Annotated in this window: 54 protein-coding genes (1 of these 54 running past the window's edge); 9 read left to right on the top strand and 45 right to left on the bottom strand. The window is 59.7% G+C overall.

All coding sequences use genetic code 11. The features are described from left to right. From NTD85_RS16930 to NTD85_RS16870, 13 genes are all read right to left on the bottom strand, one after another. Positions 1 to 534, bottom strand: partial view of a phage tail protein gene (locus tag NTD85_RS16930; RefSeq protein ID WP_103484524.1) — the start only. Its footprint begins 633 nt before the window's first position; the window shows 534 of its 1167 coding nt (coding positions 1-534); the start codon lies at positions 532 to 534; its stop codon lies off the left edge, out of view. Positions 535 to 536: 2 nt separating this feature from the next. Beyond that, complete coding sequence (locus NTD85_RS16925) at positions 537 to 722, bottom strand: hypothetical protein (RefSeq protein ID WP_262142735.1); 186 nt, start codon at positions 720 to 722, stop codon at positions 537 to 539. 101 nt (positions 723 to 823) lie between these two features. Beyond that, a complete protein-coding gene (locus tag NTD85_RS16920; protein WP_262142734.1) occupies positions 824 to 1042 on the bottom strand; it encodes a hypothetical protein in 219 nt (72 codons plus the stop codon). Beyond that, positions 1039 to 3846, bottom strand: coding sequence for a phage tail protein (locus NTD85_RS16915; protein ID WP_262142733.1), 2808 nt, complete (start codon positions 3844 to 3846; stop codon positions 1039 to 1041). The genes NTD85_RS16920 and NTD85_RS16915 overlap by 4 nt, the downstream gene beginning before the upstream one ends. Beyond that, the gene (locus NTD85_RS16910) at positions 3847 to 4482 is read right to left on the bottom strand and encodes a phage tail protein I (RefSeq protein WP_262142732.1); all 636 of its coding nucleotides are present in this window, start codon (positions 4480 to 4482) and stop codon (positions 3847 to 3849) included. It abuts the gene before it with no gap. After that, the gene (locus NTD85_RS16905; protein ID WP_262142731.1) at positions 4479 to 5474 is read right to left on the bottom strand and encodes a baseplate J/gp47 family protein; all 996 of its coding nucleotides are present in this window, start codon (positions 5472 to 5474) and stop codon (positions 4479 to 4481) included. Before NTD85_RS16905 ends, NTD85_RS16910 begins: the two co-directional genes overlap by 4 nt. Then, complete coding sequence (locus tag NTD85_RS16900; RefSeq protein ID WP_003222189.1) at positions 5471 to 5803, bottom strand: phage baseplate protein; 333 nt, start codon at positions 5801 to 5803, stop codon at positions 5471 to 5473. Before NTD85_RS16900 ends, NTD85_RS16905 begins: the two co-directional genes overlap by 4 nt. A 14-nt stretch (positions 5804 to 5817) precedes the next feature. Then, positions 5818 to 6426: a phage baseplate assembly protein V gene (locus NTD85_RS16895; RefSeq protein WP_262142730.1), complete on the bottom strand. Its 609-nt coding sequence runs from the start codon at positions 6424 to 6426 to the stop codon at positions 5818 to 5820. A gap of 3 nt (positions 6427 to 6429) precedes the next feature. Further along, positions 6430 to 6951, bottom strand: a complete 522-nt coding sequence (locus NTD85_RS16890; protein WP_262142729.1) for a hypothetical protein — start codon at positions 6949 to 6951, stop codon at positions 6430 to 6432. 73 nt (positions 6952 to 7024) lie between these two features. Continuing rightward, positions 7025 to 7366, bottom strand: a complete 342-nt coding sequence (locus tag NTD85_RS16885; protein WP_003222183.1) for a phage holin family protein — start codon at positions 7364 to 7366, stop codon at positions 7025 to 7027. 134 nt (positions 7367 to 7500) lie between these two features. Next, positions 7501 to 7929, bottom strand: coding sequence for a tail fiber assembly protein (locus NTD85_RS16880; RefSeq protein WP_262142728.1), 429 nt, complete (start codon positions 7927 to 7929; stop codon positions 7501 to 7503). Between the two features lie 96 nt (positions 7930 to 8025). Next, positions 8026 to 8442 carry a tail fiber assembly protein gene (locus tag NTD85_RS16875; protein WP_262142727.1) on the bottom strand — a complete coding sequence of 139 codons (417 nt, stop codon included), beginning with the start codon at positions 8440 to 8442 and terminating at the stop codon, positions 8026 to 8028. Between the two features lie 516 nt (positions 8443 to 8958). Next, positions 8959 to 9693 carry a helix-turn-helix transcriptional regulator gene (locus tag NTD85_RS16870; protein ID WP_262142726.1) on the bottom strand — a complete coding sequence of 245 codons (735 nt, stop codon included), beginning with the start codon at positions 9691 to 9693 and terminating at the stop codon, positions 8959 to 8961. A gap of 209 nt (positions 9694 to 9902) precedes the next feature. Here NTD85_RS16870 and mutS point away from each other — a divergent pair, with 209 nt between their 5' ends. Then, positions 9903 to 12485 carry a DNA mismatch repair protein MutS gene (gene mutS, locus NTD85_RS16865; protein WP_003222179.1) on the top strand — a complete coding sequence of 861 codons (2583 nt, stop codon included), beginning with the start codon at positions 9903 to 9905 and terminating at the stop codon, positions 12483 to 12485. A 163-nt stretch (positions 12486 to 12648) separates the two neighbouring features. Next, the gene (gene fdxA, locus NTD85_RS16860) at positions 12649 to 12972 is read left to right on the top strand and encodes a ferredoxin FdxA (RefSeq protein ID WP_003222178.1); all 324 of its coding nucleotides are present in this window, start codon (positions 12649 to 12651) and stop codon (positions 12970 to 12972) included. 611 nt (positions 12973 to 13583) lie between these two features. Here fdxA and rpoS read toward each other — a convergent pair. The 8 genes from rpoS to NTD85_RS16820 all read right to left on the bottom strand — a co-directional run bounded on the left by rpoS (position 13584) and on the right by NTD85_RS16820 (position 20800). Next, the gene (gene rpoS / locus NTD85_RS16855) at positions 13584 to 14591 is read right to left on the bottom strand and encodes an RNA polymerase sigma factor RpoS (protein WP_103486013.1); all 1008 of its coding nucleotides are present in this window, start codon (positions 14589 to 14591) and stop codon (positions 13584 to 13586) included. 105 nt (positions 14592 to 14696) lie between these two features. Next, entirely contained in the window at positions 14697 to 15578 is an 882-nt protein-coding gene (locus NTD85_RS16850; RefSeq protein WP_003222174.1) for a peptidoglycan DD-metalloendopeptidase family protein, read from the bottom strand. A 212-nt stretch (positions 15579 to 15790) separates the two neighbouring features. Further along, complete coding sequence (locus NTD85_RS16845; RefSeq protein ID WP_169841266.1) at positions 15791 to 16426, bottom strand: protein-L-isoaspartate(D-aspartate) O-methyltransferase; 636 nt, start codon at positions 16424 to 16426, stop codon at positions 15791 to 15793. Positions 16427 to 16467: 41 nt separating this feature from the next. Next, a complete protein-coding gene (gene surE / locus NTD85_RS16840; protein WP_003222170.1) occupies positions 16468 to 17217 on the bottom strand; it encodes a 5'/3'-nucleotidase SurE in 750 nt (249 codons plus the stop codon). Further along, positions 17205 to 18263, bottom strand: coding sequence for a tRNA pseudouridine(13) synthase TruD (gene truD, locus NTD85_RS16835; RefSeq protein ID WP_262142725.1), 1059 nt, complete (start codon positions 18261 to 18263; stop codon positions 17205 to 17207). The genes surE and truD overlap by 13 nt, the downstream gene beginning before the upstream one ends. After that, complete coding sequence (gene ispF, locus NTD85_RS16830) at positions 18260 to 18733, bottom strand: 2-C-methyl-D-erythritol 2,4-cyclodiphosphate synthase (protein ID WP_007964300.1); 474 nt, start codon at positions 18731 to 18733, stop codon at positions 18260 to 18262. The genes truD and ispF overlap by 4 nt, the downstream gene beginning before the upstream one ends. 43 nt (positions 18734 to 18776) lie before the next feature. After that, positions 18777 to 19622 (bottom strand): S-formylglutathione hydrolase, encoded by an 846-nt coding sequence (gene fghA, locus NTD85_RS16825; RefSeq protein WP_262142723.1) that lies wholly within the window; start codon positions 19620 to 19622, stop codon positions 18777 to 18779. Between the two features lie 65 nt (positions 19623 to 19687). Then, positions 19688 to 20800 carry an S-(hydroxymethyl)glutathione dehydrogenase/class III alcohol dehydrogenase gene (locus NTD85_RS16820; RefSeq protein WP_262142722.1) on the bottom strand — a complete coding sequence of 371 codons (1113 nt, stop codon included), beginning with the start codon at positions 20798 to 20800 and terminating at the stop codon, positions 19688 to 19690. A gap of 117 nt (positions 20801 to 20917) precedes the next feature. Here NTD85_RS16820 and NTD85_RS16815 point away from each other — a divergent pair, with 117 nt between their 5' ends. Beyond that, positions 20918 to 21814, top strand: coding sequence for a LysR substrate-binding domain-containing protein (locus NTD85_RS16815; RefSeq protein WP_103486008.1), 897 nt, complete (start codon positions 20918 to 20920; stop codon positions 21812 to 21814). 143 nt (positions 21815 to 21957) lie between these two features. Here NTD85_RS16815 and ispD read toward each other — a convergent pair whose 3' ends face one another. From ispD to rpsB, 23 genes are all read right to left on the bottom strand, one after another. Further along, positions 21958 to 22665 carry a 2-C-methyl-D-erythritol 4-phosphate cytidylyltransferase gene (gene ispD, locus NTD85_RS16810; protein ID WP_262142721.1) on the bottom strand — a complete coding sequence of 236 codons (708 nt, stop codon included), beginning with the start codon at positions 22663 to 22665 and terminating at the stop codon, positions 21958 to 21960. Beyond that, positions 22662 to 22940, bottom strand: coding sequence for a cell division protein FtsB (gene ftsB, locus NTD85_RS16805; protein ID WP_003222158.1), 279 nt, complete (start codon positions 22938 to 22940; stop codon positions 22662 to 22664). Before ftsB ends, ispD begins: the two co-directional genes overlap by 4 nt. A gap of 171 nt (positions 22941 to 23111) precedes the next feature. Then, positions 23112 to 24401 carry a phosphopyruvate hydratase gene (eno, locus tag NTD85_RS16800; RefSeq protein WP_003222156.1) on the bottom strand — a complete coding sequence of 430 codons (1290 nt, stop codon included), beginning with the start codon at positions 24399 to 24401 and terminating at the stop codon, positions 23112 to 23114. Positions 24402 to 24557: 156 nt separating this feature from the next. Beyond that, the gene (gene kdsA, locus NTD85_RS16795; protein WP_003222154.1) at positions 24558 to 25403 is read right to left on the bottom strand and encodes a 3-deoxy-8-phosphooctulonate synthase; all 846 of its coding nucleotides are present in this window, start codon (positions 25401 to 25403) and stop codon (positions 24558 to 24560) included. A 4-nt stretch (positions 25404 to 25407) separates the two neighbouring features. Then, on the bottom strand, positions 25408 to 27039 hold the full coding sequence (locus NTD85_RS16790) for a CTP synthase (protein WP_003222153.1): 1632 nt from the start codon (positions 27037 to 27039) through the stop codon (positions 25408 to 25410). A 274-nt stretch (positions 27040 to 27313) separates the two neighbouring features. Next, the gene (gene tilS / locus NTD85_RS16785) at positions 27314 to 28642 is read right to left on the bottom strand and encodes a tRNA lysidine(34) synthetase TilS (protein ID WP_262142719.1); all 1329 of its coding nucleotides are present in this window, start codon (positions 28640 to 28642) and stop codon (positions 27314 to 27316) included. Positions 28643 to 28775: 133 nt separating this feature from the next. Continuing rightward, positions 28776 to 29723 carry an acetyl-CoA carboxylase carboxyltransferase subunit alpha gene (locus tag NTD85_RS16780; protein WP_045122315.1) on the bottom strand — a complete coding sequence of 316 codons (948 nt, stop codon included), beginning with the start codon at positions 29721 to 29723 and terminating at the stop codon, positions 28776 to 28778. 139 nt (positions 29724 to 29862) lie between these two features. Continuing rightward, the gene (gene dnaE / locus NTD85_RS16775) at positions 29863 to 33384 is read right to left on the bottom strand and encodes a DNA polymerase III subunit alpha (RefSeq protein WP_003222149.1); all 3522 of its coding nucleotides are present in this window, start codon (positions 33382 to 33384) and stop codon (positions 29863 to 29865) included. Positions 33385 to 33460: 76 nt separating this feature from the next. Next, complete coding sequence (gene rnhB, locus NTD85_RS16770) at positions 33461 to 34087, bottom strand: ribonuclease HII (protein ID WP_003222148.1); 627 nt, start codon at positions 34085 to 34087, stop codon at positions 33461 to 33463. 8 nt (positions 34088 to 34095) lie between these two features. Beyond that, positions 34096 to 35226, bottom strand: coding sequence for a lipid-A-disaccharide synthase (gene lpxB, locus NTD85_RS16765; RefSeq protein WP_410017540.1), 1131 nt, complete (start codon positions 35224 to 35226; stop codon positions 34096 to 34098). Between the two features lie 2 nt (positions 35227 to 35228). After that, positions 35229 to 36005 (bottom strand): acyl-ACP--UDP-N-acetylglucosamine O-acyltransferase, encoded by a 777-nt coding sequence (gene lpxA / locus NTD85_RS16760; protein ID WP_103486496.1) that lies wholly within the window; start codon positions 36003 to 36005, stop codon positions 35229 to 35231. Next, positions 36002 to 36442 (bottom strand): 3-hydroxyacyl-ACP dehydratase FabZ, encoded by a 441-nt coding sequence (gene fabZ, locus NTD85_RS16755; protein ID WP_003222142.1) that lies wholly within the window; start codon positions 36440 to 36442, stop codon positions 36002 to 36004. The genes lpxA and fabZ overlap by 4 nt, the downstream gene beginning before the upstream one ends. Positions 36443 to 36548: 106 nt before the next feature. After that, positions 36549 to 37604 carry a UDP-3-O-(3-hydroxymyristoyl)glucosamine N-acyltransferase gene (gene lpxD, locus NTD85_RS16750; protein WP_045122314.1) on the bottom strand — a complete coding sequence of 352 codons (1056 nt, stop codon included), beginning with the start codon at positions 37602 to 37604 and terminating at the stop codon, positions 36549 to 36551. Positions 37605 to 37607: 3 nt separating this feature from the next. Continuing rightward, complete coding sequence (locus tag NTD85_RS16745; RefSeq protein WP_003222140.1) at positions 37608 to 38111, bottom strand: OmpH family outer membrane protein; 504 nt, start codon at positions 38109 to 38111, stop codon at positions 37608 to 37610. A 45-nt stretch (positions 38112 to 38156) separates the two neighbouring features. Beyond that, on the bottom strand, positions 38157 to 40532 hold the full coding sequence (gene bamA / locus NTD85_RS16740; protein ID WP_262142718.1) for an outer membrane protein assembly factor BamA: 2376 nt from the start codon (positions 40530 to 40532) through the stop codon (positions 38157 to 38159). 74 nt (positions 40533 to 40606) lie between these two features. Beyond that, complete coding sequence (rseP, locus tag NTD85_RS16735; RefSeq protein ID WP_003222134.1) at positions 40607 to 41959, bottom strand: sigma E protease regulator RseP; 1353 nt, start codon at positions 41957 to 41959, stop codon at positions 40607 to 40609. Between the two features lie 54 nt (positions 41960 to 42013). After that, positions 42014 to 43204 (bottom strand): 1-deoxy-D-xylulose-5-phosphate reductoisomerase, encoded by a 1191-nt coding sequence (gene ispC, locus NTD85_RS16730; protein WP_262142717.1) that lies wholly within the window; start codon positions 43202 to 43204, stop codon positions 42014 to 42016. Beyond that, entirely contained in the window at positions 43201 to 44007 is an 807-nt protein-coding gene (locus NTD85_RS16725) for a phosphatidate cytidylyltransferase (RefSeq protein WP_262142715.1), read from the bottom strand. Before NTD85_RS16725 ends, ispC begins: the two co-directional genes overlap by 4 nt. Further along, the gene (gene uppS, locus NTD85_RS16720; protein WP_003222128.1) at positions 44007 to 44762 is read right to left on the bottom strand and encodes a polyprenyl diphosphate synthase; all 756 of its coding nucleotides are present in this window, start codon (positions 44760 to 44762) and stop codon (positions 44007 to 44009) included. Before uppS ends, NTD85_RS16725 begins: the two co-directional genes overlap by 1 nt. Positions 44763 to 44776: 14 nt before the next feature. Continuing rightward, the gene (gene frr, locus NTD85_RS16715) at positions 44777 to 45334 is read right to left on the bottom strand and encodes a ribosome recycling factor (RefSeq protein WP_047601296.1); all 558 of its coding nucleotides are present in this window, start codon (positions 45332 to 45334) and stop codon (positions 44777 to 44779) included. Beyond that, positions 45331 to 46074 carry a UMP kinase gene (gene pyrH / locus NTD85_RS16710; RefSeq protein WP_003222124.1) on the bottom strand — a complete coding sequence of 248 codons (744 nt, stop codon included), beginning with the start codon at positions 46072 to 46074 and terminating at the stop codon, positions 45331 to 45333. The genes frr and pyrH overlap by 4 nt, the downstream gene beginning before the upstream one ends. Before the next feature lie 212 nt (positions 46075 to 46286). Next, positions 46287 to 47150, bottom strand: a complete 864-nt coding sequence (tsf, locus tag NTD85_RS16705; RefSeq protein WP_003222121.1) for a translation elongation factor Ts — start codon at positions 47148 to 47150, stop codon at positions 46287 to 46289. 203 nt (positions 47151 to 47353) lie between these two features. After that, positions 47354 to 48091 carry a 30S ribosomal protein S2 gene (rpsB, locus tag NTD85_RS16700; RefSeq protein ID WP_003222119.1) on the bottom strand — a complete coding sequence of 246 codons (738 nt, stop codon included), beginning with the start codon at positions 48089 to 48091 and terminating at the stop codon, positions 47354 to 47356. 373 nt (positions 48092 to 48464) lie between these two features. Here rpsB and map point away from each other — a divergent pair, with 373 nt between their 5' ends. From map to NTD85_RS16680, 4 genes are all read left to right on the top strand, one after another. Beyond that, on the top strand, positions 48465 to 49247 hold the full coding sequence (map, locus tag NTD85_RS16695) for a type I methionyl aminopeptidase (RefSeq protein ID WP_047291865.1): 783 nt from the start codon (positions 48465 to 48467) through the stop codon (positions 49245 to 49247). Positions 49248 to 49288: 41 nt separating this feature from the next. Then, positions 49289 to 51991, top strand: coding sequence for a [protein-PII] uridylyltransferase (locus NTD85_RS16690; protein ID WP_201135692.1), 2703 nt, complete (start codon positions 49289 to 49291; stop codon positions 51989 to 51991). Positions 51992 to 52112: 121 nt separating this feature from the next. Next, positions 52113 to 53312, top strand: coding sequence for a succinyldiaminopimelate transaminase (dapC, locus tag NTD85_RS16685; protein ID WP_003222115.1), 1200 nt, complete (start codon positions 52113 to 52115; stop codon positions 53310 to 53312). A gap of 261 nt (positions 53313 to 53573) precedes the next feature. Then, the gene (locus NTD85_RS16680; RefSeq protein ID WP_003222113.1) at positions 53574 to 54221 is read left to right on the top strand and encodes a hypothetical protein; all 648 of its coding nucleotides are present in this window, start codon (positions 53574 to 53576) and stop codon (positions 54219 to 54221) included. A 15-nt stretch (positions 54222 to 54236) separates the two neighbouring features. On the opposite strand, the gene NTD85_RS16675 is transcribed toward NTD85_RS16680, so the two are convergent. Continuing rightward, on the bottom strand, positions 54237 to 55868 hold the full coding sequence (locus tag NTD85_RS16675) for a Na+/H+ antiporter (protein WP_262142714.1): 1632 nt from the start codon (positions 55866 to 55868) through the stop codon (positions 54237 to 54239). A gap of 293 nt (positions 55869 to 56161) precedes the next feature. Between NTD85_RS16675 and NTD85_RS16670 the strand changes: the two genes are divergently transcribed. Further along, positions 56162 to 56524, top strand: a complete 363-nt coding sequence (locus NTD85_RS16670) for an ArsC family reductase (protein WP_262142713.1) — start codon at positions 56162 to 56164, stop codon at positions 56522 to 56524. Between the two features lie 32 nt (positions 56525 to 56556). Further along, positions 56557 to 57591 carry a 2,3,4,5-tetrahydropyridine-2,6-dicarboxylate N-succinyltransferase gene (dapD, locus tag NTD85_RS16665; RefSeq protein WP_262142712.1) on the top strand — a complete coding sequence of 345 codons (1035 nt, stop codon included), beginning with the start codon at positions 56557 to 56559 and terminating at the stop codon, positions 57589 to 57591. Positions 57592 to 57671 lie beyond the last annotated feature (80 nt).

Raw genomic sequence — 57671 nt, 5'->3', positions numbered from 1 at the left:
GCCGCCCAGTTCCTGGCTGTAAGCCACTTGATCAGCGACCGAAGCGTCTTTGCCGTCCAGTACCACACGGGCCTTGATACGCTTGCCGAACGAAGCGAACTCGCTGGCCACCGCTTTGGTGCCGGTGAAGCCCGGCGCGCCGATGATGGTCAGGTCTTCCGGAACACTGCCCAGTGCGGCCAGACCGAGCTTGCGGCCGGTGGTTGGATCAACACCGCCGATCACCGCGTTAACGGTGTCAGCCGGGGTCGCGCCCGCTTCAACGATCACCACATAGACCGGCACTTTCACCACTTTGAGGATCTGGTAAACCGCGTGGTACAGCGTGCCCTCTTCGGCGCCGGTCGGATCGAGCAGCGCGTGAGTGGTGAAGCTGTTGATGCGAAACGGTGCGTTGCGCGGAATCAGCGGATCGGCTTTCGGCGCGGTGCCGACCAGACCGATGACGTTGTCACCCAGGCCACCCATGGCCTCGGGGGATTCAGTGGCATTGACGGTAATGCCGTTGTGCTCGAAGTTCAAAACCTCAGCCATGGTTAGTCAGCCTTCTTGGCAGCGGCCTTTTTGGCCTGGGTGGTAGGTGTTTTCAGTTCAAGTCGACCGGCGCTGTGCAGCGCGTTGGCTTCGACGTCGAGCAGATCAAGGTCTTGACCGACGCTCGACCAGTGCCCACCGCCGGTGGGGAATGGGACGAGCACGGTGTAGGTTTGGCGGGTTGCCATTTTTCGTTTCTCCATAAACGGGAAAGCCCCTCTTGGGGAGGGGCTTGGCGGGTGTTGATTGGTTTTAAGCGGACAAGAAAACGCCTCGGGGTGCGGGGCGTTCAGGAAGGTCGGTCAGTGTTCGATTGGGAGCTGCTCACGGAATCAGGTTGACCAGAGTTGGAAACCGGATCGCCAATAGCCTGGAGCATCGTCGAGAAGGCGATGTAGCGTGGATCCTCATCATCCACTTCAACCACATCTGACCAGTACGTCGGATCCTGGGGACAGGAAAATACCGTCACAACTTTTTCGTCAAATATTTGTACAAACTTGCTCATATCGAATATCCGTTGCAGTACGCAGAGAATGTCGGCCCGCCTGTATTACTGCTCGTTATTACATAGGTTATTTGCGGCGTATCCATGGCCACGTCGTGGTAGTTGACCAACATCAACTGACCCGCATTGATCGAGTTGGTGAAGTTGCTTTGACCTATCCCATAGGCGCCAGTAGACAGGTTGATCGACATCGCACCACCTGTGGTGCTATGCATCCCCAACTCGCCAGAGAAAGACTTTGCGTTGGGCGGCACTACCCCTCCTATCGCCCACGGTGTATTGGCATAGTTCGCCGTTGTGGCAAACATTTGCAGCAATCGGATGTAGTGCCGGCGCCCGTTGACAATGACTGGCAGAAATTGCCCCGATGCATTGGTGGCCACCACTGCAACAAGCGCGGAGGCGATGTAGCCGGAAGGCATAGGTTTCTTGCAAAGCTCGGGCATAACACTTGAAGTAGCATTTACTGCATAGAGTGCAGCCTTGCGTACAACGGGATCGTGGATGACATAGAGCGCTACATAGCCACTGACAGGTGCCGTGCCTGTGTCCATACCGCCTTCGCCTGTTGCCTCAAGATTGATGTTCAAAGAAAGATTCGGCAGTACCCACTGCCGTCCACCCAGCGCGTCTTTGACGATTAATTCATCCGCGGTATAAGTAGCGGTCGCCGATTCTGCTTTCACGATCATCCGGCCGTTGCGAACGTCGCCCGCTATACCCCGGTTGCTGGCCATTACTTGCACATCCGTAGCCAACGCAGCGATATCGATGCTGCCTTGATTGATCGGCGCGTTCCAGGCTTTGATGCACCACATGACGGCGAGGTTTCGCGGGCGCACGGTTTTCCAGTACGAGCCTGTATTGAGGACAGTGACACCAGTGGACGTGTAGTAGATGTCGCCTTTGAAATCAGGTGCCGGATCGGCATCAATCGCGTCGGAGTTTCCAATGCCTTGAACGGCTGGCGCCTCGACGTTGTCACCCTGGATCTTCGTACCGGCCTGGTAACTGCCTACGTTTCGCCCGGCGTCGACTCCACGCCCATGATCCCAGCCGCGCAAAAATTCACCACGTGATTCCGGCAAGCGGAAATTACCTACTCCCTCATTGCCCTTGTTGTAAGTTGTACCGAGAAAAGCCGCCAGATCCGGATAAGTCGCAATGCTCTGCACGCTACCATCCAGCTCCAGATAACCCGGCGCAACGATCCCGGTCGGGAATGCCAGAACCGCCCCCACCGGAACAGCGGATTTGAGCCGTTCGACTTCCTTGGCCAGCGCGGCGACATCGATGGTTCCCTGATTGACCGGGGCGTTCCAGGCTTTGATGCACCACATGACGGCGATGTTGCGTGGGCGTGTTTCGCCGGTACCCAGCGAAATGGCTGGACCGGTCTTCAGCCAGCTGTCCTCACCGGAAGGGTAGTAAGTTGTATTGGTGCTTACGGAGTTTGTTCCAGCAATACCGATAGCTTCCGCTCCGTACGGCCAACTTCCCGCACCGGCACCCATGCCACGTGCACTCTGAATCGACGCAACTGCCGCCGTATCATTCACACCCGTTACATGTGAGTGCCCCTCTGCCTGCATGGACTGCAGACTACCTAGACCGCGCCCCGAATCCACCCCACGCCCATGATCCCATCCGCGCAAGAACTCACCACGCGCCTCAGGCAACCGGAAGTTCCCAACACCCTCATCACCCCTGTTGAACTTGCCGCCCAGATAAGCGCTCAAGTCCGGGTAAGTCGCACTGCTCTTGACGCTGTTATCCAGCTCCAGAAAACCAGGCGGCGGTGCATCAACCGGGAACGCCACAATCGAGCCCACCGGCAACGCCGACGCCTTGGCAATCAACGCTTCAACTTCAGCCTTGGTGTACGAATCCTTGATACCAAATCCGGCCAGCGTCTCGGGGTTCGCTCCCGCCGTCGCCCGGCCATATTCATCAACCGTCAGACTCTTGTAAGTCCCGGCAGCAATCCCGGTTCGCCCGGCCAGCATCTTGAACGCCAACGCGGTAGTGCCGAGGGTGATCGGCGCATTGGTGGTCAGGTGCCACAGCGAATCGCCGTTGGCCGTGCCCTCCTCGACCATCACCGTCAGGCCCGGCGTGACCTTTGCACTGGTATTGGCATCCGTCGCCCGCACCCAGTCGCCATTGGCGACAATCCACAGGCCGTTGTCCTTGGCCAGGGTCTGGTTCGCCAGCAGCACGCGGTCACCGGCAATCACGGCCACGCCGTCGATCTGTTGCGCACCGTTCAACACGATGTTGGTGGAGGCCGCGACGCGCACCGATTGCTTGCCATCGAGTTTGCCGAGTTCTTCGGCGAGGTAACTCATGACCCACGCACGGGTAGCCTTGACCACGGTGTCATCGATCAGCAACGTTACCAGCGATGCATTGCTGGTTTCGAAAATCGAGCGAATGTAGAACTCTTTGCCCGAGCCCGAAGTCGCCAGCACCGGTTTGAACGACTCCGGATATTTGACGATGGCGTAGAGAATCCCGGTGTCGGTCCACAGCCCGGCTTCACGCACATACCAACCGCCAACGTCCGGCGGAATGGTCACTTCGGCAAGCAACCAGCTCGGGTTCTTCTCGTCCTGGAACAGGGCGTTGAGCGGCCCGCGCCAGACTTCGCGTTTTAGCGCGGTGGCGGTCGCGGCCGGGTTGTAGACCGAGCCGCCGCCGTCGCCGACAGAAATCTGCGTCAGCTTGATCGGTGTCCCCGCGGCCTTGCACGCCGTTTCGTAGGCAATCCCTGCGTTGGTGAGCAGGGTGTAATAGTCAGCCATTCAGGCCCCCTGAGGATAAATAGTGGATGTTTCGACGGTGTACATCGCGGCGGCCATGAACGCCTCGCCAGAGGTTTCAAGCCCTTCGATGAACACCGGATAAACCGTCGTCAGCTCACCGCAGAAAGTCGCGGCGGCGATGGAGTGGCTGCCGAATGCGCTCAAGCCAACCGTCACCGAAAGAATGTCTCGCTCGCTCTTGGCATCGGCCAGGCGTCGGTCGAGACGGGCATCGATTTCTGCGCTGTAGGGCTGGTCGCTGAAGGCGCGCACGCTGAAGCTGTAAGGCACGCCGGGCGGCGTCTGTTCGTACCAGGCGCGGACTTCAGGGCGCAGTTGCAAACCCTTGGCTGCGTTTTCCAGCGCCTTGCGAGTGCCGGCCTGCCGCGCGGTGGGCCAGGCCAGTTCGACGGTCAAGCGCTTTTCCGCTTCCGGTGCGCTGGTGCTCCATTCGGCGACACCGCGATCCGCTGCCAGATACGGCAGGAATGCGAGCGGCGTTTTGCTCGGGTTCATCAGTTCGGGGAACGGCGGCGCGATGCGATCAAGCAGCGCACCGAAGCCCAGATCCAGTCCACGTTCGAGTGCCGAGCTGTTGGCCGGCAGCAACGTCGGGCTATGCGTTGGCTCACTCATAGCGTCAGCACCTCGACCTCGACCGCCGTGCAGTACGGCGCCTGAAACGCCGTGGTGACGATCGGCGCCAGCGGTTCAAGAATCTGCAGTTGCACGGCGCCAGCGCTGTGCAGCGTGTAGTCGATCCAGCTCGGGTCGACCCGCCCTTCGAGGCGATGGCAACTGTCGGCGTAGGCCTGCAATTGCTGCTGTGCGGCAACTTTGGTCAGGCCAGAGTCGGGGCCGGAATTGATCTTGGCCAACACACGAATCTTGTAGCGTTGAATGTCGGCAGGCTTGACCGTGACCAGATCGGTTTCCGGTCGCACATCAGGACGGGCGAAGTGCTGACGCACGCCATCGAGCAATGCGGCGGATGGCGTGCCATCACCGTCTCGCGACAACACCGTGACCTGCACCTCGCCCGGCGCCGTGCGGCGACCGTTGCCGTCCTTGATCTGTGCAGCGAGGCCATCAGGGTTGAAGGTGTAGGTGACATTCACCACACCGGCATCGGTGGATTCGACCTTCACCTTCGGCCGCTCACCGAGGGTGAACACTTCGCGGCGATACTGCATTCGCGAGCCCGCTGCCGGGGCATGCGGTGCCAGGTAATAGCGCAGCCGGGCGTCGTCGTCGCTTTCGTAAATCGCGGGTACCGGCGGGAAGGCTGCAGGATCGCCCGGATCGAGCAACTGCCGCTCCAGGCCCATGTCCGCCAGCCGTGCATCGAGGTTGCTGCCGGTCGCCCACCACGCCAGCATCTGCTTGATGCGGGCGTTGTATTTGCGTTCATGAGTTTGCAGGCGTACGCAGAAGGCTTCCAGCGCGAGGGTCAGCAGCTCGCTTTCGTTGTCGAGGCTGGTCTTGAGTTTCGCGGCGCTGTCCGGTGCTCGGGCACCGACGTATTCGACGACGAAGGTCTTGAACTCGGCGAGCAGGTCTTCGAAGGCGTCGACGGTGATCAGCGCCGGTTCGGCCAACTGATTCTGGCCGGGGATCAACATGCTCATGTCACTACCTCGAAGGTCTGTTGACGGTTTTTCCAGGTGCCGGCGAAACGCAGCAGCAGACCGGCGCCCTGACGGCTGGCGACGATCACGCTCGGCTGAAAATCGCTGATCCCGTTCTGCGCGTTGTAGAACGCCTGAGCCGCGTGGCTCTGCGCCAGAAGCAGAACGTCGTCACCGAGGTTCTGCCCCAGCAGCGTAGGGATCAGCGAGCCATAAAGGGGCCTTTTTTGCCGGGTGCCCAGCGGCGTGGTCAGGGCTCGTGTCGCGCGCTGCACAAACTGCAGCCAGTCGTCGACCGTGGCCCCGGAGTCTCTATCGATTCCGATCATGGGAAGCTCTTGATTCAGGGGCTGATGACGCGGCCATGGTGATCCACCAACGGGCCGCTGAAGTGCACGCCCGAGGCGTCGATGCTCAGGCCGACGGCGCCCAGTTGCAGGCTGATCAGCTGTGGCGTCATCGTCAGTTGCGCCGGGCCGATGCTCAGTGCAAGCGATTCGCGAGAACCACTGAATGCGGCCGGGCCGTTCTGCCAGTGCAAAGTGTGCGTGGCGTCGTCGTAGCCGCTTTCGCTGCCGTCGACATGCACCCGGCGCGTCAGCGTCGGTACCGTCGCCGTCGGCGGAAAGCGGTCACTGTTGAGGCCGAACAACGCCACGCTTTGCGCGCCGCTTTCACCGCTGCCGTAGTTGAACAGCAGGCACTGCTCGCCTACGCTCGGAATCCGCGATTCGCTCTGCGCTCCGGCGCTCGGGTTGAAGAACTTGATGGCTGGCGTCAGCAGTCCACCGTGGCTGACCTGACAAGTGTTGCTCGCAGCATCGACGGTCTGGCAAATGCCGATGCGACAAAAACTCTCGGCGCGTCGGTGCAGGTCGTCGATTTCCGCTTCCATCTCGGCCAGCCGCTCGATGATCGGCCCCAGTTGCATGCGCAGTAATGCGTCGAACATCAGTCAGGCCTCCAGCGCGGTGTATTGGTCGGGGTCATCGATGTTGCTGACTTCCCAGGTACGGGCGAATTTCGGCGTACCGAGCGGGTCGTCGAGCAAGGTCGGGCCGAGATAGAGGATCTGGGTGAAGGTCAGCGTCCACGCCTTGAATTGCTGGTCGGCGCGTGTGAGTACTGACGGCAGACCATCAAGGTTCATCGGCAGATCACATTGAGCACCGGGCAGTCCCCAACGGTTGTCGGTGATCAGGTTTTTCAGCACCGCGATCAGATCGCAGGCGGCAAAGGCACTGGCGGAAACTGCCGGAATGACTTGCAGCGATACCGTCATGACGTGGGCGATACGTCCATCTGCGCCGCGTGCGCCCGGTGCATTACGGTCGAAGTCGATCAACGCCCAGGCCTGAGCGCCGGGTGCCGTGAAGTCGTCGTGATTGCCAACTTGCAGATTAAGGCCGGCGCTGTTGCGCAGGGTTGTCGCCATCGCCGTGAACAGCTGCGAAGGCTGCTGGATCGGTACGGGCATGCATTGACCTCCTTTTCAAATGTCCACGCGCAGCCCCGCCGCAGCAGTTGCAGCGAGGCAGGAAAGTGTTGAGTTACTGTGGATCGCGCGGCGGGGGAACTTCGCAGACGCCAATGCGCTTGGCCGCCCAGCGTTCATACAGACCGATGGCCACGTCGGCACCGGCCATGGCGGTCAGGCAACCGAAGGCACCAGCGGCCCAGATGGATAGTCCGGCGGCGTACAGCAGCATGATCGCCGAGACGCCGCAGATCATGCAGGCGCCGGAGCGCAGGGCCAGACGCCGCAGCAATGACCAGCCACGGGCGCCCTCCTTGTCGGCGCGCCACATTTCGCCGGACACCCCGCCCACTACAGCGAGGAGGATGACCAGCCAGATCGGCATGTCCGCCAACGCTTGTTGCTCGTTTGTCATGTCACGCCTCCGGCAGTGTTGGATGAATGGTGTGTGTTGGGTTCAATCGCTTTCTCTTGAGGTAGGCATTCCAAAAAGCCCGGCACAGGGCCGGGCTTTTGAGCAATGCAGACCAATAAAATCACACAGCCGATTCAAACCAGCGGAAAAGGTACTGTCGGCCAAATGATGGTGTACGGGTAACCTGGCTGATTCTTGAAATCGCACACCGCGACGACGTATTGCTTATAAGCCAATAGCGCCGCTTCTTCCTCTGGCGTTGCAATGCCCAAATCCTTCTTGTAATCCACCGGGTTGATGCTCAGCCAGCCTCTGGCATCCGACAACCGTTGAATCGCAAGAACTTTGACTTCAGCGGCCACCTCCTCATAGGTGGGTGCATGCAACTCCCATTGATTGTTGACAAATCTAGCGTTCCATCCGACCACAACTTCGGTATTTCCAGTGGCATCCACCCATTGCCCCCACACGCCATCGGGAGGACTGGTCGGCATCCCCTCATCAGTGTCGAGCACCCGATAAACTTTGAAAGTGCTCAATGAAATAAAGACGTATCGGTTCATGTGTTTCTCCTTGGTTTAAGGTTTCCAACACCCACTGCTCGGTATTTCGATCTCGCGTTCACCGCGCCTGAACGCTGTGAACGCGCCAAGCGCTGTTTATGGAACTTGAGGCCAGGTAACAGTCAGCGGGTAGTCCGGCTGTTTGTTGACGTTGCTCATCGCGATGAAGAACTGCTTGTATTCCAGCAGTGCGGCTTCCTCTGCCGGCGTGGCCAGCCCCAGCTCAACCTTCTGCACCAGCGCCGACGACGCCAGGGTGGTGTTGACTTTGTCGAAACGAATAGCTCTTTCGTTACGCATTTGAACGGCCAACGAGGACGGTTGCCCCCACATATCGCTGTCGGTAAATGTCCAGACGCCGTCGGTGTTCACCGCGTTCCAGGAGTAGTCGATTTTGGGCAATGCGCTGACATCCACCCAGACTTGGTTCGCCGGAAACTCTTCGGTGATCGGGTTAGCGGTTTCAAAAATGTTGTCGACTTTGCCTGCGACAACACGTGCGTACTTCTTCATGCTCATCATCCTTATTGATTGCCGGCATTCCGGCTTTTCGTTTCTGCCCGGGTAGGCATTCCAAAAAGCCCGGCAATGGTTGCCGGGCTTTTCAGTAATGCGCTCCTTCGCCTTCCTTCAAATCCTGTGTTCGAGAAGGAAGCTGACTTTTCGGCGCTACTGGCGCGGTACGAGTCCATTCAAATTGTTTTTCCGACCGCGGTCCCTGCCCGCCGGATAACTGCTTCTGGTGCTTTACGCTGCACACCCGGGTCAGTTGCCAACCCTCTGAACCGTTGAGGCCGGTTCATCGCTGCCTGTTCTTGTGGAACTAAAGAGCTGTTGTTGCCAGCCGCTTTGTCGAGCGGCTTGGTGGCAAGGATATGCATGGATGCATATACAGTCAATGCATAAATGCATTTATTTATGCGCAAGAAATGCACCGACGCATGAATGCCGCATAAATCAAGGCTTTGGGGGTTTTACTCGGGCGAAAAAAAACCCGCCAAGGGGCGGGTTTTCAGTGAAGGGGGAAGTCTATCGAGCGTACATGCCCCACCAGAAGACGTGACCGAGGATGACGATCTGCTCTTCCTGCATGTCCTGGAAGCTGTAGTCCTCGTCCGGATGCTCATCACGATTGAAGCTGCGCAGACGGATGCCGGTCGGCAGGCGATAGAGCTGCTTCACACGCAACTGACCGTTGTGATTGATCGCGTACAGGTCGCCATCGATGATGTCGCCGATCCCGCACTTGCCGGCGTTCACCCCGACCGTGGCGCCATCACGCAGCACTGGCATCATGCTGTTACCGCGCACCGTCACGCATTTGGCCTGGTCGAACTGCACACCGTTGTGGCGCAGGCTGCGCTTGCCGAAGCGCAGGCTAGAGCGTTCGCTCTCTTCGATGACGAATCTTCCTGATCCAGCAGCCAATTCAACCTCGCGAAGAAAGGGCACCGACACCTCGTCGTCATCGACAGGGGTATCGTCGTCCCACAGGCTTATGTCCTTGAGTTCCGCATGCACGTCATCGCGCGCGCCGCCCATCGCTGGTGCGACGTCTGCGCGACCACGCAATTGATCAGTGCTCACATTGAAGTATTCGGCGATCTTCGAAATGTGTTTATCCGAAGGATCGACGATCTTCCCGCTGAGAATCCGCGAGAGCGTTGATTGAGGCACGCCGGTGCGACGGTGGAGCTCCGTAGGGGAGATCCCGTGCTGGTCGAGCAGTGCTCTTAAGACGGAGGATACGTTGCGTTTTTGCATAACGCGCATAGTGCTTGAAGTTTTTTCCGAAGACAAATGCTGATTTGCATAAATCGTGCATATATCACAATTAAACGCAGAAAGTGCCAGCGGACTGTCATGCCTGCGTCAAGCAGACCGCCCATGGTAACCTTGCGCCCATCGCGGAAAAGCCCGGCGGTTGCCCTTGCTTTTGCCCTACATCATTTAACGAGTTACCTGACAATCCGATGAATAAAGCCGTCTCCGACCTGTCCTCCCACACCCCGATGATGCAGCAGTACTGGCGCCTGAAGAACCAGCACCCGGACCAGCTGATGTTCTATCGCATGGGCGACTTCTACGAGATCTTCTATGAAGACGCGAAGAAGGCTGCCAAGTTGCTCGACATCACCCTGACCGCGCGCGGTCAGTCGGCGGGACAGGCGATTCCGATGTGCGGAATTCCTTACCACGCGGCGGAAGGTTATCTGGCGAAACTGGTCAAGCTCGGCGAGTCGGTAGTGATCTGCGAGCAGGTCGGCGATCCGGCCACCAGTAAAGGTCCGGTAGAACGTCAGGTGGTGCGGATCATTACCCCGGGCACGGTCAGTGACGAGGCGCTACTCGATGAGCGCCGCGACAATCTGATTGCGGCGGTACTGGGCGACGAGCGTCTGTTCGGTCTGGCTGTGCTGGACATCACCAGTGGCAACTTCACCGTGCTCGAGATCAAGGGCTGGGAGAACCTGCTGGCGGAACTGGAGCGGGTCAACCCGGTGGAACTGCTGATCCCGGACGACTGGCCGAAAGACCTGCCGGCGGAAAAACGCCGTGGCGTGCGTCGTCGTGCACCGTGGGATTTCGAGCGTGACTCGGCGCTGAAAAGTCTCTGCCAGCAGTTTTCCACGCAAGACCTGAAAGGCTTCGGCTGCGAAACCCTGACCCTGGCCATCGGCGCCGCCGGTTGCCTGCTGGCCTACGCCAAGGAAACCCAGCGCACCGCCCTGCCCCATCTGCGCAGCCTGCGTCATGAGCGCCTGGATGACACTGTGGTGCTCGACGGCGCCAGTCGCCGCAACCTGGAACTCGATACCAACCTGGCCGGCGGTCGCGACAACACCCTGCAGTCGGTGGTCGATCGCTGCCAGACCGCGATGGGCAGCCGCCTGCTGACTCGTTGGCTGAACCGTCCGCTGCGTGATCTGACCGTGCTGCTGGCGCGGCAGACCTCGATCACTTGCCTGCTCGATGGCTACCGCTTCGAAAAACTCCAGCCACAGCTGAAGGAAATCGGCGACATCGAGCGGATTCTGGCGCGGATCGGCCTGCGCAATGCGCGCCCTCGCGACCTTGCGCGACTGCGTGATGCTCTCGGCGCCCTGCCACAACTGCAAGTGGCGATGACCGACCTGGAAGCGCCGCACCTGCAACGCCTGGCAACCACCACCAGCACCTACCCGGAACTGGCAGCGCTGCTGGAAAAAGCCATTATCGACAACCCGCCAGCGGTGATCCGCGACGGCGGCGTGCTGAAAACCGGTTACGACAGCGAACTCGATGAGCTGCAATCGCTGAGCGAGAACGCCGGCCAGTTCCTGATCGATCTCGAAGCCCGGGAAAAGGCGCGCACTGGCCTGGCCAACCTGAAAGTCGGCTACAACCGCATTCACGGCTACTTCATCGAGCTGCCGAGCAAGCAGGCGGAATCCGCTCCGGCCGATTATATCCGTCGCCAGACGCTCAAGGGCGCCGAGCGCTTCATCACGCCGGAGCTGAAAGAGTTCGAAGACAAGGCGCTGTCGGCCAAGAGCCGTGCCCTCGCCCGCGAGAAAATGCTCTACGAAGCGCTGCTAGAAGACCTGATCAGCCAGTTGCCACCACTGCAGGACACCGCCGGCGCACTGGCCGAACTGGATGTGCTGAGCAACCTCGCCGAACGTGCGCTGAACCTTGACCTGAACTGCCCGCGCTTCGTCAGCGAGCCGTGCATGCGCATTACCCAGGGTCGTCACCCGGTGGTCGAGCAAGTGCTGACCACGCCGTTCGTGGCCAACGACCTGAGCCTGGATGACAACACCCGGATGCTGGTGATCACCGGTCCGAACATGGGCGGTAAATCCACCTACATGCGCCAGACCGCGTTGATCGTGCTGCTGGCGCATATCGGCAGCTTCGTGCCGGCGGCCAGTTGCGAGTTGTCGCTGGTGGACCGGATCTTCACCCGGATCGGCTCCAGCGATGACCTGGCCGGTGGCCGTTCGACCTTTATGGTCGAGATGAGCGAAACCGCCAACATCCTGCACAACGCTACCGAACGCAGCCTGGTGCTGATGGACGAAGTTGGGCGCGGCACCAGCACCTTCGACGGCCTGTCGCTGGCATGGGCGGCCGCCGAGCGTCTGGCGCATCTGCGTGCCTATACTCTATTTGCTACGCATTATTTCGAGCTCACCGTGTTGCCGGAAGCCGAACCTTTGGTGGCCAACGTGCATCTGAACGCCACCGAGCACAACGAGCGCATCGTGTTCCTGCACCATGTGTTGCCGGGGCCTGCCAGCCAGAGCTACGGCCTGGCGGTAGCGCAACTGGCCGGCGTGCCGAGTGAAGTGATCGTGCGCGCCCGCGAGCACTTGAGCCGACTGGAAGACACCGCATTGCCGCATGAAGCGCCCAAGCCTGCCATCAAAGGCAAACCGGCCGCTCCGCAGCAAAGCGATATGTTTGCCAGCCTGCCGCACCCAGTGCTCGATGAGCTGGCAAAAGTGGATCTCGATGACCTGACCCCGCGTCGAGCGCTCGAATTGTTATATGCACTCAAGAACCGGATCTAAGCACTAAAGAACCGGATATAACGCAAACGGCTTCAAGCTGTTAGAATCTCGCGCGGTTTGGGATGCTGCTGGCTAATAGCCTGGCTGGCAGACATCGCTCCCGAACCTGGCGACCCCAACCGTGAAGGGGCAACGCTGCCGCCGCCTGAGGAGAAAATTAGAAATGACCTTCGTCGTCACCGACAACTGCATCAAGTGCAAGTACACCGACTGCGTAGAAGTCTGTCCGGTGGACTGCTTTTACGAAGGCCCGAACTTCCTGGTGATTCACCCGGATGAGTGCATCGACTGCGCCCTGTGCGAACCGGAATGCCCGGCCGTCGCGATTTTCTCCGAGGACGAAGTTCCGGAGGATATGCAGGAGTTCATTCAACTGAACGTTGAATTGGCCGAAATCTGGCCGAACATCACCGAGAAGAAAGAATCGCTGCCGGATGCCGAAGAGTGGGATGGCGTCAAAGGCAAGATCAAAGATCTCGAACGCTGATCTGTCGCGCGTTACGAAAAGGCCCTTTGCGGGCCTTTTTGCTTTCCGGGTTTTACTTTTCTACAGGCAAAAAAAGGGGCGGTTTGACCCGCCCACATTTTTTCCCTATTCCCTGTGTTCCTTTTCATCGTCCTGATGAATCGCGTCCTGCGATGTCCATTCCCCTCTTCCTTGAAGGGCGTGTCTGTCCGTCGACACAGTGCTGATACTAAAGAGTTCCCTGCCGAGAGCAATCGGCGTTGCGGGCTGAAAAACCCTGTAATAAGCACTTCACAATAAAAAATAAACTTTTAAATCAAGTAGTTAAACTCGATCACTCTGAGCAATCGACGTCTGCCGTCCTGCAAAAATAGGGAACACTTACGAAAGAGTAAGCCAAGGCTTACACCGTGAGACTACAAACGATGGAAATGCTGACCGTATGTCCGGCAATGAACTTTGTGGCGAGGGAGCTTGCTCTCGCTTGAGTGCACAGCGCTCATGAGTCGTTGGGGTTGCTGCGCAATCCGGCGGGAGCAAGCGCCCTCGCCACAGACAGTCATCAACCAATATCCGAGCAATAAAAAAACCCCGAACCAGTCGGGGCCTTTATGGGCGGTCGTTAAAGGCGCTTACTGAAACAGCGACTCGCTCGACAGGCCATTCTTCTCGAGAATCTCCCGAAGGCGCTTCAGGCCCTCCACCTGGATCTGCCGCACCCGTTCCCGGGTCAGGCCGATCTCCAGGCCTACATCTTCCAGCGTGCTGCTCTCATGACCGCGCAGGCCGAAGCGGCGTACAACCACCTCGCGCTGCTTGTCGGTCAGTTCCGAGAGCCATTGATCGATGCTCTGCGACAGGTCGTCATCCTGCAGCAGTTCGCATGGATCGGTCGGACGGTCATCCGTCAGGGTGTCCAGAAGGGTTTTATCCGAATCCGGACCCAGCGAGACGTCGACCGAAGAAACCCGCTCGTTCAGGCCAAGCATGCGCTTGACCTCGCCCACCGGTTTTTCCAGCAGGTTGGCGATTTCTTCGGGTGAAGGTTCGTGATCGAGCTTTTGCGTCAGTTCCCGTGCCGCCCGCAGGTACACGTTGAGTTCCTTGACCACATGGATCGGCAGCCGGATGGTCCGGGTCTGATTCATGATCGCGCGCTCGATGGTCTGACGAATCCACCAGGTAGCGTAGGTCGAGAAGCGGAAGCCGCGCTCGGGATCGAACTTTTCCACCGCGCGGATCAAGCCGAGGTTGCCCTCTTCGATCAAGTCCAGCAGCGACAGCCCTCGATTGACGTAACGCCGGGCGATCTTCACGACCAGCCGCAGGTTACTTTCAATCATGCGCTTGCGCCCCGCCGGATCGCCACTTTGCGACAGACGCGCGAAGTGAACTTCTTCCTCGGGGGAGAGCAGTGGAGAAAAGCCGATTTCGTTGAGATACAGCTGCGTGGCATCGAGTGCCCGAGTGTAGTCGATGTACTTGTGTTGCTTAAGTGAAGCGGAGTGTTTGGATCTGGAACGAACGGAAGGTGGAGCAGCCCCTTCATCATTCGACATCGAATCCGAATCGATGCCGGTCTCCATAAGGAGAACCTCATCGTCGATGTCAAACTCCGGCACTTCTTTACTGAGAGCCATTGTTATAGTCCTTTGGTGAGTTCGACCCCAAGCTCAAGCGACGCCTTTATCCTTGGCAGCGCTGGAGCCTGTCCCCTCTACGCGACGGAACAGGCTGGCCTCAAATCAACGTTTGGGCAGGAACTGCAGCGGATCTACAGGTTTACCTTGTCGGCGAATCTCAAAATGCAGTTTCACCCGGTCTGTACCCGTTGACCCCATTTCGGCAATTGTCTGTCCGACCTTGACCTGCTGCCCCTCCCGTACCAACAGCCTGCGGTTATGTCCGTAGGCACTGACGTAGGTTTCGCTGTGTTTGATGATGACTAATTCGCCGTAGCCCCTTAAGCCACTCCCGGCGTAAACCACCGTCCCATCAGACGCAGCTAAAACAGGCTGTCCCAAATCTCCGGCGATATCAATTCCTTTATTCAAACTACCGTTTGAAGAGAATTTTCCAATCAGAATGCCATTAGATGGCCATCCCCAGCCGGTCGGGGCCGGACCCGGTGGAGGCAGGGGAGCAGGTGCGGATTTACTGGCGACGGACGGTGCAGCCCCCGCAGAACCAGCACCGGAGCCGGTCACCGTGGTGGTCGTCGTGCCATTCGCCTGGCGCCGGATTACCGTAGTTTTGCTCGACGATGATGGCGCGGAACCACCGTTGCTCACAACCGCCGTCGGCGTTGAACCGGTACGGCCGTCAAAGCGAATTGTCTGACCCGGGTGGATCGTATACGGCGTAGGAATATTGTTCCGGGCAGCGAGGGCTTTGTAGTCCCAGCCGTAGCGAAAAGCGATGGAAAACAGCGTATCGCCCGGACGGACTACATACTGCCCGGTCGTGACGGCCGGACGCTGGGCCGCCGCACTGTTGCGATCGACCACCCGCACGTTACTCGATTTGGTGCTGGAGCAACCGACCAGCAAGGTGCTCAAGACAAGGCCAGTCACCAGGCGCTGAAAGCTTGTGTTACCCATACGCTGCGCAATGACTGTGAGACTCACCCGCCGCTCCCTTTGTGGTGGCTGAAAAAATTTGGAATGCCCATTCAGGCATGAGGTGTCGCAAGTATAACGGGCCGCGCCGTCTTTACCTTTAATGAAGCGAAATCGCTGCACGCACACGTTTGCCAAGACCCGATCGACTGCGTTTAAACGCTCGCTGCCGCTGTAAGACCGAAGCCAACGCCAGGAATTCAGCGCCCGCAAACAAATGCTCAGGCCAGTGGGCCATTGAGCAATGGCACGAAGCGCACCGCCCCCAGAACGTGACGAGAAAAGCCGTGTTCTTCGCGCACGATCAGCATCAGTTGCTGCACTTCCCCCGAGCCGACCGGAATCACCATCCGCCCACCCGGTGCCAGTTGATCTAGCAACGCCTGCGGCACATCGGTCGCAACCGCGGTGACGATGATGCCGTTGTACGGCGCCAGCGCCGGCCAGCCTTCCCAGCCATCGCCCCAGCGGAACACCACGTTACGCAGGTTCAGTTCGACCAGACGTTCCTTGGCCCGATCCTGCAAGACCTTGATGCGCTCGACCGAGAACACCCGTTCGACCAGTTGCGACAGCACGGCCGTCTGGTAACCCGAACCGGTGCCGATCTCCAGCACCTTGTCCAGCGGCCCCGCCTCCAGCAGCAGCTCGCTCATGCGCGCCACCATATAAGGCTGAGAGATGGTCTGGTTGTGGCCGATCGGCAGCGCGGTGTCTTCGTAGGCACGGTGCGCCAGCGCTTCATCGACAAACAGATGACGCGGCGTACGGCGGATCACTTCCAGCACCTTGGCGTTGGACAGGCCTTCTTCGTAGAGACGCTGGATCAGGCGTTCGCGCGTGCGCTGCGACGTCATGCCGATGCCGCTGCGCAGTCTGTCTTCGTGTTCACGAGCCATCAGCGCAGTCCCTCCAGCCAGCCGTCGAGGCTTCTGAAGGCATCGTTGAAGGTGCGATCGAGCTGCAACGGCGTGATCGAGACATAGCCCTGCATCACCGCATGAAAATCAGTGCCCGGGCCGCCGTCTTCGGCATCGCCGGCAGCAGCAATCCAGTAACCGGCCTTGCCCCGCGGATCGACCACTTTCATCGGCGCTGCCGCACGAGCGCGATGGCCCAGACGGGTCAGCTGAATGCCACGAATATGGTCGATCGGCAGATTGGGAATGTTCACGTTCAGCACCGTACGCGGCGGCAGGTCCAGCCCGGCATGCGCCTCGACGAGTTTGCGCGCGAAATGTGCTGCTGTCGCCAGGTTGTCCACCTGTCGCGAACACAGCGAGAACGCAAACGAAGGGCGCTCGAGAAAGCGTCCTTCGAGGGCTGCCGCCACAGTGCCGGAATACAGCACGTCATCGCCCAGATTGGCACCGAGGTTGATCCCGGAAACCACCATGTCCGGTTCGCGCTCCAGCAGGCCGTTAAGGCCCAGGTGCACGCAGTCGGTCGGCGTACCGTTGAGGCTGATGAAACCGTTGGCCAGGTATTGCGGGTGCAGCGGACGGTCGAGCGTCAGCGAACTGCTGGCGCCGCTTTTGTCCTGCTCCGGGGCGATAACCACGCATTCGGTGTAATCCGCCAGCGCAGCATAAAGCGCGGCGAGACCGGGTGCGGTTACCCCATCGTCGTTAGAAATCAGAATACGCATGGGCTGTCCGTCTGCCCCACCGGCACCAGATCAACGAGTTCGCGCACCAATACGGTGGCGAAGCATCCGGCCGGGAGGACGAATTCCAGTTGCAGAATGTCAGGCTGGGGATAATGCCACGACAACCCGCCAATGGGCAGTCGCAGGATGCGACGTTCGTGGCTCATTCCGGCATTGATCAACCAATCGCGCAGATCCGCCTCGCGCTCGGCAATCGCCTGCTCCAGATCATGGACAGCGCCGGCAGTCGGTGAGTCACCTTCGCCCCACTGCGGGCCGGTCGGGTGCAGGTCGAGAATCGCCAGGCGCGGATCGCTGCATTCGGCCTCACCGGCCGGGAAGAAACTGCGGCTGTCGGTAAACGCCAGCAGGTCGCCGACCTGCGCCTGCTGCCAGGTGCCATCGGCCACCCGGGCGGCCAGCACCTGATTGAATAGAAAACTGCGCGCTGTCGACAGCAGCCGCGAACGCACATTGCGCTGCTCCGGCAGCGCCTTGCGCGCCGCCCACGCACGCGCATCGACGATGTTGCCGCCGTCATGGCCAAAACGCTGGGCGCCGAAATAATTGGGAATGCCTTGCCTGGCGATCAGTTGCAGACGCTGTTCGATCGCGTCCTTGTCGCCGGCAAACTGGGTCAGGCGCAAGGTGAAGCCGTTGGCCGAATGCGCGCCGCGTTGCAGCTTGCGCTTGTGGCGTGTGGTCTTGAGGATCTTCAACGTGTCGTTTTCCACCGCCGACAGATCCGGGTCGGCCTTGCCCGGCAGTTGCACGCTGAACCACTGACGGGTCAGTGCCTGACGATCCTTGAGCCCGGCATAACTGACGGTGCGCAATGGTACGCCGGCGGCCTTGGCGATGCGCCGTGCCGCTTCTTCGGTGTTCAGACCACGCTTTTCGACCCAGATCCACAGGTGTTCGCCATCGCCGCTGAACGGGATGTCGAGCACTTCATCGACCTGGAAATCTTCGGCGATGGCTTTCAGTACCGCGGTGCCGAGTGGTTCGCCATAGGCGCGCGGGCCGAGCAATTGCAGTTCGTTCATGCGCGCAGCAACAAGGCAACGGAGTGTACGGCGATGCCTTCTTCGCGACCGACAAAGCCGAGTTTTTCGGTGGTGGTAGCTTTCACGTTTACTTGATCCAGCTCAACTTGCAGATCGGCGGCGATCAACGCGCGCATCGCTTCGATATGCGGGGCCATTTTCGGCGCCTGGGCGACGATAGTGTTGTCGACGTTACCGACTTTCCAGCCTTTGGCGTGGATCAGCGCGACCACATGCCGCAGCAGCACGCGGCTGTCGGCGCCCTTGAATTGCGGGTCGGTGTCCGGAAAGTGCTTGCCGATATCGCCCAGCGCGGCCGCGCCGAGCAACGCATCGCTCAAGGCGTGCAGCAGGACGTCACCGTCGGAATGAGCGAGCAGCCCGAAGCTGTGTGCAATGCGCACGCCGCCCAGAGTAATGAAATCGCCTTCAGCGAAACGGTGAACATCGTAGCCGTGGCCAATACGCATAAAAAAACGCCCCGATTTTTGTCAGGGCGTGATTCTACCTGCATTAGCCGCGCAGAGCGCGTGCGTGATGCTGCAAGTGGTCGTCTATGAAGCTTGAGATGAAGAAATAGCTGTGGTCGTAGCCCGGTTGCAGGCGCAACGTCAGCGGATGATCCGCTTGTTTTGCCGCTTGTTGCAGGGCTTCGGGCTTGAGCTGGTTTTCGAGGAAATCGTCGCGATCCCCCTGATCGACCAGTAACGGCAGTTTTTCGCTGGCCTCGGCTATCAGTGCACAGGCATCCCATTCTTTCCACTTGGAGCGATCTTCCCCCAGGTAACGGGAGAACGCCTTTTGCCCCCACGGACAATCCATTGGATTGTTGATCGGCGAAAACGCCGACACCGACTGGTAACGCCCCGGATTGCGCAGCGCACAAACCAGTGCACCGTGGCCGCCCATGGAATGGCCGCTGATGCTGCGTTTATCCGACGCCGGGAAATGCGCTTCAACCAGTGAAGGCAATTCCTGCACGACATAGTCATGCATCCGATAGTGCCGCGACCACGGTTCCTGCGTGGCATTCAGGTAGAACCCGGCTCCGAGGCCGAAATCCCAGGCGCCATCCGGATCACCCGGCACATCCGGGCCGCGCGGACTGGTGTCCGGGGCGACGATGATCAGACCGAGTTCAGCGGCCATGCGCATCGCACCGGCCTTTTGCATGAAGTTCTCGTCGGTGCAGGTCAGGCCGGACAGCCAATACAGCACCGGCAGCTTGCCGCCCTGCTCCGCTTGCGGCGGCAGATACACGGCAAACACCATGTCGCAGCCGAGCACGTCGGAACGGTGGCGATAGCGCTTGTGCCAGCCGCCGAAACTTTTCTGACAGGAGATGTTTTCCAGACTCATGTAAAGACTCCTACGCTGCCCCGGTTACAAACCTTCAAGGTCTGTAGCTGGGGCGTCGCGATTGATCAGAAATGAATGACGGTACGAATGCTCTTGCCTTCATGCATCAGGCCAAATGCCTTATTGATGTCTTCCAGACCCATGGTGTGGGTAATGAAAGTATCCAGCGGAATCTCGCCGCTCTGCGCCATGTCGACGTAGCTTGGCAGCTCGGTACGGCCACGCACGCCACCGAACGCCGAACCACGCCAGACGCGACCGGTCACCAGTTGGAACGGACGGGTGGCGATTTCCTGGCCGGCACCGGCAACGCCAATGATCACCGACTCGCCCCAGCCCTTGTGGCAGCATTCCAGCGCGGCGCGCATCAGTTGCACGTTGCCGATGCATTCGAAGGAGAAGTCGACGCCGCCATCGGTCATGTCGACGATCACTTCCTGGATCGGACGATCGAAGTCTTTCGGGTTGACGCAATCGGTGGCGCCCAGCTGCTTGGCGATTTCGAACTTGGCCGGGTTGATGTCGATGGCGATGATCCGCGCAGCCTTGGCTTTCACTGCGCCAATGACTGCCGAAAGACCGATGCCGCCGAGACCGAAGATCGCCACGGTGTCACCTGGCTTGACCTTGGCAGTGTTGATCACCGCACCGATACCAGTGGTCACGCCGCAACCGAGCAGGCAGACTTTTTCCAGCGGCGCATCCTTGGCGATTTTCGCCACGGAGATTTCCGGCAGCACGGTGTATTCCGAGAACGTCGATGTCCCCATGTAGTGGAAAATCGTTTGGCCCTTGTAGGAAAAGCGCGAAGTGCCGTCCGGCATCAGACCTTTGCCCTGAGTAGCGCGAATCGCCTGACACAGGTTGGTCTTGCCCGACTTGCAGAATTTGCACTGACCGCATTCCGGGGTGTACAGCGGAATCACGTGGTCACCAACCGCAACAGACGTCACGCCCTCGCCGATGGCTTCAACGATCGCACCGCCTTCGTGGCCGAGGATCGACGGGAAGATGCCTTCCGGGTCAGCACCGGACAGGGTGTAGGCGTCGGTGTGGCAAACCCCGGAAGCCACTACGCGCAGCAACACTTCACCGGCCTTGGGCATGGCCACATCGACTTCTACGATTTCCAGCGGCTTCTTGGCCTCGAAGGCAACGGCGGCGCGCGACTTGATCATGCTGACTCTCCAGTGAATCCATTGAATAAAAAAACCAGATCGGCAGTGTAGTACAGCGCGATCTGATGAATAATCCGGACAAAAGCAAAACATTATTGCCATACAGGGATAATCCCGATGTCGGAAAACCGCTGGGAAGGCATCGACGAGTTCGTCGCCGTCGCCGAATGCAGCCAGTTCACCGCCGCAGCAGAACGCCTCGGGGTTTCGTCCTCGCACATCAGTCGACAAATCGTACGACTGGAGGAGCGATTGCAGACGCGTCTGCTCTATCGCAGTACCCGTCGCGTGGCGCTGACCGAAGCTGGACAGACCTTTCTGCAGCATTGTCAGCGCCTGCAGGACGGTCGCGAAGAAGCCCTGCGCGCGGTCGGCGATCTGACCAGCGAACCCAAAGGCATGCTGCGCATGACCTGTGCCGTGGCGTATGGCGAACGGTTTATCGTGCCGCTGGTGACGCGGTTCATGGGGCATTACCCACAACTGCGGATCGATATCGAGCTGACCAACCGCCAGCTCGATCTGGTGCATGAAGGGCTGGATCTGGCGATTCGTCTGGGTCGGCTGCAGGATTCGCGGTTGGTCGCCACCCGCCTGGCGCCGCGTCGGATGTATCTGTGCGCGTCCCCTTCCTACGTTGAACGGTATGGCCGCCCACACAGTTTGTCGGAACTGAGCCGCCACAATTGCCTGATCGGCAGCTCGGATCTGTGGCAACTGGAACAGAACGGCCGGGAATTTTCCCAGCGCGTGCAGGGAAACTGGCGCTGCAACAGCGGGCAAGCGGTGTTGGATGCGGCGCTGCAAGGGGTCGGGCTGTGCCAGTTGCCGGACTATTACGTACTCGAACATTTGCACAGTGGGGCACTGATTTCTTTATTGGAGGCGCATCAGCCGCCGAATACGGCGGTGTGGGCGTTGTATCCCCAGCAGCGGCATTTGTCGCCGAAGGTGCGCAAGCTGGTGGATTTCTTGAAGGAAGGGCTGGCCGAGCGGCCGGAGTATCGGAGCTGAGGGATGGGGTGTCTGTACGACCGCCTTCGCGAGCAAGCCCGCTCCCACAGGGGATCCTCAGTGGATGCAGATTGGGTGTCAGGCGCGAATCAAAGGTGGGAGCGAGCTTGCTCGCGAAGGCGGCAGAACAGGCGCCACAGCATTCAGCGGCGATTGGCCCAACGCTGACGCAACCACTCCAGGTCTTCCGGCCGGGTGACCTTGAGGTTGTCCGCCCGCCCTTCGATCAGTCGTGGCGCCAGACCGGCCCACTCCATCGCCGAGGCTTCATCGGTGATAAGCGCATCGGCCACCAGGCTGTCGGCCAGCGCTCGATGCAACGCACCGAGGCGGAACATCTGCGGTGTATACGCCTGCCAGATCACGCTGCGATCAACGGTTTCGAGCACACGACCGTGCTTGTCGACCCGCTTCAGGGTGTCGCGCGCTGGCACGGCCAGTAAACCGCCAACGGCATCATCCGCCAGTTCAACCAGCAACTTGTCGAGATCGTCACGGCTCAGGTTAGGTCGGGCCGCATCGTGGACCAGTACCCAGTCATCGTCATCGGCACCCTGCGCATGCAAATGCAGCAAGGCATTGAGCACCGACCCGGAACGCTCGGAGCCGCCCTCGACCCGCTGAATCCGCGAGTCGCTGGCGCAGGCGAGGTTCGGCCAATAGGGATCATCAACAGCAAGACTGACCACCAGGCCTTTGAGGCTCGGGTGATCGAGGAAACAGCCGAGGCTGTGTTCAAGAATTGTGCGCCCGCCCAGTTGCAGGTATTGCTTGGGACGGTCCGCGGCCATTCGGGCACCGACGCCCGCGGCAGGAATCACGGCCCAGAAGGCCGGCAGAGAATCGATCATTGCGCGAGCTGGTAAAGGGTTTCACCGTCCTTGACCATGCCCAACTCATGGCGAGCCCGCTCTTCAACGGTCTCCATGCCTTTTTTCAGCTCGCTGACTTCAGCGTCCATCACCCGGTTGCGCTCCAGCAGGGCTTCGTTCTCGGCGTGTTGATCAGCAATCTGCTGATTCAGCTCGGCGACCTGCGCCAGACTGCCATTGCCCACCCACAGGCGGTACTGCAGACCGGCCAGCAGCAAGAGCAAAACGAGAAACAACCAGTAAGGACTGCGCATCGAATATCAGGTATCCAGTGAAAAAAGACAGCCACGCGAAAACTTTGAAACGTCTGATAGCACGAAGCCTGGAAGATCCAGGCTTGTGCATATAAGGCATCAGATTAGTGGCAAATCCATCGCTGTCACGACTTTTCCGACACAATCCGGTGTCTTTTTACCATTTACCACTCAGCCGCGAAACTCGCTGCGACCGTTGTACTTGGCTTTGCCATTCAACTGCTCTTCGATACGCAGCAGTTGGTTGTACTTGGAAACGCGGTCGGAACGGCACAGCGAACCGGTCTTGATCTGGCCAGCCGAAGTGCCCACAGCCAGGTCGGCGATGGTCGAATCTTCGGTTTCGCCCGAACGGTGCGAGATCACCGCGGTGTAACCGGCAGCCTTGGCCATCTGGATGGCTTCCAGGGTTTCGGTCAGGGTACCGATCTGGTTGAATTTGATCAGGATCGAGTTGGCGATCTTTTTATCGATGCCTTCTTTCAGGATCTTGGTGTTGGTCACGAACAGGTCGTCGCCAACCAGTTGGGTCTTCTCGCCGATCTTGTCGGTGAGGATCTTCCAGCCAGCCCAATCGGACTCGTCCAGACCGTCTTCGATCGAGATGATCGGATAACGTTCGGTCAGACCTTTCAGGTAGTCGGCGAAACCTTCAGCGGTGAACACCTGGCCTTCGCCGGACAGGTTGTACTTGCCGTCTTCGTAGAATTCGCTCGCCGCGCAGTCCAGTGCCAGGGTCACGTCGGTGCCCAGCTTGTAACCGGCGTTGGCCACGGCTTCGGAGATCACTTTCAGCGCGTCTTCGTTGGACGCCAGGTTCGGTGCGAAACCGCCTTCGTCGCCAACAGCGGTGCTCAGGCCACGGGCCTTCAGCACTGCTTTGAGGTGATGGAAAATCTCGGTGCCCATGCGCAGACCTTCCGAGAAGGTCTTGGCGCCAACCGGCTGCACCATGAATTCCTGGATGTCGACGTTGTTATCGGCGTGTTCGCCACCGTTGATGATGTTCATCATCGGCACCGGCATCGAGTACACACCCGGGGTGCCGTTGAGGTTGGCGATGTGTGCGTACAGCGGCAGATCCTGGTCCTGTGCAGCCGCCTTGGCCGCAGCCAGGGACACCGCGAGGATGGCGTTGGCACCCAGGGTTGCCTTGTTTTCGGTACCGTCGAGCTTGATCATCGCGTGGTCGAGGGCTTTCTGGTCGCTTGGGTCAGTGCCCAGCAGCAGATCGCGGATCGGACCGTTGATGTTGGCTACCGCCTTGAGCACGCCCTTGCCCAGGTAACGGCTCTTGTCGCCATCACGCAGCTCGAGCGCTTCACGCGAGCCAGTGGATGCACCGGACGGCGCGCACGCGCTGCCGATGATGCCGTTGTCGAGAAGCACGTCCGCTTCCACGGTGGGATTGCCACGGGAGTCGAGAACTTCACGACCTTTGATGTCGACGATTTTTGCCATTGTTGTAAACACTCCAAAGTTGACGAAAACGACGCAGCTAGAGGAAATCTTTTTACCGTCGGCAAGTGGTGTGCAGCGGGCAGCTTGCAGACGACAACGCACATGCCCGAGGGCATGTGCGACAAATCGTGCGGTACTTTACCGGAGAAATGAGGTTTACGCGGTTTCTACCGTCGGAAAACTCTTCACCAGTTCGTCCAAAGCTTTGAGCTGGGCCAGAAATGGCTCCAGTTTGTCCAGACGCAAGGCGCAAGGGCCGTCGCATTTGGCGTTGTCCGGATCCGGATGCGCTTCGAGGAACAGACCGGCAAGCGCCTGGCTCATGCCAGCCTTGGCCAGATCCAGAACCTGCGCACGGCGACCGCCGGCGGAGTCGGCACGACCGCCAGGCATTTGCAGCGCGTGGGTCACGTCGAAGAATACCGGGTACTCGAACTGCTTCATGATGCCGAAGCCGAGCATGTCGACCACGAGGTTGTTGTAGCCGAAGCTCGAACCACGCTCGCAGAGGATCAATTGATCGTTACCCGCTTCCACGCACTTGTTCAGGATGTGTTTCATCTCCTGAGGCGCGAGGAACTGGGCTTTCTTGATGTTGATCACAGCGTTGGTCTTGGCCATCGCCACGACCAGATCGGTCTGGCGCGACAGGAAGGCCGGCAGCTGGATGATGTCGCAGACTTCAGCGACGACCGCGGCCTGATCAGGCTCGTGGACGTCGGTGATGATCGGCACGCCGAAGGCTTGCTTGATGTCCTGGAAGATGCGCATGCCTTCTTCCAGGCCAGGACCGCGATACGAGGTCACAGAAGATCGGTTGGCCTTGTCGAAGCTGGCCTTGAACACATAAGGGATACCGAGTTTCTCGGTGACCTTCACGTACTCTTCGCAAACCTGCATGGCCATGTCACGGCTTTCCAGCACGTTCATGCCGCCGAACAGCACCATGGGCTTGTCGTTGGCGATCTCGATGTTGCCAACGCGGATGATCTTCTGTGCCATCGGGTTACGCCTTCTTCTGGTGTTGAGCCAACGCAGCTTTCACGAAACCGCTGAACAGCGGGTGACCGTCACGTGGCGTCGAGGTGAACTCCGGGTGGAACTGGCAAGCGACGAACCATGGATGATCCGGTGCTTCGACCACTTCAACCAGCGCGGCGTCAGCGGAGCGACCGGAGATTTTCAGGCCGGCTTCGATGATTTGTGGCAGCAGGTTGTTGTTCACTTCGTAGCGGTGACGGTGACGTTCAACGATCACGTCCTTGCCGTAGCAATCGTGCACCTTGGAGCCGGCTTCGAGCAGGCATTCCTGAGCGCCGAGGCGCATGGTGCCGCCCAGATCGGACGCTTCGGTACGCACTTCAACGGCGCCGGTGGCGTCTTCCCACTCGGTGATCAGACCCACGACCGGATGGCCGCTGGCGCGATCGAACTCGGTGGAGTTGGCGTCTTTCCAGCCCAGCACGTTACGGGCGAACTCGATGACCGCCACTTGCATGCCCAGGCAGATACCCAGGTATGGAACCTTGTTTTCACGAGCGTACTGAACGGCAGTGATCTTGCCTTCCACGCCGCGCAGACCGAAGCCGCCCGGAACGAGGATCGCGTCGACACCTTCGAGCAGCGCAGTGCCCTGGTTCTCGATGTCTTCGGAATCGATGTAACGCAGGTTGACCTTGGTACGGTTGGTGATGCCGGCGTGACTCATCGCTTCGATCAGCGACTTGTAGGCGTCCAGCAGCTCCATGTACTTGCCGACCATCGCGATGGTGACTTCGTGCTCTGGGTTGAGCTTGGCATCGACGACCTTTTCCCACTCGGACAGGTCGGCGCCATTGCATTGCAGGCCGAAACGCTCGACGACAAAATCGTCCAGACCCTGAGCGTGCAGCACGGCCGGGATCTTGTAGATGGTGTCGACGTCTTCCAGGGAAATCACCGCACGCTCTTCAACGTTGGTGAACAACGCGATCTTGCGACGCGACGACACATCCACCGGATGGTCGGAGCGGCAGATCAGCACGTCTGGCTGCAGGCCGATCGAACGCAGCTCTTTAACCGAGTGCTGGGTTGGCTTGGTTTTGGTCTCGCCAGCGGTGGCGATGTACGGAACCAGCGTCAGGTGCATCAGCATCGCGCGCTTGGAACCGACTTCCACACGCAGTTGACGGATGGCTTCGAGGAACGGTTGCGATTCGATGTCGCCAACGGTACCGCCGATTTCCACCAGGGCCACGTCGGCATCGCCGGCACCCTTGATGATGCGACGCTTGATTTCGTCGGTGATGTGCGGAATCACCTGGATGGTTGCACCCAGGTAGTCACCACGGCGCTCTTTGCGCAGCACGTGCTCGTAGACACGACCGGTGGTGAAGTTGTTGTTCTGGGTCATGGTCGTGCGGATGAACCGCTCGTAGTGGCCCAGGTCCAGGTCGGTCTCGGCGCCGTCGTGGGTGACGAACACTTCACCGTGCTGGAACGGGCTCATGGTGCCCGGGTCGACGTTGATGTACGGATCCAGCTTAAGCATGGTGACCTTAAGCCCCCGCGCCTCCAGGATGGCCGCCAATGAAGCCGAGGCAATGCCTTTCCCCAATGAAGAAACAACACCGCCCGTGACGAATATGTAGCGCGTCATGAAAAACCCTAGAAGTCTGCGTTAAAGCGGTACGAGCCGCCGGGGAAAGCGAAGGAAGGCCGAAGCCCCCGATCACCTGCATTAATCACAGTGCACCTTTCAAAAAAACCGCCGCGTTGGGACAGACCGGCAGATGAAACACCGGTACGTTGCTCGCTACACATTTTTTGGAATCGCCCAGCAAAGACTGCTTGGTAATCGGCAACTCCTGCAATTCAGGCGAATCCACAGAAGTTGTATCAAGAAGGGAGCGTAGTCTACCGGAATGCCCCTTTCATCTCAAACCTTGATCTTCGTCTGTTGGCTGCCAATGCAATTTCCAGCCGTCCGGCCCCTGCCCGTCAAGGCCCGGCAGGTTCGCCACGGCGAGCAATTCTGCGCCGCGAAACAGCAGCGGCAATCTGCCACGGACGAAGCTCGGTACCGCGCGCTCATTGAGCAGGCGCTTGAGATCGCGGTGGCCACGCCCCGCCAGATGCATCAGCTCGCCGCCCTGCCGATAGCCAATCCGCAACGGCCCGACCGGAGTCTGCCCGCTGAACATGACACACCCGTTATTCGCCAAGCGTAGCGCTGTCGACGGGTCATGCCATTCACCGCTGACCGCTGGCGCGCGCAGCCAGTCGCCGCTCAGCCACCATAGCCGGCCGGCGCTGCGCTGCAATTCGCCATCGGCCAGACGCCAGACCGGCGATGCATCACTGGCAGCGCCGCAGAGGTTGTCCCAACCCGACCAATGGTCGGTGTCGGGCAGTCGGGTCAGGGGCTCGAGCCAATGGCTGAGCGCATTGCGTTGACGAGCGGCAGATAAACGCGCCAGCGGCGCCAGTTCCAGCGACGGCAGGCCCAGCCATGCAAACTCACTCGGCGTGGCGGCTTGTGCCAGATCGAGCTGCGCCAACTCATCGAGCAAACCTTGCGCCTCGCGCAGATGCGCCGCGCTGCGAGCCATGCTCGCCTGCGCCTGCGGCCAGCGCGCCGTGAGCAACGGCAGCACCTGATGGCGCAGATAGTTGCGCGAGAACTGCCGATCTTCGTTCGAAGGGTCTTCGATCCAGCGCAACTGGTGCGCGCGGGCGTAAGCCTCAAGTTCGGAGCGCGTCACCTCGAGCAATGGGCGCAGCAGCGTGCCCTGCCCCAACGGTCGCTGCGCCGGCATCGCCGACAGTCCGCGCACGCCAGCGCCGCGCATCAGGCGAAACAGCAAGGTCTCCGCCTGATCATCCTGATGCTGACCGGTCAGCAACAAATCCCCGGCCTCGGTCAGCGAAGTGAACGCCGCATACCGCGCCTCCCGCGCTGCTCGCTCCAGGCTGGCGCCGGGTTGCACCGTCACCCGCACCACTTGCAACGGGACGTCCAGTGCGTCGCAGACCGACTGACAATGCTCCGGCCACGCATCGGCCGCAGCCTGGAGGCCGTGGTGGACGTGGATGGCGCTGAGCGCCGGCAGGGAGTGGTGTTGAGCGAGATGGGCCAGCAGATGCAGGAGGACGGTGGAATCCAGACCGCCGGAGAAAGCCACGCGCCAAGTCTTGGCATTGCGCCAAGCTGCAAGATTGCGCAGAAGCCGGGAAGGCAGATCACTCACGGACTGACCCATATCTTTCTTTTGGCCCAAATCAAATGTGGGAGCGGGCTTGCTCGCGAAGGCGTTTCAACATTCAACACATCTGCCGAATGTTATACCGCTTTCGCGAGCAAGCCCGCTCCCACATTGGGTATTGCGAGATCTGTCAGAGACCGTAGCTCATCAGACGATCGTAACGACGCTTGAGCAGCGCTTCGTTGTCGAACTTCTTCAGCATCGCCAGTTGCGAGCTCAGCTCGGCACGGATCGAGGCAGCGGCAGCGGCCGGATCACGGTGAGCGCCGCCCAGTGGCTCGCCGATCACCTTGTCGACGATGCCCAGGCCTTTCAGGCGCTCGGCGGTGATGCCCATCGCTTCAGCGGCATCCGGTGCTTTTTCGGCGGTTTTCCACAGAATCGAAGCGCAACCTTCCGGCGAGATCACCGCGTAGGTCGAGTATTGCAGCATGTTCAGCTGATCGCAGACACCGATCGCCAATGCACCGCCGGAACCACCTTCACCGATAACGGTGGCGATGATCGGGGTCTTCAGGCGCGACATCACGCGCAGGTTCCAGGCGATGGCTTCGCTCTGGTTGCGCTCTTCAGCGTCGATACCGGGGTAAGCACCCGGGGTGTCGATGAAGGTCAGGATCGGCATCTTGAAGCGCTCGGCCATTTCCATCAGACGGCAGGCCTTGCGGTAGCCTTCCGGACGCGGCATGCCGAAGTTGCGGCGTACCTTCTCGCGCACTTCACGGCCCTTCTGGTGACCGATGATCATCACCGGCTGGTCTTCCAGACGTGCCACGCCACCCACAATGGCGGCGTCGTCGGAGAAGTGACGGTCACCGTGCAGTTCGTCGAACTCGGTGAAGATGTGCTCGATGTAGTCGAGGGTGTACGGGCGTTTCGGGTGACGCGCCAGGCGTGCGATCTGCCAGCTGGTCAGCTTGCCGAAGATGTCTTCGGTCAGCGTCTTGCTCTTGTCCTGCAGGCGGGAGATCTCATCGCCGATATTCAGCGAATTGTCATTACCGACCAAGCGCAACTCTTCGATCTTGGCTTGCAGGTCGGCGATCGGCTGTTCGAAATCTAGAAAATTCGGGTTCATAGGCGTCCGTCTTGGGTCGTGTCCCAAATGAGCTTGGGCCGGCCGGTTGTCTATTCGCGCCCTACCTTAAGGGAGAGGCGCGCTGAGGTCGAGATTAAAAATTCAGGTTGTGGGCATGCGCAATGATGGCACTTGCCGGTCAACGGTATTGGAGGAAGACGTTGTCTCGCCCGAACTGGTCACGCAGGGCTTGAATCAACGCATCCGCCGGGTCGATTCGCCAGGTCTCGCCGAACTGCAGCAAGGTCTTCGCATCGGGACTGGTGTACTCCATGGTGATCGGGCACGCCCCGCGGTGACGCTTGAGCAGTTCACCCAACCAGCGTAGCTGATCGCCTTTCAAGTCCTGAGTGTGCAGCTTCAGGCGCAGGCTTTCGGCCAGATTGGTGCGTGCATCTTCCATGCTCATCACCCGCTTGACCCGCAGACGCAAGCCGCCGGAGAAGTCATCGTTACTGACTTCGCCTTCGACCACCACCATCGCGTCGGTCTGCAACAGCGATTGCGCGGAGTGGAACGCATCGGCGAACAGCGACGCTTCGATCCGTCCCGAACGGTCATCGAGGGTGATGAAGCCCATCTTGTCGCCCTTCTTGTTCTTCATCACCCGCAGGGCAATGATCATCCCGGCCACGGTTTGCGTGTCACGGGCCGGCTTCAGGTCGATGATGCGCTGCCGGGCGAAACGGCGAATTTCGCCCTCGTACTCGTCGATCGGGTGACCGGTGAGGTACAGGCCCAGAGTGTCTTTCTCACCCTTGAGGCGTTCCTTGAGGGTCAGTTCCTTGGCCTTGCGATGGGTCGCGTAAACGTCGGCATCTTCCTCGACGAACAGCCCGCCGAACAGGTCGGCGTGGCCACTGTCGTGGGTGCGTGCGGTCTGTTCGGCAGACTTGATCGCCTCTTCCATCGCCGCCAGCAGCACGGCGCGGTTGCGGTCGATGTTGGCCTGATAAGCCTTTTGCTCGTCGTGGAAATAAGGCCCGAGACGATCCAGTGCACCGCTACGGATCAAGCCGTCCAGCGTACGCTTGTTGATGCGCTTGAGATCGACCCGGGCGCAGAAGTCGAACAGATCCTTGAACGGGCCGGCCTGACGCGCTTCGGTGATCGCTTCCACCGGGCCTTCGCCGACGCCTTTGATCGCGCCCAGGCCATAGACGATGCGGCCGTCGTCGTTCACCGTGAACTTGAACTCGGAAGTGTTCACGTCCGGCGCGTCGAGGCGCAGCTTCATCGTGCGCACTTCCTCGATCAAGGTCACGACCTTGTCGGTGTTGTGCATATCCGCCGAGAGTACCGCGGCCATGAACGGCGCCGGGTAGTGCGCCTTCAACCATGCGGTCTGGTACGACACCAGGCCATAGGCGGCGGAGTGGGATTTGTTGAAGCCGTAACCGGCGAATTTTTCCACCAGGTCGAAAATGTTACCGGCTAGGTCGGCATCGATATTGTTGGTGGCGCAGCCTTCAATGAAGCCGCCACGTTGCTTGGCCATTTCCTCGGGCTTTTTCTTACCCATGGCTCGACGCAGCATGTCCGCACCACCGAGGGTGTAACCAGCCATGACCTGGGCGATCTGCATCACCTGTTCCTGATACAGGATGATGCCGTAAGTCGGCGCCAATACCGGCTTGAGGCCTTCGTACTGGTAGTCCGAATGCGGGTACGCCAGTTCGGCGCGACCGTGCTTACGGTTGATGAAGTCGTCCACCATGCCGGACTGCAGCGGGCCCGGACGGAACAGGGCCACCAGTGCGATCAAGTCTTCCAGGCAGTCGGGCTTGAGCTTTTTGATCAGCTCTTTCATGCCGCGCGATTCAAGCTGGAACACCGCGGTGGTTTCGGCTTTCTGCAACAGGCTGTACGTCGGCTTGTCGTCTAGCGGGATGAACGCGATGTCCAGCGGCTCTTCGCCGACCTTGGCGCGGTCGCGGTTGATCGTTTTCAGTGCCCAGTCGATGATCGTCAGGGTTCGCAGGCCGAGGAAGTCGAACTTCACCAGACCGGCCGCCTCCACGTCGTCCTTGTCGAACTGGGTTACCAGACCGTCACCGGCCTCGTCGCAATAGATCGGCGAGAAGTCGGTCAGCTTGGTCGGGGCGATTACCACACCACCGGCGTGCTTGCCGACGTTACGCACCACGCCCTCGAGCTTGCGCGCCATCTCCCAGATTTCCGCCGCTTCTTCATCGACCTTGATGAAGTCACGCAGGATCTCTTCCTGTTCGTAGGCTTTTTCCAGGGTCATGCCGACTTCGAACGGAATCATCTTCGACAGACGATCCGCCAGACCATAGGACTTGCCCTGCACCCGCGCCACGTCACGCACCACAGCCTTCGCGGCCATGGAACCGAAAGTGATGATCTGACTTACCGCGTTGCGACCGTACTTCTCGGCCACGTAGTCGATCACCCGGTCACGACCGTCCATGCAGAAGTCGACGTCGAAGTCGGGCATCGAGACCCGTTCCGGGTTAAGGAAACGTTCGAACAGCAGGTCGTATTCCAGCGGGTCGAGGTCAGTAATCTTCTGCACGTAAGCCACCAGCGAGCCGGCACCCGACCCCCGGCCAGGACCTACCGGCACGCCGTTGTTCTTGGCCCACTGGATAAAGTCCATCACGATCAGGAAGTAACCGGGGAAGCCCATCTGGATGATGATATCCAGCTCGAAATTCAAGCGATCGACGTAGACCTGACGCTTGGCTTCGTAGTCTTCGGTGGTGTCCTTGGGCAACAGCACCGCGAGGCGTTCTTCGAGACCTTCGAAGGACACCTTGCGGAAATATTCGTCGATGGTCATGCCATCGGGAATCGGGAAGTTGGGCAGGAAGTGCGTGCCCAGTTTCACTTCGATGTTGCAGCGCTTGGCGATTTCGACGGTGTTTTCGATGGCGTCGGGAATGTCGCTGAACAGCTCGGCCATTTCCTCGGCGCTTTTGAGGTATTGCTGATCGCTGTAATTCTTCGAGCGCCGCGGATCGTCGAGCGCGCGGCCCTCGCCGATGCACACGCGGGTTTCGTGAGCGGCGAAGTCTTCCTGCTTGATGAAGCGCACATCGTTGGTCGCTACCAGCGGCGCGCCGAGCTTGTCGGCCAGGGCCACCGCACCGTGCAGTTGTTCTTCGTCGTTGGGACGGTTGGTACGCTGGATTTCCAGATAGAAACGATCCGGGAACACCGCCATCCATTCACGCGCCAGCGCTTCGGCCTCGGCCGGGTTGCCGCCGATCAGCGCCATGCCGATCTCGCCTTCTTTGGCGGCGGACAACATGATCAGGCCTTCGTTGGCCTCGGCGACCCATTCGCGCTCGATGATGATCATGCCGTTACGCTGGCCCTCGATGAAGCCACGCGAGATCAGCTCGGTGAGATTGCGATAGCCCTTGGCGTTCATCACCAACAGGCTGATCCGGCTCAATGGCGCGTCCGGATCCTTGTTCGACAGCCACAGGTCGGCGCCGCAGATCGGCTTGATGCCCGCGCCCATGGCGTTTTTATAGAATTTGACCAGGGAACACATGTTGTTCTGATCGGTGACAGCCACCGCCGGCATGTTCATGCCGGTCAGCGCCTTGACCAGTGGCTTGATCCGCACCAGCCCGTCGACCAGGGAGTATTCAGTGTGCAGGCGTAGATGAACGAATGAAGCCGGCATAGTGATCCTGTCCAGTTACATAGAGACAACAAGGCCCGGATTGTACCGGGCCTCGAACAAAACATCAGCCTTGCGCCTAAACCTGCGTCAGACCTTCCAGCGCCTCGTAAGCCTGACGCACCGGGGCGAACGAGCGCCGGTGAATCGGCGTCGGGCCAAGCCGCACCAACGCTTCCAGATGAACGGGCGTCGGATAGCCTTTATGACCGCCGATGCCGTAACCCGGGTAGATCAATTCGAACGCCGACATCTCCCGGTCGCGACTGACTTTGGCCAGAATCGATGCGGCGGCAATCGCCGGCACCTTGCTGTCGCCCTTCACCACCGCTTCGGCGCGCATCGGCAGTTTCGGGCAGCGGTTACCGTCGATCATCGCCAGTTTCGGCTGAATATGCAGCCCGGCCACCGCACGCTGCATGGCGAGCATGGTCGCGTGCAGGATGTTCAGCTCGTCGATTTCTTCGACTTCGGCGCGGGCGATGCACCAGCTCAGGGATTTCTCGATGATCTCGTCGTAAAGCTTCTCGCGCCGGGCTTCGGTGAGTTTCTTCGAGTCGTTGAGACCGAGAATCGGCCGGTTCGGATCGAGAATCACCGCCGCCGTCACCACTGCCCCGCACAACGGGCCGCGACCGACCTCGTCGACACCGGCCACCAGTTCTTCGACTTCGGCGACCAGAGTGAAATCCAGGCCCATCTGCATCGTCTTGCTCATTGTTTCTGACCGATCAGGTTGAGGACGGCATCCGCCGCCTGATTGGAAGCGTCCAGCCGCAAGGTGCGGTGGATCTCGTCGAAGCCACGGGTCTGTTCTTCGCCGCCTTCGATCAGCGGCGCCAGGGTCTGCGCCAATGCCTCGACTGTCACATCATCCTGCAACAATTCCGGTACCAGCAGACGCTGGGCCAGCAGGTTCGGCAGCGACACGTAGGGGCTCTTGACCATGCGCTTGAGAATCCAGAAGGTCAGCGGCGCCAGGCGATAAGCAACGACCATTGGCCGCTTGTACAGCAAGGCTTCAAGTGTCGCCGTGCCGGAGGCGATCAACACCGCGTTGCACGCCGCCAGGGCCAGATGCGATTTGCCGTCGAGCAGGGTTACCGGCAGATCACGGCCAACCAGCAGTTCTTCGAGCTGAGCGCGACGCTCGGCATTCGCGCACGGTATGACGAAGCGCAGCCCCGGGCGCATGGCCCGCAGACGCTCGGCCGTATCCAGGAACAGCGCACCGAGACGGCCGACTTCACCACCGCGACTGCCGGGCATCAACGCCACCAGCGGTCCGTCGGGCAAGCCGAGTTCGGCACGCGCTGCGGCGCGATCGGCTTGCAGCGGAATGGTATCGGCCAGCGTATGACCGACGAACCGCACCGGCACGCCTTTCTCTTCGTAGAATTTTGCTTCGAACGGCAACAGGGTGAGCATCAGATCGCAACCTTCGCGAATCTTCAGCACACGCTTCTGGCGCCACGCCCACACCGAAGGGCTGACGTAATGCACGGTTTTGATCCCGGCCTGACGCAGCTTGAGTTCGATGTTGAGGTTGAAATCGGGAGCGTCGATGCCGATGAACACATCCGGTTTCTCGGCAATCAACGTGGCGATCAGGTCCTTGCGGCGCTTGAGCAACTCGCGCAGCCGCCCAAGGACTTCCACCAGCCCCATGACCGACAGACGCTCCATGGGGAAATAAGACGTCAGACCCTCGGCCTGCATCAACGGACCGCCGACACCGATGAACTCGACTGCCGGGTGTTGAGCCTTGAGGGCGCGCATGAGCCCGGCGCCCAAAATATCACCGGAAGCCTCTCCCGCCACCAGCGCAATACGCAGACTGGCCATGATCAGCGGGTGATGCCGCGAGTCGACGACTGGATCGAGTCACGGAACACCGCGACTTCCGGGAACTGCGCAGCAGGCTCGGCCAACTCGGCCAACGCTTGCTCCACGGTCAGGCCCTGGCGATACACCGTTTTATAGGCGCGGCGCAGCGCATGAATCGCATCTTCGCTGAAACCACGACGGCGCATGCCTTCGAAGTTCATGCTGCGCGCTTCGGCCGGGTTGCCGAACACGGTCACAAACGCCGGAACGTCCTTGCCGATGGCAGTGCCCATGCCGGAAAAACTGTGGGCGCCGATGTGGCAATACTGATGCACCAGGGTGAACCCGGAAAGGATCGCCCAGTCGTCGACATGTACATGCCCGGCCAAAGCCGTGTTGTTGACCAGAATGCAGTGGTTGCCGATCACGCTGTCATGTCCGATGTGGGCATAGGCCATGATCAGGTTGTGATCGCCAAGGGTGGTTTCCGAACGATCCTGAACGGTGCCACGGTGAATCGTCACGCCTTCGCGAATGACGTTGTGATCACCGATCACCAGACGGGTTTCTTCACCCTTGTACTTCAGGTCGGGAGTGTCCTCACCGACCGAGGAAAACTGGTAGATGCGATTGTGCTTGCCGATGCGGGTCGGGCCTTTGAGGACCACGTGCGGCCCGATCACAGTACCCTCGCCGATTTCCACACCTGCGCCGATGATCGACCACGGGCCGACCTCGACGCCGTCAGCCAGAACGGCCGACGGATCGATGATTGCGCGAGGGTCAATCAAACTCATAGCTTGCGTTCCGCACAGATGATTTCAGCCGAGCAAACCGGTTTGCCGTCGACCGAAGCCTGGCATTCGAATTTCCAGATCTGACGCTTGCAGCTGATGAACTTGGCTTCAAGGATCAGTTGATCGCCCGGCAGCACTGGCTGACGGAAACGCAGCTTGTCGGAACCGACGAAGTAGTAAAGGGTGCCATCGGCCGGTTTCACGTCGAGCATTTTGAAACCGAGGATCCCGGCAGCCTGGGCCATCGCCTCGATGATCAGCACGCCTGGCATGATTGGATGCGCAGGGAAGTGACCATTGAAGAATGGCTCATTGATGCTGACATTCTTGTAGGCGCGAATGCGCTTGCCTTCAGTGTCCAGTTCCACCACCCGGTCCACCAGCAGGAACGGGTAACGGTGAGGCAGGTATTCGCGAATCTCGTTGATGTCCATCATTTCGGGGGGAAGCCTATGTAAAGATTGGGAGCGCGACTGACGCGCACTCCTCTAGCAAATCAAGGAGGCAGTCTAGAGGCTGTGCACACTTGATATGGAAATGGTATCAGCCATCAGATGAAGCATTACTGCCGGGGGTCACTTCCCCAACGCGCTTTTCCAACTGCTTCAAACGTCGCGCGATGTCATCGAGCTGACGGATGCGGGCCGCGCTTTTGCGCCATTCGGCCGCCGGCTGCATGGCTGTGCCGGAAGAATAGGCGCCTGGCTCGGTAATCGAGTGGGTCACCATGGTCATCCCGGTCAGGAAAACGTTGTCGCAAATATCGATGTGCCCCACCAGACCGACGCCACCGGCGAGCATGCAGTGCTTGCCGATCTTGGTGCTGCCGGAGATACCGACACACGCCGCCATGGCGGTGTGATCACCGACCTGGACGTTGTGCGCGATCTGGATCTGGTTGTCGAGCTTCACGCCATTGCCGATCACGGTATCCGCCAGCGCACCACGGTCGATGGCGGTGTTCACGCCGATCTCGACATCGTCACCGATGGTCACGCCGCCGATCTGCGCGATCTTCTGCCAGACACCTTTCTCATTGGCAAAACCGAAGCCTTCACCACCGAGCACGGCACCGGACTGGATCACCACCCGCTTGCCGATGCGCACGTCGTGGTACAGCGTCACCCGCGGAGCGAGCCAGCCGCCCTCGCCGATTTCACTGCGGGCACCAATGACGCAATGGGCGCCCAGGGTGACCTGTGCACCGATGCGCGCACCGGCCTCGATCACCACAAACGGACCGATGCTGGCGCTTGGATCAACCACCGCATCCGGCGCAATCACCGCCGTGGGATGAACACCCGCAGTGGCTTTCGGTTTGGGATCGAACAGGTGAGAGATACGCGCATAAGCCAGATAAGGATCCGGCACCACCAGCGCATTGCCGGCAAAACCTTCGACATCGGCTTCCTTGAGCAATAGCGCAGCCGCCTGGGAACTTGCCAGGTATTTGCGATATTGAGGATTTGCCAGAAAGCTCAACTGAGCTGGGCCAGCCTCCTGCAAGGTGGCTAGCCCAGTAATTTGCGTCTCGGGGTCGCCACGCAGGGTGGCGCCGAGGAACTCGGCCAACTGGCCGAGCTTGATAGTCACGGTCATGGGTTACTTCAGCTGATTCATGCGCTCGATAACCTGGCGCGTGATGTCGTACTGCGGTTTGACATCGATGACTGCGCCACGCTCGAACACCAGGTCAAAACCACCTTTCTTGATGACTTCTTCCACTGCGCTATCCAGTTTCGGCTTCAGTTGCTTGAGCATTTCCCGGTCGGCAACTGCCTTGGCTTCGTTCAGCTCCTTGGACTGGAACTGGAAGTCACGGGCCTTTTGCTTGAATTCAAGCTCCAGACGCTCACGCTCGCCCTGCTGCATCTTGTCGCCACCGGCCATCAGGCGATCCTGAATGCCCTTGGCGCTGCTTTCCAGCGTCTTGAGCTTGGTCAGTTGCGGACCGAATTTCTTCTCGGCATCCACGGCGTATTTCTTGGCCGCGTCGGATTCCAGCAGTGCCATCTGATAGTTCAGAACGGCGATTTTCATGTCGGCGAACGCCGGGCCTGCCACCAGTACGGAGGCCAGGAGAACCAATTGAGTCAACTTACGCACGATGCACTCCTACAAAATCCATTGTCGTTATCTTGGGTCAGACGCTTAGAACGTCTGGCCGAGGGAGAATTGGAACACTTGAGTTTCAGCGTTATCCGGTTTCTTGACCGGCATCGCCAGAGCAAAACTCAGAGGACCCAGTGCGGTGACCCAGGTCACACCCACACCAACGGAACTGGCCATGTTGGTCAGGCTGATGTCATTGCACTTGGTGTTGGACTTCGAACCGTCGGCGTTCACAGTATCTTTGCACTGCGAGTCAAACACGTTACCCACATCCCAGAATACCGAGGTACGCAGGGAGCGCTGATCCTTGACGAATGGCAGCGGGAACAGAACTTCCACACCGCCCTGGATCAGGACGTTACCACCGAACGGCAGCGGATCCTGGTCCGGGTCTGCCAACGTCCCCGGGTTGGTACCCTTACTCGGAGTACTGCGTGGGCCGAGGGTACTGTCCTTGAAGCCGCGAACCGAGTTGAAACCACCAGCATAGTAGTTTTCATAGAAAGGCAAGCCATCGGTCGAACCGTAACCGTCGCCATAACCCAGTTCGGTGTGCAGACGCAGGGTGTAGTTCTCGGTAATCGGCTGGAACAACTGGCCACGGTAGTCGAGCTTGTAGAACGACAGGTCGCTGCCTGGAATGGTGGTTTCCAGGGTCAGGCTCTGCGAGCGACCACGGGTCGGCAACACGCCTTTGTTCAGGGTCGATTCGGACCAGCCGGCCGACGCCTTGAAGTTCAGGTACTGATCGCCTTCCTTTTTAACGAAGTCGAAAATCTCGTCGACGGTGTAGGTACCGGTCTTGATCTTGTCCTGTTGAGCGGACAGACCGAAGGTCAGACGCGAAGTCTCGCTGATCGGGTAGCCAACGTTGACGCCGGCACCCAGGCTGTCTACCGCATAGCTTGCTACGTCGACGTCGAGGTCTTTGTAGTCGGTGGTGCGATAGAACGCGTTGTAACCCAGGCTCACGCCGTCGGCGGTCCAGTAGGGGTCAACGTAGCCGAAGTTGTAGCGGCTCTGGTATTCGCTGCGGGTCAGGCCCACGCTCACACGGTTACCGGTACCCAGGAAGTTGTTCTGGGTGATCGAACCACCGAGGATCAAACCGGCGCTCTGGGCGAAACCGACGCTGGCGGTGATCGAGCCGGAGGCTTGTTCTTCAACGGCGTAGTTCACGTCAACCTGGTCGTCGACACCCGGAACAGCCGGTGTCTCGACGTTCACTTCCTTAAAGAAGCCCAGACGCTCAAGACGGGTCTTGGACTGGTCGATCAGGTAGGTCGAAGCCCAGCCACCTTCCATCTGACGCATTTCGCGACGCAGCACTTCGTCCTCGGACTTGGTGTTGCCACGGAAGTTGATGCGGTTGACGTAGGCGCGCTTGCCCGGATCGACGGCGAACAGGATGTCCACAGTGTGATCGTCGTCATGCGGCTGAGGTATGCCGTTGACGTTGGCGAAGGTGTAACCCTCGTTACCCAGACGGCGCGTGATCAGTTCGGAGGTGGTGGTCATCAGCTTGCGCGAGAACACCTGGCCTTTCTGCACCAGCAACAAAGACTTGACCTGGTCTTCAGGCACCTTCAGGTCACCGCTGAGCTTGACGTCACGAACGGTGTACTTCTCGCCTTCAGTGATGTTGACGGTGATGTAGACGTGTTTCTTGTCCGGGGTGATGGACACCTGGGTCGAAGCGATATCCATGTTGATATAGCCGCGGTCCAGGTAGTAGGAACGCAGACGCTCCAGGTCACCGGAGAGCTTTTCACGGGCGTACTTGTCGTCGTTCTTGAAGAACGACAGCCAGTTGGTGGTTTTCAGCTCGAACAGGTCGATCAAGTCGTCGTCAGGGAAAACCGTGTTGCCCACCACGTTGATGTGCTGGATGGCAGCCACAGTGCCTTCGTTGATCTTCACTTTCAGGGCTACGCGGTTACGCGGCTGCGAGACCACTTCGGTATCAACCGTGGCCGAATAGCGGCCCTGCGCAACGTACTGGCGCTGCAGCTCGTTACGCACACCTTCGAGGGTGGCGCGCTGGAAGATCTCGCCTTCCGATAGTCCGGACTGCTTGAGGCCTTTCATCAGGTCTTCGGTAGAGATCGCCTTGTTACCTTCGATCTCGATACTCGCGACCGACGGACGTTCGACGACCGTGATCACCAGAACGTTGCCTTCGCGGCCCAGCTGGATATCTTGAAAGAAACCGGTTTTGAACAACGCACGAGTGGATTCCACCAGGCGACGATCATCCGCCTGCTCGCCGACGTTCAACGGCAAGGCACCAAAGACGCTACCCGCGGAGACCCGCTGGAGGCCATTGACGCGAATATCAGAGATAGTGAAGGACTCGGCGTGAACTTCGGCGATCATCAATACGGTGAGAACCGCAGTTAGCAGCAGACGTTTCATGAAGTCCTTTCTTATTCCAACTGGCAATAAACAAACTGCCGCAAAATGCGGCAGATTCGCAATTCAGCGAAGCTTTACAGACGGCCCAGATCATTGACCAGAGCAAGCAACATCACTCCGACCACCAAACTGATACCGATCTGCACCCCCCAACCTTGCACCCGATCCGACAAGGGGCGACCACGCACCCACTCAATCAGATAAAACAACAAATGCCCCCCATCCAGTACAGGGATGGGCAGCAAATTCAGAACTCCCAGGCTAATACTCAGATAAGCAAGGAAATTCAGGAAATCAGCAACGCCCGACTGGGCAGAAGCGCCCGCCACTTTAGCAATGGTTATCGGCCCACTCAAGTTTTTTACCGAGAGCTCGCCAAACAGCATTTTCTTCAGTGAGTCCAGCGTCAGGATGCTCATGGTCCAGGTACGTCGGGCACCCTCGCCAATCGCGGCCAACGGGCCATAACTGACCTCGCGGATCATTTCCGGCGGCCAGTCCACGGCTTTTACGCCGGCCCCGAGATAACCGCTCGGCGCTTTGCTTTCGCCGCGCGCCGCCAGGGTCACCGGGACGTCGATTTGAGCACCGTCACGCTCGACGCGCAGCAAGATTTTGGTATCAGGACGCGTACGAACGGTATCGACCACTTGCTGCCAGTCACCCAGCGCCTGGCCATCGAGCGACAGCAAACGGTCGCCGGTTTTCAGACCAGCGGCCTGCGCCGGACCTTTTGGATCGAGCTCGGCCAGCACTGGCGGCAGAGCCGGGCGCCATGGGCGAATCCCCAGCGAGCGAATCGGATCGGGCTCGTCCGCCCCTTTGAGCCAATGATCGAGCGCCAGTTCGCGCGGCGTATCCGCTGTAGAGCCCTGCTCACGCACGAGCAATTGCAGGGCCCCGCTTTCCCCAAGACGACGGACCAACTGCAAATTGACCGCCGCCCAGCCAGAAGTCGGCTCGCCATCAATGGCGACGATTTCCTGACCGGCACTCAAGCCGGCCCTGGCCGCAATGCTACCGGACTCGACGGCACCGATGACCGGACGGATCTGCTCGCTGCCGAGCATGGCCAGCACCCAGAAGAACACCAGAGCCAACAGGAAGTTGGCGATCGGTCCCGCTGCAACAATAGCGATACGCTGGCGAACCGATTTGCGATTGAAGGATTGATGAAGCTGATCGGCCGGGACTTCGCCCTCACGCTCATCGAGCATTTTGACGTAGCCACCCAGCGGAATCGCGGCGACGACAAACTCGGTACCCTGCTTGTCGTGCCAGCGCAGCAAGGGCATGCCGAAGCCCACGGAGAAACGCAAAACCTTGACGCCACAGCGACGCGCGACCCAGAAATGGCCGAATTCGTGAAAGGTGACCAGCACACCCAAAGCGATCAGGGTGCCGGCAATCATATAGAGCGCGCTCATCTACTTTCTCCGCAATCCTGTTCAGTGCCGCGTGAAGCCATGGTCCTGCAACGGCTATCGGCCGTGACGATCAAGCCATTGTTCGGCCAGAATCCGCGCTTTCGCGTCAGCGGTAAACACCGCGTCCAGATCCTCAAGCGCAACCACTGGCTCGAGATTCAGCACATCCTCGATGATACTCGCGATTTCCAGATAACCAACGCGTCCGTCGAGAAACGCCGCGACCGCCACTTCGTTGGCCGCATTGAGCATGGCCGGCGCGCTGTTGCCAGCCTCTGCCGCCTGTCGCGCCAGGCGCAGGCAAGGGAAGCGCTGCTCGTCCGGTGCTTCGAAATCCAGGCGGGCAATGGCAAACAGGTCCAGCGGCGCCACACCCGAGTCGATCCGCTCAGGCCAGGCCAATGCGTTGGCAATCGGCGTGCGCATGTCGGGGTTGCCCAACTGCGCCAATACCGAGCCATCCACATAGTCGACCAGCGAGTGAATCACACTCTGCGGATGAATCACCACCTCGACCTGCGACGGCTTGGCGTCGAACAGCCAGCAAGCCTCGATCAACTCCAGGCCCTTGTTCATCATGCTGGCCGAATCCACCGAGATCTTGCGACCCATGGACCAGTTCGGGTGCGCACACGCCTGATCAGGCGAAACATGCGCCAGTTCGCTCATCGGCGTCTGACGGAAAGGACCGCCCGAAGCCGTCAGCAAAATCCGCCGCACGCCAACAGCGCCCAGACCACGAGAAAAATCCTGCGGCATGCACTGGAAGATCGCGTTGTGTTCGCTGTCGATCGGCAGCAACACCGAACCGCTCTTGTGCACGGCCTGCATGAACAGCGCGCCGGACATCACCAACGCTTCTTTGTTGGCCAGAAGGATTTTCTTCCCGGCCTGCACCGCTGCCAGGGTCGGGCGCAGACCCGCGGCGCCAACGATGGCAGCCATCACGGCATCGACTTCAGGTGCGGAGGCGACCTGGCACAGGCCCTCCTCCCCGACCAATACGCGAGTGGATAAACCGGCAGCACGCAGGTCGTCCTGCAAACCACGCGCCGCGGCCACTTCCGGCACGACTGCGAATTGCGGCACATGGCGCACGCACAAGGCCAGCAACTCGCTCAGGCGCGTGAAGCCGCTCAGTGCGAAAACCTGATAACGCTCAGGATGACGAGCGATGACGTCGAGGGTGCTCAAACCGATCGAGCCGGTAGCCCCCAGAACGGTAATCTGTTGAGGGCGGCTCACGGCGCAGCCATCCACAGCAATACAGCGAAAATCGGGATCGCGGCGGTCAGACTGTCGATGCGATCAAGCACACCGCCATGACCGGGCAGCAGGTTGCTGCTGTCCTTGATGCCGGATTGACGTTTGAACATGCTCTCGGTGAGGTCGCCCACCACCGAAATGAATACGATCAACGCAGCGCCGATCAGGCCCTTGAGCAGCTCGTCAACGGTCCAGTCACGCACCAGGCCGACGATCGCGGTAATCACCAGGCTCAGCGCCAGACCACCGTAAACGCCTTCCCAGCTTTTGCCAGGGCTGACTTGCGGCGCCAGTTTGCGCTTGCCAAAGGCACGGCCGGAGAAATAGGCACCGATATCGGCCCCCCAGACCAGCACCATCACCGCCATGATCAACCAGTTACCCAGCGGGTACTGCTTGATCTGCACCAGCCCTTGCCAGGCCGGCAGCAGGATCAGCAAGCCGATCAGCAGTTTGGTGGCCGCCGTGGACCAGTACTCGCTCGAACGCGGATAGGTCAGCACCAGATAGGTCGCCACCGCCCACCACAACACCGAGGCACCCAACACCCAAGGGGCAAGGCCCGGCAGGACATACATGACGAACAGCATCAGCGCGACGACAGCGGCAAAGCCGACACGGAACGACTGCGCGGTAAAGCCAGCCAGACGCGCCCATTCCCAGGCGCCCAGGCTCACGACCAGACCGATGAACAGCGCAAAACCAGACCCTTCGAGCAGGAAAAACCCGCACAGAGCGATCGGCAGCAGGATCAGCGCAGTGATGATTCGTTGTTTAAGCATTAAACCCGGGCTCCAGCTTCGACCTGTTCGCTCGTTTTACCGAAGCGACGCTGGCGCGAAGCGAAATCGGCCAGCGCGGTGCGCATGGCTTCGTGTTTGAAGTCCGGCCAGAACAGGTCGGAGAAGTACAACTCGGCGTACGCCAGTTGCCACAGCAGGAAGTTGCTGATGCGGTGCTCGCCACCGGTGCGGATGCACAGATCCGGCAATGGCAGGTCGCCGGTGGCCAGACAGGTCTGCAGCAGATCCGGAGTGATATCTTCCGGACGCAGATGCCCGGCCTGGACTTCACGCGCCAGACGCTGCGCCGCTTGGGCGATATCCCACTGACCGCCGTAGTTGGCGGCGATCTGCAGGATAAAGCGGTTGGCACCGGCCGTCATGGCTTCCGCCTCGCGCATCGCCGCCTGAAGCTCAGGGTGGAAGCGCGAGCGATCACCGATGATGCGCAAGCTGATGTTGTTGTCGTTGAGGCGCTTGGCCTCACGACGCAACGCCTTGAAGAACAGATCCATCAAGGCACTGACTTCATCGGCCGGGCGCTGCCAGTTTTCACTGGAAAAGGCGAACAGGGTGAGCACTTCGACCTTGGCCTCGGCGCACACCTCGATTACCGCCCGCACAGCATCCACGCCGGCTTTATGCCCGGCAACACCCGGCATAAAGCGTTTTTTCGCCCAGCGATTGTTGCCATCCATGATGATCGCGACATGGCGCGGCACCGCGGACGGCGCAGACTGCTTGGTCTTGTCCATTTAAAACTCGACCCTTATACGGCCATCAGGTCTTTTTCTTTCTCGTCCGTGGCCTTGGTGATCTGGGCCTCGAAGTCCTTGGTCAGCTTGTCGATATCAGCGGTGGCACGACGCTCTTCGTCTTCGCTGATTTCTTTATCCTTGACCAGTTTTTTCAGCTCGCCCAGCGCATCACGACGGATATTGCGCACAGCAACACGCGCATCTTCGGCTGCTGCACGCGCCTGCTTGGTGAAGCCTTTACGGGTTTCTTCGGTCAGGGCAGGCATGGAGATCAGCAGCAGTTCACCCAGGTTGGTCGGGTTCAGGTTCAGACCGGCGCTCTGGATCGCTTTGTCGACGGCCGCCAGCATGTTGCGCTCGAAAGCGACGACTTGCAGGGTGCGGGAGTCTTTTACAGTGATGTTGGCCACTTGAGTGATGGAAGTGTCTGCGCCGTAGTACGGCACCATCACGCTGCCCAGGATGCTTGGGTGAGCCTTGCCGGTACGAATCTGGCCGAATGCATGGGCCAGAGAGTCCAGGGATTTCTGCATGCGCTCTTGAGCGTCTTTCTTGATTTCGTTGATCATTGTTGACCTTCCTCGATCAGAGTGCCTTCAGCGCCGCCATGCACGATGTTCAGCAGGGCGCCGGGCTTGTTCATGTTGAATACGCGCAGCGGCATTTTGTGGTCGCGGCACAGGCAAATCGCTGTCAGATCCATTACACCCAGCTTGCGATCCAGCACTTCATCATAAGTCAGATGATCGAACTTCTCGGCATGCGGGTCTTTGAACGGGTCAGCGGTATAGACGCCATCGACCTTGGTCGCCTTCAGCACGACGTCAGCGTCGATCTCGATGGCGCGCAGGCAGGCTGCCGAATCCGTGGTGAAGAACGGATTACCGGTACCGGCGGCAAAAATCACCACGTCCTTGGAGTTCAGGTGGCGCATGGCTTTGCGGCGATCATAGTGATCGGTCACGCCAACCATGGAAATGGCCGACATCACGATGGCCGAGATATTGGCACGTTCCAGCGCATCACGCATGGCCAGGGCGTTCATCACAGTGGCCAGCATGCCCATGTGGTCGCCTGTCACCCGATCCATGCCAGCCTTGCTCAAGGCCTCGCCACGGAACAGGTTGCCACCGCCGATCACCAGACCGACCTGTACGCCGATGCCGACCAGTTGGCCGACTTCCAGCGCCATCCGATCCAGCACTTTTGGATCGATCCCGAACTCTTCCGAGCCCATCAGGGCCTCGCCGCTAAGCTTGAGTAGAATGCGTTTATAGCGAGCCTGATAACCACTGCCCTGCTGAGCCATTGCGAATCTCTCCTGCGGCGTATTTAAAAAATTCTTTGCAAGCTGTTTTACAGCTGGCGTTCACTCTAGCTTGGCGCTGCTTCAGCGCCATCGGAACCTGGCTTTGTAAGTCAGTTCCCAGTGGAAACCAATAAAAAATTGGTAACCCCATCTGAAAAGAGGCTGCGCGCGTGAGCGGGCAGCCTCTTTCGGGCGACAGTTGAAAAACCGTCTTATTGCTTGGCGGCAGCCAGCTGGGCAGCAACTTCTTCAGCGAAGTTGTCGACCGGCTTCTCGATGCCTTCGCCTACTTTGAAGTAGGTGAAGGAAACGATTTCTGCGCCGCCTTTCTTGGCCAGCTCGCCAACCTTGATTTCAGGGTTCTTGACGAACGCCTGCTCAACCAGGCTCGCTTCTGCCAGGAACTTGCTGATACGGCCTTTGACCATGTTCTCAACAATGTTTTCTGGCTTGCCTTTGATCTTCTCTTCGTTCAGCTGCAGGAACACAGCTTTTTCACGCTCGATCGCTTCAGCCGAAACTTGCGAAGGCAGCAGGAACTCAGGGTTGCTCGCAGCGACGTGCATCGCGATGTCTTTGGCCAGCTCGACGTCACCGCCTTTCAGAGCCACAACAACACCGATCTTGTTGCCGTGCAGGTAAGAACCTACAACGTCACCTTCGATACGGGTCAGACGACGGATGTTGACGTTTTCGCCTACTTTGGCAACCAGTGCTTCGCGAGCAGCTTCTTGCGAAGCGATCAGCGGAGCAGCGTCGGTCAGCTTGTCAGCGAAAGCTTTTTCAACGCTGGCAGCAACGAAGTTCTTGAAGTCGTCTTGCAGAGCCAGGAAGTCGGTCTGCGAGTTCACTTCCAGGATAACGGCAGCTTTACCGTCGTCCTTGATTGCGATTGCGCCTTCAGCGGCAACGTTGCCAGCCTTTTTCGCAGCCTTGATCGCGCCCGAAGCACGCATGTCATCAATGGCTTTTTCGATGTCGCCGTCAGCCTTTTCCAGGGCTTTCTTGCAGTCCATCATGCCTTCGCCGGTACGCTCGCGCAGTTCTTTAACCAACGCTGCAGTAATTGCTGCCATTTTCAAATTCCTCTTGGATAGGTTTTCAACCATTCCACCCGATCGAACGGGCGTTCAATTCTTCCCGAATCACCTTGTACCCGCCGCACGTTACAGATGCAGGGGCTGCGCCACCAGACACGGGCGCCAACAAACGGTTTTCGAGGTGGCAAAAAGGGGGCCAAGCCCCCTTTTTGCTTACTGAGTCAACGCCAGGGCGTCAATTACTCAGCTGCAGCCTGAGTTTCTTCAGCTGCGAACTCAACAGTGCCGCCAGCAACATTGTTGCGACCACGGATCACTGCGTCAGCCATCGAACCCATGTACAGCTGGATAGCGCGGATTGCGTCATCGTTGCCTGGGATGATGTAGTCAACGCCTTCCGGGCTGCTGTTGGTATCGACAACGCCGATGACCGGGATGCCCAGCTTGTTGGCTTCGGTGATCGCGATGCGCTCGTGGTCAACGTCGATCACGAACAGTGCGTCTGGCAGACCGCCCATGTCCTTGATGCCGCCCAGGGAGCGATCCAGCTTTTCCAGGTCACGGGAGCGCATCAGCGCTTCTTTCTTGGTCAGCTTGGCGAAAGTACCGTCTTCGGCTTGAACTTCAAGGTCACGCAGACGCTTGATGGAAGCACGAATGGTTTTGAAGTTGGTCAGCATGCCGCCCAACCAGCGGTGATCGACGTACGGCGAACCGCAACGTGCTGCTTCTTCAGCAACGATCTTGCCAGCGGAACGCTTGGTGCCGACGAACAGAATCTTGTTTTTGCCCTGGGCCAGACGCTCTACGAAAGTCAGAGCTTCGTTGAACATTGGCAGGGTTTTTTCAAGGTTGATGATGTGAATCTTGTTACGCGCGCCGAAAATGTACTTACCCATTTTCGGATTCCAGTAACGGGTTTGGTGACCGAAGTGCACACCGGCCTTCAGCATATCGCGCATGTTGACTTGGGACATGATAGTTCCTTAATAAGTCGGGTTTGGCCTCCACGTATCCCAATGACCAACCAGTGGCATAAAGCCAAAAGCACCCAGGTCATCGTGTCGACACGTGTGTGGATTTAAGCTTTTCGGGGTATCCCCGGAAAGCGGCGCATTTTATACCACAGGGTGCGCAGAAACGGAACCCGGAATCTGTAATCGCACCAAGGACATGGGCGCAGCCCCCTTGGAATCGCCTTCAGGCGCACCATTGTATAGACAGACGCGATGCACGCAGGCGCGGATTTGCTCCTTCCGTCTGATAGAATCGCGTTTTTCAGGGTCGCAAATCCAACACTTGCCACCCTCTCCGTATCAGTAAGCGCCGCCGAGCGCAGAGAGAGCCTGTATGACCGTCAACCTCAAAACCCCCGAGGACATCGCTGGCATGCGAGTCGCCGGCAAACTGGCCGCCGATGTGCTGGAAATGATTGCCGAACATGTCAAACCGGGTGTTACCACCGATCAACTGAACCAGATCTGCCACGACTACATCGTCAACGTGCAGCAGGCCATCCCTGCCCCGCTCAACTACAAGGGTTTTCCGAAGTCGATCTGCACCTCGATCAATCACGTGGTCTGCCACGGCATCCCGAATGACAAGCCGCTGAAAAATGGCGACACGCTGAACATCGACGTCACCGTAATCAAGGATGGCTACCACGGCGACACCAGCCGCATGTTCCACGTCGGTGAAGTGCCGGTCTGGGCCGAACGCCTGTCGCAGGTCACTCAGGAGTGCATGTACAAGGCGATCGAAATCGTCAAACCTGGCTGCCGCCTTGGCGACATCGGTGAAGTCATCCAGAAGCACGCGGAAAAGAACGGTTTCTCGGTGGTTCGCGAATTCTGCGGCCACGGCATCGGCAAGGTGTTCCACGAAGAACCGCAGATCCTGCACTACGGCCGCGCCGGCACCGGCATGGAACTGAAGGCTGGCATGACCTTCACCATCGAACCGATGATCAACCAGGGCAAGGCCGACACCAAGGTACTGGGTGACGGCTGGACCGCGATCACCAAAGACCGCAAGCTCTCGGCACAGTGGGAACACACCCTGCTGGTGACCGACACTGGCTACGAGATCTTCACCCTGCGCGCCGACGACACCATCCCGCGCGTCTCGGCCTGATCCCAAGAACGCTCCCAGCCTTATAGAAGGAAAGCCAATCGATGCCGCAGGTGGATCCCGAACTGTTCGACCGCGGCCAGTTCCAGGCTGAACTGGCCCTGAAAGCGAGTCCCATCGCGGCGTTCAAGAAGGCGATCCGCCAGGCGCGCGAGGTCCTCGACACGCGTTTTCGCAGCGGCCGCGACATCCGCCGGCTGATCGAAGACCGTGCCTGGTTCGTCGACAACATCCTGCAAAAAGCCTGGGAGCAGTTCAACTGGAGCGAAGACGCCGACATCGCGCTGGTCGCGGTCGGCGGCTACGGCCGTGGTGAGTTGCACCCCTATTCCGACATCGACCTGCTGATCCTGCTGGACAGCGCCGACCACGAAGTTTTCCGCGATTCCATCGAGCGTTTTCTGACGCTGCTGTGGGACATCGGTCTGGAGGTCGGGCAGAGCGTGCGTTCGGTCGACGAATGCGCCGAAGAGGCCCGCGCCGACCTGACCGTGGTCACCAACCTCATGGAAAGCCGCACCATTTGCGGCCCCGAGCGTCTGCGCCAGCGCATGCTCGATGTCACCAGCACCGCACACATGTGGCCGGCCAAGGAGTTCTTCCTGGCCAAGCGCGCCGAGCAGAAGGCCCGCCACCACAAGTACAACGACACCGAATACAACCTGGAACCCAACGTCAAAGGCTCGCCCGGCGGCCTGCGGGATATCCAGACGATTCTGTGGGTGGCCCGGCGTCAGTACGGCACCCTGAACCTGCGCGCCCTCGCCGGCGAAGGTTTCCTGGTCGAGAGCGAAAACGCGCTGCTGGCCTCCTCCCAGGAATTCCTCTGGAAAGTCCGTTACGCCCTGCACATGCTCGCCGGGCGCTCGGAAGACCGCCTGCTGTTCGACCATCAGCGGACCATCGCCGGCCTGCTGGGTTTTGAAGGTGACGACGCCAAACAGGCCGTCGAAAACTTCATGCAGCAATACTTCCGCGTGGTGATGAGCATCGCCCAGCTCAGCGACCTGATCATCCAGCACTTCGAGGAAGTGATCCTCGCCCCGGAAGACGAGGCACCGCCGCAGCCGATCAACTCGCGTTTCCAGTTGCACGACGGCTACATCGAAGCACGTAACGACAACGTGTTCCGCCGCACGCCGTTCGCCATGCTCGAGATCTTCGTGCTGATGGCCCAGCAGCCGGAAATCAAAGGCGTGCGCGCCGACACCATTCGTCTGCTGCGGGAAAACCGGCATCTGATCGACGACAATTTCCGCAACGACATCCGCAATACCAGCCTGTTCATCGAGCTGTTCAAGTGCAAGATCGGCATCCATCGCAACCTGCGGCGGATGAACCGTTACGGCATTCTCGGGCGTTACCTGCCGGAGTTCGGCTTTATCGTCGGACAGATGCAGCATGACCTGTTCCACATCTATACGGTCGATGCGCACACCCTGAACCTGATCAAGCACCTGCGTAAGTTGCAGTACAGCCAGGTGTCGGAAAAATTCCCGCTGGCGGCCAAACTCATGGCCAAACTGCCCAAGCCCGAACTCATTTACATGGCCGGTCTGTATCACGACATCGGCAAGGGCCGGCATGGCGATCATTCGGACATCGGCGCGGTCGATGCCGAAGCGTTCTGTCAGCGCCATCAGTTGCCGGTGTGGGACAGCCGCCTGATCGTCTGGCTGGTGCAGAACCACCTGGTGATGTCGACCACCGCACAGCGCAAGGATCTGTCCGATCCGCAGGTGATCCACGATTTCGCGCAGATCGTCGGTGACGAAACCCGTCTGGACTATCTGTATGTGCTGACCGTGGCCGACATCAACGCGACCAATCCGACGCTGTGGAACTCCTGGCGCGCGAGCCTGTTGCGCCAGCTCTACACCGAGACCAAACGCGCGCTGCGCCGTGGCCTGGAAAACCCGGTGGATCGCGAAGAGCAGATCCGCCAGACCCAGAGCGCGGCACTGGACATTCTGGTGCGCGGCGGCACCGACCCGGACGACGTCGAGCAGTTGTGGGCGCAGTTGGGCGATGACTATTTCCTCCGTCATACCGCCGGCGACGTCGCCTGGCACAGTGACGCGATCCTGCAGCAGCCGGCCGATGGCGGCCCGCTGGTGCTGATCAAGGAAACCACCCAACGCGAATTCGAGGGTGGCACGCAGATCTTCATCTACGCCCCGGATCAGCACGATTTCTTCGCCGTGACCGTGGCCGCGATGGACCAGCTCAACCTGAACATTCACGACGCCCGGGTCATCACCTCGAGCAGCCAGTTCACCCTCGACACCTACATCGTGCTCGACACCGACGGCGACTCGATCGGCGACAACCCGGCGCGGGTCAAACAGATTCGCGACGGTCTGACCGAAGCCCTGCGCAACCCCGACGACTACCCGACGATCATCCAGCGCCGGGTGCCGCGCCAGCTCAAGCACTTCGCCTTTGCACCACAGGTGACGATCCACAACGACGCCCAGCGTCCGGTGACGGTGCTGGAACTCACCGCTCCTGACCGCCCGGGCCTGCTGGCGCGGATCGGCGGGATCTTCCTCGAGTTCGACCTGTCGCTGCAGAACGCCAAGATTGCGACCCTGGGCGAACGCGTGGAAGACGTGTTCTTCATCACCGACGCCCACAACCAGCCGCTCTCCGACCCGCTGCTGTGCAGCCGCTTGCAGGACGCAATCGTCGAGCAACTGAGCGTCAATCAGGAACCGGATATCAAGCTTTCGCGCATCAGTATTTGATCCAGCAACTTCCCCCCTGTGGGAGCGGGCTTGCTCGCGAAAGCGGTGTGTCAGGCAACACATCATTCAATGACACACCGCTTTCGCGAGCAAGCCCGCTCCCACATTGAACGAGGCCCAAATGAACAACGCTCTGAACCAGCTCCAGCCCTACCCGTTCGAAAAGCTCCGCGCGCTGCTTGGCACGGTCACGCCGAACCCGGACAAACGCCCGATCGCCCTGTCGATCGGCGAGCCGAAACACCGCTCGCCAAGCTTTGTCGCCGAAGCGCTGGCGAACAATCTGGATCAGATGGCGGTGTATCCGACCACCCTCGGCATCCCGGCCCTGCGCGAAGCCATCGCCGGCTGGTGCGAACGTCGCTTCGGCGTGCCAAGCGGCTGGATCGATCCGGCGCGCAATGTGCTGCCGGTCAACGGTACCCGCGAAGCGCTGTTCGCCTTCACCCAGACCGTGGTCAACCGTGGCGACGATGCGCTGGTGGTCAGCCCGAACCCGTTCTATCAGATCTACGAAGGCGCAGCGTTCCTCGCCGGGGCCAAGCCGCACTACCTGCCATGCCTGGACGAAAACGGCTTCAACCCGGATTTCGATGCGGTCTCGCCGGACATCTGGAAACGCTGCCAGATCCTGTTCCTGTGCTCGCCGGGCAACCCGACCGGCGCACTGATCCCGGTCGACGTGCTGAAAAAACTCATCGCCTTGGCCGACGAATACGATTTCGTGATCGCCGCCGACGAGTGCTACAGCGAACTGTACTTCGACGAACAGACCCCGCCGCCAGGCCTGCTAAGCGCCTGCGTCGAACTGGGCCGCAAGGACTTCAAGCGTTGCGTGGTGTTCCACAGCCTGTCCAAGCGCTCCAACCTGCCGGGCCTACGCTCCGGTTTCGTCGCCGGTGACGCCGATATCCTCAAGGGCTTCCTGCTGTATCGCACCTACCACGGCTGCGCGATGCCGGTGCAAACCCAACTGGCCAGCGTTGCCGCATGGAATGACGAAGTGCATGTACGCGCCAACCGTGCGCTGTACCGCGAGAAGTTTGACGCAGTCCTGGCAATTCTCAGCCCGGTGATGGATGTGCAGCGCCCGGATGGCAGCTTCTACCTGTGGCCGAACGTGGCCGGCGACGATGCTGCCTTCTGCCGCGACCTGTTCGAACAGGAACACGTGACCGTGGTGCCGGGCTCTTATCTGTCGCGAGATGTGGACGGCGTCAATCCGGGGGCCGGGCGTGTGCGCATGGCGCTGGTCGCGCCACTGGCCGAGTGTGTCGAGGCCGCAGAGCGGATTCGCGCGTTCGTCACTCGCCAGTCCTAAGCACCTTTACCGTGCCAGTTCTGCTGGCACGGTAACCCGTCATAAAACCGCACACATATTCAATTTACCCACTCAAGTTCAGTCACTAGCATCCCTCATTCAAAGCGACTTGCCGGGAACACCAAGCAACCCGACAAGTTAAACCTGAAGAATGAAAACATGGATGTTCAGTTATGCACTCAACATGGCTTCACCCACGCAGAAAATCTGAAAGCACGCAGATATCCCGGCCTCTGAAACACGCTCGGGAGTTTCAGAAACATGTGGGCTAAAAACAATCCGGCGAAATTCTGGACACCCGGCTGCACACTTCGCATCGCCTTCCTCAATGGCACGCAAGAATTCAAGGACGCAACCATCGCCGCCGCCAGCAACTGGTTGCCGCACATTAATTTGAAGTTTGATTTCGTCGAAGGTGAAGCGGGCGATATCCGCATACTCAGCCAGGAAGGAACGTTTTCTTCATTTATTGGTACCGATGCCCGGTTATTCCCCGATGAGCCCACCATGAGACTCTGGCCCCACCCAGCCGACAGCGCACGTTACTTCGCAGCCAATGTAATGCACGAGTTCGGCCACATGCTTGGCGCAGAGCATGAGCAAACCAACCCCACGGCAAACATCCCTTGGAACATGCCTGCCATTTATGAGGAACATGAATTAACTGCCAACCCGGAAGAAGACGACTACCGGGCCAGCGTGACACGCAAACGCCTGCACGACTGGTACTTTGATCGCGGCAATCCCGACGAAAGCATCTATTCGGCGTACGATCGAACGTCGATCATGCACTATCGCATCAAGCAGTCCTGGACCCTCGGTGACTTCCAGCTCTTCATTAATCTGGATCTCAGCGAACAGGACAAGATCTTCATGTCGAACGCTTATCCTTACCCGGTGAGTGAGTGAACTTACCCCCTCAGGCTATTTGACCTGCCCCAGATTCGCCTCGCTCAAATCAAGTTCGCCCAATACTTCTCTGAGCACGTCATCACCAATCTGGTGATGACGGCTCAGGCTATACAACTCCAGGCGCTGCGCGCGCAGTGCCTTCAAGCGCAAACGGCGTTCCAGCAGATCCATCTGGAACGCCAGCGCCTGGGCTTCAGCCGAATCGTTGAACACCTCAAGCTGATGCCGATATTCGGACATGATCCGCGCCTTGAGTTCAGCCGAAAGCGCCGCCTGCGCGGCATCCTGCGGCGCAACTTCTTCGGTTTCCAGCGCATGGATTGCTGCTTCGGCGGTCTTGCGCCAGGCATCGCGCACTTCTTGACGACGCTTGTCGTCCGGACTTTTTTCGATACCGCGCAACAGCAACGGCAAGGCGATGCACGCCACAATCAGCGACAACAGGATCACCCCGGCGGCAATAAAGATCAGCAGATCACGCTCGGGAAACGCCTCAGCCCCCATCAGCATCGGCACCGACATCACACCGGCCAGCGTCACCGCGCCGCGCACACCGCCAACGGTCAGCAACCAGCAGGAGCGCGCCGTGGGTACTTGCGTCAGGTCACCCTTGCCGCGCAACCGCCGCAGCAGCACCGACAAACGCCAGATGCTCTGCACCCAGATAAAGCGCAGCAGCACCAGCGCGAGGAAAATCGCCACCACGTCGAGGCCGCGATACAGCAGGGTCGGCCACAACGTCGGTTCGTGGCTGACCACGGCTTTGATGATGTCCGGCAATTGCAGGCCCAGCAGCAGGAAGATCAGACCGTTGAAGGCGAACTCCAGCAATGACCAGACGCTACGGTTGAGCAGACGGGTGCTGGTCTGCCGTGGCAACAGATCGAGCCAGCTCTGCATCATCCCCGCCGCGACGGCCGAAAGAATCCCCGATGCACCCAGTCGCTCGGCCAGTACATAAGCGGCGAACGGCAACAGCAACATGAACACCACATGGGTGGCCGGATCGTCCCAGCCACGGGCAATCATCCATGCGCGCAAACGCCCGACCAGCCAGCTCAGCCCGACACCGACCGCCAGCCCGCCGACCGCCACCAGCACGAAGGTCAGGCTGGCATTGGCCAGCGAGAACACCCCGGTCACTGCCGCGACGAGGGCAAACTTGAACGTCACCAGACCCGAGGCGTCGTTCATCAGCGCCTCGCCCTGCAACATGTGCATCAGCGGCGTCGGCAAACGGTTTTGCGAAATGGCCGAGACGGCCACGGCGTCGGTCGGCGACAGCACGGCGGCCAGCGCGAAGGCTACCGGCAGCGGAATGCTCGGCAACAGCCAGTGAATGAAGTACCCGGCGCCGACCACGGTGAACAGCACCAGGCCCACCGCCAGCGTCAGGATCGGCCCACGCAAATGCCAGAACTCGCGTTTGGGCATGCGCCAGCCGTCGGAAAACAGCAGCGGCGGCAGGAACAGAAACAGGAACAGTTCCGGATCCAGCGCCACGTGCAGGCCCAGTGTCGGCCAGGCCAGCAAGGCACCGGCGGCGATTTGCACGAGGGGTAGCGGCAGCGGGATGACCCGTCCAACCAGACGCGAAACGCTGACCAGCATCAGCAGGATAAGGACGGTGTAAGCGGTTTGCATAAAGCGGAAATCTCAGGCAATCGACAGCGTTGAACTGCCATATTAGCCGCTTAGGATGCGTCTGACCGTTGCACCTATGTCGCACGCCCGCAACGCCATTCCAATGTGGGAGCGAGCTTGCTCGCGAATACGGTGTGTCATTAACAGAGATTTTGACTGACACGGCCCCTTCGCGAGCAAGCTCGCTCCCACAGGGTTTTGCATTGCCAAATGAAGCCGGGCGCCGCGAAACCGTTTGGTCATGGCATAATCCGACACCATTTTTTTCCAGCACCTGTAAAGGGGGCGATTCCTTGACCGTTTCAAGTAAAACGTTGCACCTTTTCGGCATCAAAGCCTGCGACACCATGAAGAAGGCGCGCACCTGGCTCGATGAACACGCTGTCAGCTACGACTTCCACGATTACAAAATCGCCGGTATCGACCGTGAGCACCTGACCCAATGGTGTGACGAGCACGGCTGGCAAACGGTGTTGAACCGTGCAGGCACGACCTTTCGCAAACTCGACGACGAACGTAAAGCCGATCTCGACCAGTCGAAAGCCATCGAACTGATGCTCGCTCAACCCTCGATGATCAAGCGCCCGGTGCTCGATCTCGGTGACCGAACCCTGATTGGCTTCAAGCCAGACATCTACGCGGCCGCACTCAAGTAAGCAGCCCGTCACTTATTGCTAGAGGTATTCACATGTCCAACTCTCTGTTCAGCATCGCCTTTGGTGTCGGCACTCAGAACCGTCAAGGCGCGTGGCTGGAAGTGTTCTACGCTCAGCCACTGCTCAATCCGTCGGCCGAACTGGTCGCCGCCGTTGCGCCGATCCTCGGTTACACCGAAGGCAACCAGGCCATCACCTTCACCACCGCGCAAGCTGCGCAACTGGCTGAAGCGGTCAAAGGCATCGACGCCGTTCAAGGCAAGCTGCTGACCCGTCTGGCCGAGAGCCACAAGCCGCTGGTCGCCACCCTGCTGGCCGAAGACGCACAACTGACCTCGACGCCTGAGGCCTACCTCAAGCTGCACCTGCTGTCGCATCGTCTGGTCAAGCCGCACGGCGTAAGCCTGGCCGGGATTTTCCCGCTGCTGCCGAACGTGGCATGGACCAGCCAGGGCGCAATCGACCTGAGCGAACTGGCCGAAATGCAACTCGAAGCGCGTCTGCGCGGCGAGCTGCTGGAAGTGTTCTCGGTGGACAAGTTCCCGAAAATGACCGACTACGTGGTGCCGGCCGGCGTGCGTATCGCTGACGCGGCACGTCTGCGTCTGGGCGCTTACGTGGGCGAAGGCACCACCGTGATGCACGAAGGCTTCATCAACTTCAACGCCGGCACCGAAGGCCCGGGCATGATCGAAGGCCGCGTGTCCGCTGGCGTGTACGTCGGCAAGGGTTCGGACCTGGGCGGCGGCTGCTCGACCATGGGCACCCTGTCGGGTGGCGGCAACATCGTGATCAAGGTCGGCGAAGGCTGCCTGATCGGCGCCAACGCCGGTATCGGTATTCCGTTGGGCGACCGCAACACCGTCGAGTCGGGCCTGTACGTGACCGCCGGCACCAAGGTGGCGCTGCTGGACGAGCACAACAACCTGGTCAAGGTGGTGAAGGCGCGTGAACTGGCCGGTCAGACCGACCTGTTGTTCCGTCGCAACTCGGAAACCGGTGCCGTGGAGTGCAAAACCCACAAATCGGCGATCGAGCTGAACGAAGCGCTGCACGCTCACAACTAAGCAGCCACCCAATCCCCCTGTGGGGGGGGGGGGGGGGGGGGGGGGGGGGGGGGGGGGGGGGGGGGGGGGGGGGGGGGGGG

It is taken from the genome of Pseudomonas sp. 13B_3.2_Bac1, assembly GCF_025466205.1.
Lineage (GTDB): Bacteria > Pseudomonadota > Gammaproteobacteria > Pseudomonadales > Pseudomonadaceae > Aquipseudomonas > Aquipseudomonas fluorescens_H.
Note: the sequence above shows the minus strand (reverse complement) of the source record. Positions and strands in the feature narration are given on the sequence as shown.

Bases quoted from the DNA above. Each gene is read 5' to 3' on its own strand.
- ispD (WP_262142721.1), bottom strand. From the start codon at position 22,665: ATGATCGATTCTCTGCCGGCCTTCTGGGCCGTGATTCCTGCCGCGGGC.
- rpoS (WP_103486013.1), bottom strand. From the start codon at position 14,591: ATGGCTCTCAGTAAAGAAGTGCCGGAGTTTGACATCGACGATGAGGTT.
- NTD85_RS16845 (WP_169841266.1), bottom strand. From the start codon at position 16,426: ATGACGTCGCAGCGCACGCGCGAACGCCTGATCCAGCGTCTCTACGAA.
- NTD85_RS16880 (WP_262142728.1), bottom strand. From the start codon at position 7,929: ATGAACCGATACGTCTTTATTTCATTGAGCACTTTCAAAGTTTATCGG.
- NTD85_RS16915 (WP_262142733.1), bottom strand. From the start codon at position 3,846: ATGGCTGACTATTACACCCTGCTCACCAACGCAGGGATTGCCTACGAA.
- NTD85_RS16675 (WP_262142714.1), bottom strand. From the start codon at position 55,868: ATGCAAACCGCTTACACCGTCCTTATCCTGCTGATGCTGGTCAGCGTT.
- NTD85_RS16920 (WP_262142734.1), bottom strand. From the start codon at position 1,042: ATGAGCAAGTTTGTACAAATATTTGACGAAAAAGTTGTGACGGTATTT.
- uppS (WP_003222128.1), bottom strand. From the start codon at position 44,762: ATGGACAAGACCAAGCAGTCTGCGCCGTCCGCGGTGCCGCGCCATGTC.
- NTD85_RS16790 (WP_003222153.1), bottom strand. From the start codon at position 27,039: ATGACGCGCTACATATTCGTCACGGGCGGTGTTGTTTCTTCATTGGGG.
- fghA (WP_262142723.1), bottom strand. From the start codon at position 19,622: ATGAGTCTGGAAAACATCTCCTGTCAGAAAAGTTTCGGCGGCTGGCAC.
- NTD85_RS16875 (WP_262142727.1), bottom strand. From the start codon at position 8,442: ATGAAGAAGTACGCACGTGTTGTCGCAGGCAAAGTCGACAACATTTTT.
- NTD85_RS16885 (WP_003222183.1), bottom strand. From the start codon at position 7,366: ATGACAAACGAGCAACAAGCGTTGGCGGACATGCCGATCTGGCTGGTC.
- NTD85_RS16910 (WP_262142732.1), bottom strand. From the start codon at position 4,482: ATGAGTGAGCCAACGCATAGCCCGACGTTGCTGCCGGCCAACAGCTCG.
- ftsB (WP_003222158.1), bottom strand. From the start codon at position 22,940: ATGCGCAGTCCTTACTGGTTGTTTCTCGTTTTGCTCTTGCTGCTGGCC.
- NTD85_RS16925 (WP_262142735.1), bottom strand. From the start codon at position 722: ATGGCAACCCGCCAAACCTACACCGTGCTCGTCCCATTCCCCACCGGC.
- NTD85_RS16820 (WP_262142722.1), bottom strand. From the start codon at position 20,800: ATGATCAAGTCGCGCGCCGCCGTTGCCTTCGAGGCCAAGAAGCCGCTG.
- NTD85_RS16690 (WP_201135692.1), top strand. From the start codon at position 49,289: ATGCCGCAGGTGGATCCCGAACTGTTCGACCGCGGCCAGTTCCAGGCT.
- bamA (WP_262142718.1), bottom strand. From the start codon at position 40,532: ATGAAACGTCTGCTGCTAACTGCGGTTCTCACCGTATTGATGATCGCC.
- fabZ (WP_003222142.1), bottom strand. From the start codon at position 36,442: ATGATGGACATCAACGAGATTCGCGAATACCTGCCTCACCGTTACCCG.
- mutS (WP_003222179.1), top strand. From the start codon at position 9,903: ATGAATAAAGCCGTCTCCGACCTGTCCTCCCACACCCCGATGATGCAG.
- NTD85_RS16815 (WP_103486008.1), top strand. From the start codon at position 20,918: ATGTCGGAAAACCGCTGGGAAGGCATCGACGAGTTCGTCGCCGTCGCC.
- NTD85_RS16725 (WP_262142715.1), bottom strand. From the start codon at position 44,007: ATGCTTAAACAACGAATCATCACTGCGCTGATCCTGCTGCCGATCGCT.
- tsf (WP_003222121.1), bottom strand. From the start codon at position 47,150: ATGGCAGCAATTACTGCAGCGTTGGTTAAAGAACTGCGCGAGCGTACC.
- lpxB (WP_410017540.1), bottom strand. From the start codon at position 35,226: ATGGCCAGTCTGCGTATTGCGCTGGTGGCGGGAGAGGCTTCCGGTGAT.
- lpxA (WP_103486496.1), bottom strand. From the start codon at position 36,005: ATGAGTTTGATTGACCCTCGCGCAATCATCGATCCGTCGGCCGTTCTG.
- NTD85_RS16870 (WP_262142726.1), bottom strand. From the start codon at position 9,693: ATGCAAAAACGCAACGTATCCTCCGTCTTAAGAGCACTGCTCGACCAG.
- rseP (WP_003222134.1), bottom strand. From the start codon at position 41,959: ATGAGCGCGCTCTATATGATTGCCGGCACCCTGATCGCTTTGGGTGTG.
- surE (WP_003222170.1), bottom strand. From the start codon at position 17,217: ATGCGTATTCTGATTTCTAACGACGATGGGGTAACCGCACCCGGTCTC.
- fdxA (WP_003222178.1), top strand. From the start codon at position 12,649: ATGACCTTCGTCGTCACCGACAACTGCATCAAGTGCAAGTACACCGAC.
- frr (WP_047601296.1), bottom strand. From the start codon at position 45,334: ATGATCAACGAAATCAAGAAAGACGCTCAAGAGCGCATGCAGAAATCC.
- eno (WP_003222156.1), bottom strand. From the start codon at position 24,401: ATGGCAAAAATCGTCGACATCAAAGGTCGTGAAGTTCTCGACTCCCGT.
- dapC (WP_003222115.1), top strand. From the start codon at position 52,113: ATGAACAACGCTCTGAACCAGCTCCAGCCCTACCCGTTCGAAAAGCTC.
- kdsA (WP_003222154.1), bottom strand. From the start codon at position 25,403: ATGGCACAGAAGATCATCCGCGTTGGCAACATCGAGATCGCCAACGAC.
- NTD85_RS16680 (WP_003222113.1), top strand. From the start codon at position 53,574: ATGTGGGCTAAAAACAATCCGGCGAAATTCTGGACACCCGGCTGCACA.
- rpsB (WP_003222119.1), bottom strand. From the start codon at position 48,091: ATGTCCCAAGTCAACATGCGCGATATGCTGAAGGCCGGTGTGCACTTC.
- map (WP_047291865.1), top strand. From the start codon at position 48,465: ATGACCGTCAACCTCAAAACCCCCGAGGACATCGCTGGCATGCGAGTC.
- lpxD (WP_045122314.1), bottom strand. From the start codon at position 37,604: ATGACCGTGACTATCAAGCTCGGCCAGTTGGCCGAGTTCCTCGGCGCC.
- dnaE (WP_003222149.1), bottom strand. From the start codon at position 33,384: ATGCCGGCTTCATTCGTTCATCTACGCCTGCACACTGAATACTCCCTG.
- pyrH (WP_003222124.1), bottom strand. From the start codon at position 46,074: ATGGCTCAGCAGGGCAGTGGTTATCAGGCTCGCTATAAACGCATTCTA.
- dapD (WP_262142712.1), top strand. From the start codon at position 56,557: ATGTCCAACTCTCTGTTCAGCATCGCCTTTGGTGTCGGCACTCAGAAC.
- rnhB (WP_003222148.1), bottom strand. From the start codon at position 34,087: ATGCAGATGGGCCTGGATTTCACTCTGGTCGCCGAAGTCGAAGAACTG.
- truD (WP_262142725.1), bottom strand. From the start codon at position 18,263: ATGAACGAACTGCAATTGCTCGGCCCGCGCGCCTATGGCGAACCACTC.
- NTD85_RS16780 (WP_045122315.1), bottom strand. From the start codon at position 29,723: ATGAACCCGAATTTTCTAGATTTCGAACAGCCGATCGCCGACCTGCAA.
- NTD85_RS16895 (WP_262142730.1), bottom strand. From the start codon at position 6,426: ATGTTCGACGCATTACTGCGCATGCAACTGGGGCCGATCATCGAGCGG.
- ispF (WP_007964300.1), bottom strand. From the start codon at position 18,733: ATGCGTATTGGCCACGGCTACGATGTTCACCGTTTCGCTGAAGGCGAT.
- NTD85_RS16900 (WP_003222189.1), bottom strand. From the start codon at position 5,803: ATGATCGGAATCGATAGAGACTCCGGGGCCACGGTCGACGACTGGCTG.
- tilS (WP_262142719.1), bottom strand. From the start codon at position 28,642: ATGGGTCAGTCCGTGAGTGATCTGCCTTCCCGGCTTCTGCGCAATCTT.
- NTD85_RS16890 (WP_262142729.1), bottom strand. From the start codon at position 6,951: ATGCCCGTACCGATCCAGCAGCCTTCGCAGCTGTTCACGGCGATGGCG.
- NTD85_RS16905 (WP_262142731.1), bottom strand. From the start codon at position 5,474: ATGAGCATGTTGATCCCCGGCCAGAATCAGTTGGCCGAACCGGCGCTG.